The sequence below is a fragment of the Roseibium porphyridii genome (assembly GCF_026191725.2).
Lineage (GTDB): Bacteria > Pseudomonadota > Alphaproteobacteria > Rhizobiales > Stappiaceae > Roseibium > Roseibium porphyridii.
The window spans coordinates 1,484,970-1,542,640 of record NZ_CP120863.1 but is presented as its reverse complement, the minus strand read 5'-3'; the positions used below and the strand labels follow the sequence as shown (position 1 = coordinate 1,542,640).

Below are 57,671 nucleotides of genomic sequence, written 5' to 3'. Positions count from 1 at the left end.
GAAAGGCGGGTAAGCCGATCCCCGAAGGATGGGCGCTCAACAAGGACGGCCAGCCGACCACAGATGCTTCGGAAGCACTGGAAGGCACCATGCTGCCAATTGGCGAAGCAAAGGGCACTGCGCTCGCCTTGATGGTCGAAATTCTGGCTTCGGTAATGACAGGGGCAGCAAAGAGCACTGAAGCGTCTTCCTTTTTCAGCAGTGATGGTCCACCTCCGGGGGTCGGACAATTCCTGATCGCCATGAAACCTCAGGATCAGGCTCATTTCGCGGATCGCATCGAAGGCTTGTTGCAACTCATCGAGACCATGGAGGGCGCACGCCTTCCCGGCACCAGGCGATCCACAGCCATTCGCGAGGCAAAGGACAAGGGCATTGAAGTGCCAACCCGGTATCTTGAAGTCGTGAGAGGGCTTGCTGATGTCTCAGCCTGACCTCAATGAACCGGCTTCGGCCGCTCCCGCTGGAAACGCCGGAAGATCAAAATTCAGTGCTGATGTGCTTCGCACAGTTATGCCCGGTGTGCTCGTTGCCCTGGTTATTGCGCTCGCCAGCCAGTTCATCGCCGAGCACTACGGCGCTCCGGCTATGCTTCTTGCGCTCTTGATCGGCATCTCGCTGAACTTCTTGTCCGAGGATGTTCGCTGTCAGGCGGGCATTGCATTCAGCGCCCGTACCCTTCTTCGGCTGGGCGTCGCTCTTCTGGGGCTACGCATCAGCTTCGACATGGTAAGTGCGCTTGGCTGGCCGGTCGTGGGCCTGGTCGTTGCAGGCGTCCTTCTGACCATCGCTTTTGGCCTTGCAGTTTCGCGCCTGTTCGGCTTCCGTTACCGGTTTGCGTTTCTGTCGGCAGGATCTGTCGCGATCTGCGGCGCCTCAGCCGCCATGGCCATCGCCGCCATCTTGCCTAAAGATGAAAGATCAGAGGATAGGCTCGTCTTCACCGTGGTCGGCGTCACCATATTGTCAACGCTTGCCATGATCCTTTATCCGGTTCTGTCCGAACAGCTCGCACTCAGTGACAGAGCTGCCGGCATTTATCTCGGCGCGACGATCCACGATGTCGCACAGGTCGTCGGTGCGGGCTTTTCCGTTTCGCAGGAAGCCGGCGAGACGGCGACGCTGGTCAAGCTGCTGCGTGTCGCCATGCTTGCACCCATCGTGATGACAGCACTGATCGTGCTTCGGATGACCGTCGGCAGCAGTGCTTCAGGCAACCCCGGCATGCCCCTCGTCCCGGCATTCGTGGTCGGCTTCGTGGCCTTGGCAACACTCAATTCCGTTATCGCGCTTCCGGCAGTGATCACTGAACTGTCGGCAGACCTGTCTCGCTGGCTGTTGCTGCTGGCAATCGCGGCGGTTGGGCTGAAGACAGTTCCCAAAGACTTGATGAAAGTCGGCAAGGCAGCCGCAGGACTGCTGATTGCAGAAACAGTTTTTCTAGCTGCACTGGTCGCATTCGGGCTTCTTGTCGTGCTGCCAGGCCTGCAAGGCGGCTCATAACAGTTCAAAAATGGAGGCTTCAGGTCGATGTATAAAAATGTTCTCATTCCCGTCGCGCTGGATCATGAAACACTTGTCCAGCGGAAACTTGAAGTCGCCCGGCATTTATTGACTGACGATGGCCGGATCACTCTATTGACCGTGCTTGAAAACATTCCTGGCTTTGTCTCGGAGTTCGTTGACCTGAAAATTGACAATCATCTGACTGACAAGGTGGCCGAAAAGCTGCAACAGGCGGCTGACGGAGACCAACGGGTCGACTGCAAGGTCGTGACCGGCAAACCCGGTGTCCAGATTGCAAGCTACGCAAAAGACAACAATATCGACTTGATACTGGTCGGTTCTCATCACCCGTCAGCACAGGACTACTTTTTGGGATCGACAGCGTCCCGGGTCGTGCGGCGTGCTGAATGCTCCGTCTTTGTTGTGCGTGATGATGACAGCTGAGGTCAATCGCCCCCCAGCAGACCTGACAAACCGGCAGACCTGACACGAACGATGGGAGCGAACCAACAACGCAACTTGTCACGTCACTGGAGCACCTCCCTCAGGTGTTGAAACGGTTGATGGATCCGCTCTAGATAAGCTTGCGGCTTGAAAGATTTGCCATCAACGCGCGGTTTCCGAAACGCCATTCAGGACAGTGCGTTGACAGTCGCACTGTGTTTCGGAGTGTTCCCAACTGGGGACAGGATATCTCGACAATGTCGCCCAGCTTATGGGTGAAGCCCTCGCCGGGCGTGTCGCGATCTTCCGTCGGTGCAAACAGCGTTCCAAGAAACAGGAAAAAACCATCTGGATACTGGTGATGGCGGCCGCAGGCCTGCGCCACAAGGTCAAGCGGATCTCGGCTTATCTCGGTCATTGTCGAATGCCCGGAGAGCGTGAACCCATCTTCACCCGTGACTTTCAGATCAAGTTCCAATCTGCGCACATCATCCATGCCGAACGTATCGTCGAACAGACGTACCGCAGGGCCGATGGATGTTGACGCGTTGTTGTCTTTGGCCTTGCCCAGCAACAATGCGGACCGACCTTCGATGTCGCGCAGGTTCACGTCATTTCCGAGCATCGCACCTTTGACTTGACCGGAACTGCTGACTGCAAGAACGACTTCCGGTTCAGGATTGTTCCACCGCGAAGCAGGGTGCAGACCGACTGCAGCACCAGAACCAACAGCTGACATAGGCTGCGACTTCGTGAAAACTTCTGCGTCTGGCCCGATGCCAACCTCCAGATATTGCGACCACATATCTTCAGCGACCAGGGCGTCTTTTAGTTGAGCGGCTTTTTCAGAGCCGGGCTCAACGGACTTCAGGCTCTCTCCCATGATGGCTGTGCAGCGTTCACGGATCTGATCCGCTTTCTTGGGATCTCCCTTCGCCCGTTCTTCAATCACGCGCTCAAGCATGGAAGATGCAAACGTCACACCGCAGGCTTTGATCGCCTGAAGGTCTGCGGGCGCCAATAGCCAGGGCTGCGAAGTGTCAGGTGTTTCGCGGGAGTTCAATGCGATCTGATCGAGACGGCCAATCGGTTCACCCTCGGCGCTGGTAAGCCAGGCCGCCGGGTTTTCAAGTTCAAGAAGATCGTGAACCGTTGACACAGCCTTGCAGGTGACATCATGCAAAACACCGTCTTTCAGCGCACAAATCGATGGCCCTGAAACATCGGGACGCCAGACCCTGAACAAAAATGTGCCGTCATTAGGAAGGCTCAGCGATGTACTCATGAAGCTCTCGTATCCGCAATTATAAACACAGTCTGTCTTGCTGTCAGTCTCGCAATACTTCCAAAAACCACACCCGAGACATCACCGGACATGGGCTCGGTGAGCGAGACTGAACCGAAACATGATGAACGCATAACACTCAGCCCTGCCCGGAACCAGCGTTGGCCCATCACCCAGCGTCTGAAAAAGTGACGATCGCGATATTGGATGGCAAACAACAAGAGCCCTCAGGATTTTCTGATCACGAGTTCGGCCTGAAATTCGAATATCTGAGCATTTTCATCGTCGGCGGTACCCGACTTCAAAACCTGAAGTGTCTGGTTTGCAAGAGGTGAAACCGGGACGCGGATCGTCGAGATCCCACCTTCAATCCAAGTATAGAAAGACGGGTCGCCATATCCGATGAAGGCGATGTCGGAACCGGGTTTGCGGCCCGATGTCAAAAGAGCGTGCAGAGCCCCATTTGAGATTTCAAACCCGCCGCAGACTATCGCCGTTGCAACACCTTCCGACAAAAGAGCCTCTGCAGAATTGCCTCCCATGGAAAATGATGGCGGTGCAGTCTTGATCAGTTCATGAATTTCGGAAAGTCCGCTCTCACGAAGTCCCTTGCGATAGGCTTCCAGACGATTGCGACCAGAGGATAGATCAGAATTCGCGCCGATATAGGCTATTTTCTTATGACCCGTTGCGTGAAGGTGTTTGACTGCGGCTGAGATCGCTCCGGCATCATCCACCAGGATCGCAGCTTCACGTCCGGTCACGGAGCGTTGGCGGATCAATTGAATCACGTCGAGCCCGTCAAGATGATGCCGATCTCCACCCATCAGGTGAGGGTCTCCAGGGGCCGGTACGACAACAACGGCCTTTGCCTGAACTTCGCGCAATTGTTGCATTGCCTTGTGCTCTGTTTTTAAGTCGTCGTCTGTCAGATGAATGATCAGCTGATAGGAAAAAGCTTCACAGATTCGGGCAAGTTCGTTGGCGAAACTGGCATAAAACTCGTTGACAATGTTGGGCAGAAGCAGCCCGACAATCCGAGTACCGTCGCCTCGCATGGCTGTCGCAGCGGCGATCTTGACATAGCCGAGTTCAGCCGCTCTTTTTTTCACGAGTTCCCGGGTGTCTTTCTGGACATTCGGATGATCGGAGAGCGCCCGGGAAACGGTCATATGCGAGATCCCGAGGTCCTTTGCGATGGTTTTGATCGTTACCCGAGCCGCCAAATTTCTGCTCTCCGTTTTGTCACAGCGCGCAAACTATGACTTGACAGAGACGAGAGTGCAATGGCAAATGTTCACGTGAACATAATTCAATCAAGCCAAACGAACGGGTGAAAATGCCGACCGCGCTCAGGAAAAGGTGCGAAGAACTGATTGACGAGCTTGGACTGGCTGATCCGGCGGCGATCAGTGTTGTTCGTCCGCTCACCGGTGGCGTCGCTTCAGATATCGCGATGGTCGAAGTTGAAGGCCAACGCTTGTGCATCAAATTCGCCCTTCCGAAACTAAAAGTCGCTGAAGATTGGAAAGCACCAGTCCACAGAAACAAAGCTGAATTCGAATGGTTGAGAGTGGCGGCCGATATTGCTCCGGAAAGCGCTGTCAAAGTCTTCGGCAGGTCGGAAGAAAACCACGGCTTCGCAATGGAATTCCTTGCCGGAGACGACGTATTCCTCTGGAAATCGGATTTGCTCGAAGGCCGGCGTATCCCATCTCGTGCAAACCTGGTCGGCAACCTGCTCGGAAGCATCCATGCAGCCTCGACCCGTCCAGGCTTCGAAACTGCGCCCTTCCAAAACCGTGATGACTTTTATGCGCTCCGCATCGAGCCCTATCTTGTCTTCACCGCAAAGAAGAAGGCCGAAGTTGCAGAGCAGCTGACTGCGTTGGCAAACCGTCTCTATGAGACTGAAACAGTGCTCGTCCACGGAGACGTCAGCCCGAAGAACATCTTGTTCAAGGGAAAGCAGCCAGTCGTGCTCGATGCAGAATGCGCCACCATGGGTGCGCCTGAATTCGACGTTGCCTTTTGCCTGAACCATCTGATCTTGAAAGCACAGCACGTGCCGACGCTTCGTCCGGCTCTCGCAGCCGACCTTGAAGAGTTTTGGAGTGCCTACGCGGCCCATGTCAGTTGGGAAACACCAGAACGGATCGAACGCCGAACAGCAGAGCTTCTGCCAGCCCTGATGCTTGCCCGCATCGACGGCAAGTCGCCGGTCGAATATCTGGACGAGAGCTCTCGTTTGACAATCAGAGAGGCATCGATCGCATTGCTGAAAAAGCCAAAAACAAAAATCGGCGAGATCGCCGAGACATTTGCACAAACATGGAAGGGTAACAGCCGTTGACCGCGATCACATCAGTCAGAGGACGGCGGGTCTGGGACTCCCGTGGCAATCCGACGCTAGAAGTCGACGTTATCCTTGAAGATGGAAGCCTTGGCAGGGCAATCGCTCCGGCGGGAGCAAGCCGAGGCACCCGCGAAGCCGTTGATTTGCGCGACGGAGGAAGCAATTTGCGCGGTATGGATGTTGCTCAGGCCCTGGAGAGCATCAACAAGACGATTGCTCCGGAACTTGTGGGTTTGAGCGCGAACAATCAGAGTGCCGTGGATGATCGTCTGCTTGAGCTGGATCCCTCGCCCATCAAGGAAACGCTCGGCGGCAATGCGATGGTCGCCACTTCGCTCGCCGTCCTTCACGCGGGCGCTGCAAGTGCGAAGAAACCGCTCTGGCGTCATGTTGCGGATCTTTATGACCAAACCCCGTCCATTCCCCTGCCCGAAATCCAGATTTTCGGAGGCGGTGCACATGCCGGACGCAGGGTCGACATTCAAGACTTCATGATCATGGTCCCGGGCGCTCAGAGCTTCGACGAGGTGCTTGAAATCACGAATGAAGTCTATTTCGCAGCCGGAGACATCATGGCCTCGAAAGGCCGGTTGGCCGGAGTTGCCGACGAGGGCGGCTGGTGGCCGGTTTTCGACAGCAATGAAGAAGCCTTGGAAACTCTCGTTAAAGCCATCGAAAAAGCAGGTGAGAAACCCGGCGCACGGGTCGCAATCTCGCTGGACATCGCCGCATCCGAATTCGGCCAAAACGGAAAATACCGGCTTGCGCTCGAAGACAAGGCAATGGACAGTGCCGAGCTGATTGACCTGCTTGGAAACTGGATCGACACATATCCAATTGTCTCGATCGAGGACCCGGTTGGAGAGGACGACACTGACGGAATGATAGAATTCACCAAGCGGTTTGGCGAACGGGTTCAGATCATTGGCGATGATTATCTGGTGACCAACGCCAACCTGGTGGAAGCCGCAAATGCAGATCGTGCTTGCAACGCTGTTCTGATCAAGGTCAATCAGGCAGGAACCGTCAGCGAAGCAGTGGACGCCTTTGCTGCGGCAAAAAAATCAGACTGGGGGGCAATTGTTTCTGCGCGATCCGGTGAAACTGAAGATGTTTCCATCAGCCATCTGGCGACGGGTCTTGGGTGCGGACAATTGAAGGTTGGTTCCTTCACCCGTTCTGAACGGATGGTAAAGTGGAATGAATGCCTGCGTATCCAGGAGCAACTGGGCAGCGGGACTTTTGCTGCCGGGAGCGCTTTGAAAGGCACCTGGTGGGGCAAAAAACACTAAGGACGAGTACATGAAGTTTTTGAGACTTGGGGCAGCCGGTCAGGAAATTCCCTGCCTTTTGGACGAGAGCGGCACGGCGCGCGACATTTCTTCTCTGGTGTCAGACATTACGCCTGAAACCATTGCCGGTCTGACCGCGGCTGTTGCCGGTGTCGATCCTGCTAGTTTGCCGGAAGTCGATCAGGCAGGTGTCCGTGTGGGGTCTCCCGTCAGTCAACCGCGCAACATCTACTGCATTGGCCTCAATTACAGTGATCATGCCAAAGAGGCCGGCATGCCGATCCCCGAAGAACCGATCCTCTTCAACAAGGCGTCCGGAACATATTGCGCGCCTTTTGACCCCATTCTTTATTCCGACAAGATGACCAAGCTGGATTGGGAAGTTGAGCTTGGCATCGTGATCGGCAAGCAGGCCTTCAATATTTCCAAGGATGAAGCGCTGGAGCATATTCTCGGATACACACTCGTCAACGATGTGTCTGAGCGGTCCTGGCAGCTGGAACGCGGTGGGCAATGGGCCAAGGGAAAGAGCTTTCCCAACTTCTGTCCGACAGGCCCGTGGATTGTCACCGGAGACGAATTGGATGACGCAAAATCCCTGCCGATGTGGCTAGACGTCAACGGTCAGCGAATGCAGAACGGCAACACCGACACCATGATTTTTGATCCGGCGACCATTGTTAGTTACCTGAGTGAGTTTCTGCGACTGGAACCGGGTGATCTGATTTGCACCGGCACACCTCCAGGCGTCGGCGCTGGCATGAAGCCTCCGGTCTGGCTAAAAGTTGGTGACAGGGTCTCACTTGGCATCCAGGGGCTGGGAAGCCAGGAACAGACTGTTCAGAAGATCTGAAGGAAAGAAGTGTGTCGGAGAGACTGAAGGGAAAAACCGCGATTGTAACTGCAGCAGGCCAGGGTATCGGCCGGGCCGTTGCAGAACGCCTGCGTGATGAAGGTGCCGTGGTCTTTGCCAGCGATCTCAATGAAACGCTCTTTGACGGACTGGCCGGCGTAACAACCGGTCAGCTCGATGCCACCGATAAGGCTGCCATTGACGACTATTTCGGGAACTTTGAACGCGTTGACGTTCTCGTTCACTGCGTTGGCTATGTGCACCAGGGAACGATTGAAGAATGCGATGAGACCGAGTGGCTGCGGTCCACCGACATAACTCTTACCAGCGCCTATCGCGTTCTGCGGGCTGCGATCCCTAAAATGAAGGCTTCCGGCGGCAGCATCATTACCATCGGTTCGGTGGCAAGCTCGATCAAAGGCTTCCCCAGACGAGCAGCTTATGGCGCGGCAAAGGGCGGCGTAATCGGCCTGACCAAAGCTGTTGCGGCGGACTATCTGAAAGACCGGATCAGGTGTAATTCTGTTTGCCCGGGAACGGTAGACAGTCCAAGTCTTCGCCAACGCATCGAAGACCTTGCCGAGGAACTCGGCGGCCGAGAGGCAGCTGAAAAGTTCTTCACCAGCCGCCAGCCATCTGGCCGATTTGGCCAAGTGGGCGAAGTAGCATCGCTCTGCGCTTATCTGGCGTCGGATGAAAGTGCTTTCGTTACAGGACAGGCAATCAACATTGATGGAGGCATAACGATTTAAGCGGAACACGTGCTGATCCGCGAAATTGAACACTGATTTTTGTTCACGTGCACAACAAATTGTTCACGTGAACTAATGACAGCCTGCATATCCAAAAAGCGTCATGATCGAGGAGGAAGAACCGATGACGAACTTGCATAAGAAATTGATGGTAACGGTGGCCGCAGCTGCAGTTACGACATTGGCAATTGCCGGTAGTGCACACGCCGAACCCAAAACCAACCTGCTTCACCAGTGGCATTCGGGTTCGAATGCCGAGGCAATCAATGTGCTTGGGACCATGTTTGAGGAAAAAGGCGGCTCCTGGAAGCAGACAGCCATCCCCGGTCACACGTCCAACACGATTGCCCGTTTGCGCGCCGACGTGATTTCCGGCAATCCCCCATCTGCGGTTCAGCTCAAAGGTCCTGAAATCGGCGAATGGGCGAAGACAGGTCTGACAGCTGATCTCAATGCGCTCGCCGAAGAAGAAAACTGGGAAACTGTTGTTGCGCCTGAACTCGTCAGCGTCATGAAACCGCACGGCACTTGGGTTGCATCGCCCATGAACATCCACCGCATCGATTGGATGTGGGCATCCAAATCCGCAATGGATGCGATCGGCGCAGAAGAGCTGCCAAAGACTTGGGATGAGTTCAACGTCCTTGCCGAACAGATGGCTGAAAAGGGCATTGTACCCGTCGCCCACGGCGGTCAGGACTGGATTGACGGAACCCTGTTTGAAATCGTGGTTCAGGGCATCAGCACCGACCTTTTCAGAAAGGCGTTCATCGAACTCGACCTGGAAGCACTTAACAGTCCGGAAATGGTCGCCGCCTTCGACCAGCTTCGCAAGATGGTCGGCTGGATGGACCCGGCTTTCCCTGGCCGTGGTTGGGAAGAGCCGCTCAACATGATGGCAAAGGGTGAAGCCGGTTTCTATTTCCACGGCGACTGGGCCATCGGAACCATGAACGCCGCCGGTTATGAATACGGCAAGGATTATCTGTGCGCCGGCGCACCGATGAACAGCGGCGAACCCGGCTACATCCTGAATTCCGATTCAGTCGTCTTCTTCAAGCAGAGTGACCCGGAGTTCATCGAAGGACAGAAAATGATGGCCTCGCTCATCATGTCCCCGGACTTTCAGAAGGTCTTCAATGTGGCCAAGGGTTCCATTCCGGCTCGCATGGATGTCGAGTTGGGTGACGAGTTCAACCCGTGCCAACAGCTCAATCTGGTTGATCTGAAAAACGCAGCGGAAGCTGGAACCGTGGTGCGCTCAATGGCACACAACATGGCAGTGCCTGAGAAGTTCCGCAAAGCCATGTTCACGGTCATTTCCGAGTTCATCACAAGTGACATGAGCTCTGAAGATGCCGCACAGAAAATGGCGGAAGCCGTGATCAACGAATACTGATCACATGTCCTCAAGGAAGGGGCCTGTTGCAGGCTCCTTCCTCCTTCATCGGCACAAAACCACTCGGGCAAGCCATGCAATCTGTTGCACATATACCGGAATTCAGAACCCGCTCGGTCAGCCGCGCAGCTCGCATGGCGCAGCTCGTGCCAACCCTGGTTCTGCTCCCGACTCTTATCACCACTGGCATCTACATATTTGTGTTTGTCTGCTGGAACATCTACTTGTCGCTGTCCAGTTCGACCTTGCTGCCGGTTTATGACTTCGCAGGTTTTGATGCCTACACAAGGCTTTGGCGCAACCCGCGCTGGACGACCGGCGTCAACAACCTGGCAATTTTCGGCGCGCTCTACATTGTGTTGTCCCTCCTGGTCGGCGTTGTCCTTGCTGTCCTTATGGACCAGCGTATCAAGGGCGAAAACTTCCTTCGATCCATATTCCTCTATCCGATCGCAATTTCCTTTGTTGTGACCGGAACCACCTGGCAATGGATCTTGAACCCGTCCACCGGTCTGGAAAAATTCTTCCATGACCTTGGCTGGACGAGCTTCGAATTCAGTCTGATCACAAGCCGCGAAACAGCACTCTACGCCGTGGTCATCGCCGCGGTCTGGCATGCGTCCGGTTTTGTGATGGTGATGGTTCTGGCCGCCCTGCGCGGGGTTGATCATGATGTGGTCAAGGCAGGTCGGATCGATGGCGCGGGCATGTTCAAGATCTACCGCCGGATCATCCTGCCATCCATTTGGCCGGTCATCATTTCTGTCCTGATCATTCTCTTGCAATTCGCGATCAAGACATTCGACCTGGTCCTGGCGCTGACCCACGGCGGTCCGGGTATCTCGACCACCTTTCCTGCGATCTTTGTTTATGACCGCCTGTTTGCCGCCGGGGAGCTTGCGCAAGGCGCGGCGGCGGCCGTCTGGCTTCTGATCGGCCTGACTGTCGTGCTGCTTCCGGTCATTGCCCTTGGCTGGGTGCTGCGCAAACAAAAGAACGGAGGCGGCCATGCCTGACATAGACACCCTTCCCGATTTCAATCGGAAGAAGCCGTTCAATCCACGCAGGTTTGCAACGCGGGTCGCGGTCTATTCGATCCTGATCGTGGTTGGCCTGTTCACCATCATGCCGCTCGCGGTGATCCTTCTGAATTCGCTGCGCTTCAATGCCGATATCCTGCGGGAAAGTTTCATCGGCTGGCCCACCAGGATCACCCTTGAAAACTGGGACGTTGCGTGGAGCTCGGCCTGTATCAACGCAAGCTGTACAGGCGTGAAGCCCTATTTCATCGCGTCGATGCTCATGGTCGTCCCCGCAACGCTCATCTCCACGGCAATCGGTCTGGTGAACGGCTTCGCGCTCACAAAATGGAAAATGCCTTTTGCCAGCGTTGTCTTCGTCGCCATCACCATCGGGGTTTTTCTGCCGCCCCAGGTGGTTCTGCTGCCCTGGGCGATTGCCCTCTCCTGGCTCGGATTATCGAAATCGCTGGCCGGTCTGGCGCTGGTTCACATCATTCAGGGAACGTGCTTCACGACCCTCTTTTGCCGGAATTATCTGGTCAATCTTCCAGACGATCTGATCAAGGCCGCCCGCATCGACGGAGCCGGTTTCTTCAGAACCTTCTGGAAAATTGTGGTGCCCCTGTCACCGCCGATCATCATCGTAACGATCATCTGGCAATTCACCTTCATCTGGAACGAGTTCCTCTTCGCGGTCACGTTCAGCTCTTCGGATTTCAGGCCGATCACGGCCGCGCTGATGTCATTGAATGCGGACGACACCGGTGTCAGCGAATATGGCTTCGGGTCCGCTGCGGTCCTGATCGCGGCAATACCGCCTCTCCTCATCTACTTCTTCGGCGGGCGATATTTCGTTCGCGGCCTTACGCAGGGAGCAGTCAAATAATGGCGCGTCTCACAATCGACAGTACCTGGAAAAAATACGGCGAGTTTCTGGCGCTCCGGGACATCAACCTCGACATCAAGGACGGCGAATTCGTGGTGCTTGTGGGTCCGTCCGGCTGCGGCAAGTCCACGCTGTTATCCATCATTGCCGGTTTGGAGGAAACCTCCTACGGCACACTGACCTTGGGTGAAAGAGACGTCACCGATCTATCGGCGAAAGACCGGAACATCGCCATGGTGTTTCAGTCCTATGCGCTTTATCCGACCATGACCGTTCGCGAAAACATCACCTTCGGAATGGAAAACAGGCGTGTACCCAAGGATGAACAGAAGAAGGCCGTCGCTGACGTTGCTCGTCTTCTCCAAATCGAGCCGCTGCTAGGCCGCAAACCATCGCAACTTTCCGGTGGTCAACGACAGCGCGTTGCCATGGGTCGGGCTCTCGTACGCGATCCTCAGCTGTTTCTCTTTGATGAACCGTTGTCAAATCTCGACGCCAAGCTTCGCGTGGAGATGCGCACAGAGATCAAGAAGCTGCACAAGAGACTCGGCCAGACCATCGTCTACGTCACGCATGATCAGATCGAGGCAATGACACTGTCTGACAGGATCGTGGTCATGAGCGGCGGTGTCGTGCAGCAGTTCGCGGATCCGGACACTATTTACAGGGAACCCGCGAACAAGTTTGTCGCCGGCTTCATGGGATCGCCCTCCATGAATTTCATCGATGTGGACGTCGAAGGCAGCCAGAACGATATTCGGCTTGTCTATCGATCAAATGGTGCGGAGCTGGTTGTTCCACTTGGCACACGTCACGAAGAACTGCTGCCCTATGTAGGTGGCAAAGTGACCATTGGCGCACGCCCAGAACATTTCGTTCTGGACGGCAAACAGGAAGGTGCTCTTGTTCCGATTACGGCCCGCGTCGAAGTGGTGGAGCCGACGGGCCCTGACACGATGTTGGTGTTTCAGGTGGCAGATCTGTCCCTGGTTGCCGTTCTGCCTGCCAATTTCCGCCCTGCCGAGGATGAAGAGATCAATTTGCTTCTCGATCTCGAACATGTCTGCTTTTTTGATCCGGAAACAACAGCTCGCATTCCAAGGATCTAAGCGATGTCGACCTTTGCCACCTACCCGAGCCTCGCCGGTATGAACGCCTTTGTCACAGGGGGGGCCACGGGGATCGGTGCTGCGCTGGTCAAGGCCTACGCAGCTCAGGGTGCGAAAGTTGGGTTCGTCGACATCAATGCAGATGCGGGCAATGAGCTCTGCCAGAGCCTGCGCGATGCCGGTGCCTCCGTCTGGTTTCAAGCTGTTGATGTCTGTGACATCCACGCATTGCAGGCTGCAATCACCACCTACAAGGGCACCTCGGCACCGTTGGACATCCTGGTGAACAACGTAGCCAACGATACAAGACACGACTGGCGGGACGTCACCGTCGATGACTGGGACCGGGCAATGGCGGTCAATCTCCGCCCGACATTTTTCGCAATCCAATCGGTTGCGGCAGACATGATCAGCAGGAAAAAGGGAGCAATTGTCAATTTCGGATCGATAGCCTGGAAGGCCAAGCACGGCGGAATGCCGGCCTATACCACGGCCAAGGCTGCCATCCATGGATTGACCAGGTCCTTTATCCGTGAATTCGGAACCAGCGGCGTCCGCGTCAATACCGTTTTGCCGGGCATGGTGCTGACGGCCCGCCAACTGGCTGAACATTACAGCGAAGACGTCGATGAAATCCTCAAACAGAACCAACCAATGGCCGGCAGGATCACCGAAGAAGATGTTGCTTCACTCGTGATGTTCCTCTCAGCAGACGACAGCAAAATGTGCACTGGTCAGGAATTTACGCTTGACGGCGGTTGGCTCTGACCGCCCGATATTCAGGAGTTTAAGATGAACACATACAATCTTGATGGCCGCGTTGCGATTGTGACCGGCGCCGCCAGAGGCATGGGATTTGCCGTCGCCGAACGATTTCTGAAGTCAGGTGCCAGCGTGACACTCTGGGACCTCAATGAAACCGCCCTGTCAGACGCACGACAGAAACTGAGCCAATTCGGGGACGTTCATTCCGACAGTGTGAACGTTGCTGACTTCACCGCGGTCAAGACAGCGGCAGAGCGTGTAAAACAACGCTGTGGCCAGATCGATATTCTGATTAACTCGGCCGGTATTGCCGGGGTAAACACGTCCCTTGCCGATTATCCGCTGGATATCTGGAACCAGGTGATGCAGGTAAACCTCAACGGCATCTTCCACACCTGCAAAGCCGTTGTTCCACACATGCAGAACAACGGCTATGGCCGTATTGTGAACATTGCATCCATGGCCGGTAAAGACGGCAATCCGAATGCGTCTGCCTATTCAGTCTCCAAGGGTGCGGTAATCACTCTCACCAAAAGTCTCGGCAAGGAGCTGGCTCGCGAGGGCATCACGGTCAATGTGGTTGCGCCAGCCGTCATCGAGACGGAGATGCTCGCCGACGTGACCGAAGAACAGATCAATTACATGCTTGCCAAAATACCGATGGGTCGCATGGGAACGGTGAAGGAAATCTCCAGCCTCGTGAGTTGGTTGGCTTCGGAGGAGTGTTCCTATTCGACCGGCGCGGTCTATGACCTTTCCGGCGGCCGCGCGACCTACTGACTAGATAAAGGCAGGCAAGGAAGACCAGCTGTCACCTGAGGTCGGGTAAACTGGCATCAGTCCAGATGAAAAACCTCTTCCATGCTTGCCCACCATTCGTCCGGCTTTCGGCTGTCCAGCGGTCTTTGCATCGGTCCGCAGACCTTCCACCAGTCCTTCGTTTCCGCGTCGGCGGCAATGGCAGCGCTGTCGGCTTCAAAATCCGTCCCAGTGTACTCCCAATAACTGAACATCAGGTTTTCAGGTTCTTTCAGGAAGATCGAGTAGTTCGTGATGTTCGAACGCCTGAGCCGATCAAGAACACCTGGCCACACCGCAGCATGCAAACGTTTGTATTCCGGAATATTCTGCGGATCGATCCCGATCACCATGCCCATTCTTTTCACTTGAGCCACCGTTTCTGCTCCTATTGTTAATGACTTCCGGGATCATTGATCCTGTAAAACCGTGACGCCGTTTCGCCGAATACCGCATTACGTTCCTGATCTGAAAGCTGCTGCATCATGGATTGCGCGCAGCCGAACCAGTCAGTGTAGCTTCCTTCCAATTCCAGAACAGGCCAATCGCTGCCCCACATGATCCTGTCTGCTCCGAACTCAGTAACGACATGATCGACAACCGGCTGCAGGGTTTTTGCTGCCCAGCCTGTGCCATACTCGTTGGCAAGGCCTGAAACCTTGCAATGGATCTGTTCGTGACTGGCCAGATGCGCCATGTCGCAGCGCCACGCGTCTCCCGCATCTGCACCGCCTGAGATGACGGGCTTGGCACAATGGTCGATCACTATCTTCAGATCCGGAACGGCCCGGGCAAGACCGTCGATCGCCTGCAAGTGCCTGGGCTGGACCAGCGCATCAAACGACAGTCCAAGGTCCGCAGCAATTGAAAGGTTCGACAGAACACTTGCCTGCAGAACCCAGTCCGTAGCCGCAATATCCTGCAGCATTGGCCTCACGCCTTTGAAAAGCGGATTGGCCGACAGTCTTTTCAGGTCCTTTGCGGCCAGGCCGCTTTCAAGGTCGACCCAACCGACCACGCCCCTGATCAATGAATTCTCTTCGGCGAGTTCCAGCAGAAAATCCGTTTCAGCGACAGTGGGCGCGGCCTGAACAGCAATGGTTGCCTCAATGCCGCAAGCCTTGGCATGCGGCATCAGATCTTCAGGCAGTATGTCGCGCCGGATCGTGGCAACGCTGTCGTCCATCCAGAAATAGTCACCGCGCGCAATTTTCCAGAAATGCTGATGAGCATCGACAACCATGGCCACTCCCTTTACCCGCCCCAGGAAGTTGAAACATGTTGACGGGCAAGTGTTCTTAATTATAAAAAACAAATAACGACACAGGAGGCGTCATGTCAACAACCCCGATTGTTCAGTTTGGTACCAGCCGCTTCCTGCAGGCACATGTTGATCTCTTCGTTTCAGAGGCATTGGACAGGGGCGAGGCGCTTGGACAAATTTCGGTCGTTCAAAGCAGCGGCGATGCGGCCCGGGCAAATCGCCTCAAGGCTTTGGCGGATCCTGCTGGCTACGACGTCTTGATCAAGGGCGTCGACGGCGGCAATCTGGTGAACACTGCACAGAAGATTAAAAGCATCCGAAAGACCTACAGCCTGCCAGCAGATGTGCAGGACGTGGCCGAGATAATTTCGGAAGATGCCGAGATCATCATCTCAAACACCGCCGACGCAGGATTCAAACGACAGTCCCAGGATACCGACACGGAATTTTCAGCCGGCATGTCCTACCCTGCGAAACTGACCTGGTTTCTTCATCAACGTTTCCGTTCAGGCAGTAAGCCACTTCAGGTCATGCCCTGCGAACTCGTGCCGCAAAACGGATCAGTTCTCCGAGACCTCGTTCTGGAAATTGCGGCGTCATATTCTCCAGACTTCCAGGACTGGCTCAACTCAAATGTCCTGTGGGTGAATTCGCTGGTCGATAGAATCGTGTCAGAGCCTCTTCAGCCTGCCGGTGCGGTTGCAGAACCTTATGCGCTTTGGGCGATTGAAGACCAGCCGGGCCTGAAACTTCCATGTAAACATCCGAGCATCAAGGTTGTTCAGGATCTGGAGGAAGTCGAGACGCTCAAGCTCTTCATCCTCAACCTTGGTCACACTTATCTTGTATCGCGCTGGCTGAAGTCGAAAGACAATCCGAAGCAGTTTGTGCGCGATATGATGGACGATCCGGAAGACTTGGCAGACCTTGAAGACCTATACCGGCAAGAAGTCGTCACTGGCTTCAAGGCACATGGTCGCGAACAGGAAGCAGAGGCTTACGTTGCTACGACGCTCGATCGGTTTCGGAACCCCTTCCTCGATCACAGGCTTGCGGATATCGCGCAAAACCATGAAGAGAAAACGCAACGCCGTGTTGCCGGTTTCCTTGCATGGGTCCAAAGGGCAGATCCCGCGATGAAGATGCCACGGCTTGAAAAACTGGCACAAACTCAGGAAATGGCGGTCACTCATGAAGCTTAACAAGATAGGCAATACCGATGTCGAAGTGACCGATCTTTCCTTTGGGACATCGGGCATCGGAAACATCGGGAGGATCGTTTCCGATCAGGAGGCGGAAGACGTATTGCAGCATGCCTGGAAAGCCGGCATCCGATACTATGATACGGCCCCACATTATGGCCGCGGGTTGGCAGAACTTCGTCTTGGCCGCTTTCTGCAGCAATTCGGCCCACAGGACTATGTGATTTCATCCAAGGTCGGCCGCGTGTTGTCGCCTGGAACCCCGCTCAAGGAAGCAGACGGCTTTGTCGAGCCGTTGCCGAACAGTGTTCGCTATGACTATTCCGGCGACGGCATCGAAGCCTCGCTGGAACATAGCTTTGAGCTTTTGCAGGTCAGACATCTCGACATCGCCTATATCCATGACATCGGAACCTACACCCACGGTCAGAACAATGAAAAACACATGTCGGATTTGTTGGGCACGGGCCTTGATCGCCTGCAACAGCTCAAGGACAAGGGCAAGATCCGGGCGTTCGGACTTGGCGTGAACGAAACGCAGATTTGTCTGGATCTCCTGAGCCACACCGATCTTGACGCCATCCTTCTGGCTGGCCGTTTGACGTTGCTCGACAGGGGCGCTGAGGAAAAGCTGATCGACGTCTGCCGGCAGAAATCCGTTAGTCTGGTTCTTGGTGGAATTTTCAATTCCGGCATTCTGGCGACCGGACCGAAAGAAGGCGCTTGGTTCGACTATGAACCCGCTTCCGAAGAAATCCTTCAGGCTGTGCGAGATCTGAAGGCCAAAACGGATGCTATCGGTATCCCCCTGGCGACCGCGGCGCTTCACTACGCCCGCACTCATCCCTCGGCTGCGTCGGTTTTGCTTGGAACGGCACGGGTCTCATCGCTGGAAAGAAACCTGGCAGCATTGTCGGAGACACTTCCGCAGGAATGCCTCGACCTCTTCTAAGCACTGGACCCTTAAACGTGCTTGTGGCCGCGTAGCGAGGACAAAAGCGTTTCCTTCGAACGTCGCAAGTGCTTCAACGCGGCTGCTTCCGAGCGCTCCGGATCCTTGTCTATCATCGCATTGATCCAGTCCAGATGCTCGTCAATCGCTGCTGCATTGCGTTCCCGTTCATCCCGCTTGTCCCACATGTAGTGGTAGTGGAAGATCAGTGAGATGACCTTCTGTGCCTCAACAACGAAGCGGTTTTTGACAACGCTGTTGACCGTCGTGTGAAAGGTTTCATCGAGCATTGAAAAGTCGTGATATCGCGTCTCGAGATCTTCCCGCAATGCTTCATGCTGCTCTTTCAGTGACGCCAGTTTCTGCCAGATGTCATGATCATCGGGCAACTGGAGCAGTTGGCGAACAGCATTCATTTCCAGGAGCATTCTGAAGTCGGACAACTCAATTGCAAATTCCGCCGTGAAGCCAGAAAGCGTCCAGCCCCCCCTTGCGCGCCTTTCGACGAGTCCAAATCGGCTCAGGCCCGCAAGAAACTCCTGAAGGCTATGCGCCGGTACGCCGAATTGTCGCGAGAGCTGTGCCACGTTGAGCGATGTTCCCGCTGGAACGTCGAACCTCAGGATCCATTCCAGAAAACGCTTTTCCAACTCCTCGGCAGAAATATGTGCATCAACCGGTTCAAGACGATGGCCTGCTTCGGGTTGGCGAATAAGCGTTTTCGTTCGCCCTTCCCAACGCACGATTTTCTCGCTATCCAGCTTTTGCAAGGCACTTCTGACGATCGTACGACTGACTTCCATCTGGTTGGCAAGCGCGATCTCGGGCGGCAGTTGGTCACCCACTTCCATACTGCTGCAAATGTCGAGCAGTTTGTTGTATGCACTCCTGAAGCGATCGTCTGTTCTTGCCATGAACGCAATCCAACATAATAGAATCAAACAAGAATTCCTGTATTTCGTATGATTTAATAAAAAACAATTGACGTCAATATCGCCACCTCGCATATTGTATTTAATAATTAAATTCAATTTTTCGCCACGGGAGGTTTTATGGCGGATTTTGACCGAAGCGATGCTCCGGCATCCTGGACGTTCAAATTCTCAGCAGGGTCACTGCACAAGCTATCCGCGCTCCTGACACTGGCAGTGCTCGTATTCGCCTTCTCGTTCGGCAATGACGCTTTCTTCACCGTCAACAACGGTTTGACGGTTCTGTTGCAAACGTCGGTCATTGGTCTGCTCGGCATCGGCCTGACCATGGTGATTATCACCGGTGGCATCGATTTGAGTGTCGGCTCAGTGCTGGCGCTCTCTGGCGTTGTCACCGGACTATCCGTCAAGGCGGGCATTCCCGTGGCCCCGTCAATGGCACTCGGCGTGCTGACTGGCGCTGCCTGCGGTGCGTTCAACGGCTTCGTCATCACCAAAATGAGGATCACACCATTTGTGGCCACCCTCGGCATGATGTTGATTGCACGCGGCATTGCCCTGCAACTGACCGGCGCGGCCCCCATTTCGCGCCTTGGCGAAGCATTTGGCACCCTGGGCAACGGCTCGTTGTTCCGGATCGTGGAGGAAACCGGTGGGATTTTTCCGAAGGTCGTTTTTCCCGGCATTCCCTACCCTGTCATTCTTCTGGCAATCGTTGCCGTGGTTGCGGCCTATTTGCTGAAACGTCGCAAAACCGGCCGTCACATCTATGCAACCGGTTCGAATGAAGAAGCCGCAAGACTGTCAGGTGTCCTGGTCGATAGGACCAAGATCTGCGCTTACACCTTGTCGGGTGCACTTGCCGGGTTGGCTGGCAACGTTCTGATGTCAAGGCTCGTCACGGTACAGCCGAACGAAGGCGTCATGTATGAACTCGATGCCATCGCGGCGGCGGTGATCGGTGGAGCCTCACTGATGGGTGGGGTCGGCAACATTTCCGGCACAATGATTGGTGCCTTTATTATCGGCGTTCTGCGCAACGGTCTGAACATGGCCGGCGTCTCCGCCTTCATCCAGCAAATCGTGATCGGCTTCATCGTCATTCTGGCGGTCTATGTCGATCAGATCCGAAACCGGCGCTGACATGCCCGGTCTCTCAACAGCGCATCTTCAAACGGAGGAGAACTTATGAAGAAGCTGATTACGACCGCAATGATGGTAAGTGCACTGGCACTGTCCGGAGCTGCATCGCAGGCTGGCGAAATCGCCGTCATCGTGAAGACAACCAATTCCAATTTCTGGCAGAACGTCAACAAGGGCGCGACAGCGGCCATCGAAGGTGTCGAAGAACACACGATGAGCTTCAACGGCCCGGCATCGGAATCTGCTGTCGCCGATCAGGTCAACCTCGTTGAAAACGCGGTCAACCGTGGCGTCAAAGGTATCGTACTCGCCCCATCAGACCCAGAGGCCCTGGTCCCTGCCGTTAAGAAAGCCTTTGAGGCTCAGATCCCTGTCGTGATCATTGACAGTGGACTTGCCGAAAATGGCAAAGACTACTTCCAGGCGTTCCTGTCGACAGACAACTGTGCAGCAGGCCAGCTCGTCGCGGACAAGATGATTTCGGAAGTCGGGAAGGAAGGCAAAGTCGCCGTGATGTCCTACGTCGCCGGTGTCGGATCTGAAGTTGGCCGTGTCGGTTGCTTCGTTGAGCAGATCACCGAGAACTCGAACATTGAGATTGTCGGGCCTTACTACTCGCAGTCACAGATGGCGACTGCCCTGAACCAGACAACCGATGTTCTTGCCGCCAATAGCGATCTTGTCGGCATCTTCGGTGCAAACGAGCCGACCGCAATCGGCATGGGCCGTGCAATCGTGCAGGCAGGCAAGGCCGGCAGCATCACGGCACTCGGCTTTGACGGCAACTCCGATCTTCAGGATTTCGTCAAGGACGGTACGCTTGCAGGGACAGCAGTCCAGGGCTCCTTCCAGATGGGTGAACTCGGCGTACAGGCCGTTCTCAAACTTCTGAACGGCGAAGAAGTTCCGAGCTTCATCGATACAGGTGTTGTCCTTGCAACCAAGGAGAATATCGACAGCCCTGAGGTTCAGAACGTCCTTTATTGACGCACTTGGCCGGACGCTCCTGACCTGGAGCGCCCGGCCCAATTCCAGACTTTTGCTAGGACCGGCAATATGACCCTGCACTCCCAGTCTGGACCGCCATTGGTTCAGATGATCGACATTGAAAAGCACTTTGGCGGCATCCGCGCCGTGAACAACGTGTCGCTTGATCTTTATCCTGGCGAAGTTGTCGGCGTGCTTGGTCATAACGGTGCCGGCAAGTCCTGTCTGATGCGCATATTGTCGGGTGCGATGATGCCAAATGAAGGCACAATCAAGGTCAATGGGCACGCAGCTCATATTCAAAATCCGCACGATGCGCGCGAGTTCGGCATTGAAACAATCTACCAGACACTCGCCCTCGCCGATCATCTGAACGCACCTGCAAATCTGTTTCTTGGACGTGAACTGACGAACCGGTTCGGCGATCTGGACGACGCAAGGATGATGTCAGAATCTGAGCGTGTGCTGCGACGCCTGAACCCGAATTTCAAGAACCTCAACGACCCGGTCGCAAGTCTCTCCGGTGGGCAGCGCCAGGTGATAGCGATTGCACGGGCGATCTATTTTGAAGCGAAGATCCTGATCATGGACGAACCGACCGCGGCCCTTGGCCCCTCGGAAACGGCGATGGTGGGTGAGCTGATCAAACAGCTGCGGTCCGAGGGCATCGGCATCTTGCTGGTCAGCCATGACATGCACGACGTTTTCGAACTCTGTGACCGCGTCGTGGTGATGAACAAGGGCCGCGTTGTCGGCGCTCATCACATCGATGAAGTGACAAAGGATGATGTGCTCAGCCTGATCATCAAGGGCGAACTTCCGGCTGATTGGTCCGCTCGCAACCTGGAGCCTCAGGCATGATGGACACAAGAACGGACGTCATGAATTGCCTGGTGTGCGTCGAGCCTGGAAAGATGGCTCTGGAGACAAGGCCCATGCCGGTCAGTGCGCCGGAAGACTGGGTTCTGGTCGATATTGCCGCAATCGGAATTTGCGGGACCGACTATCACATCTTTGAAGGCAAGCATCCCTATCTGAATTACCCACGTGTCATCGGTCACGAATTGTCCGGTTATTTCGCCGAAGGACCCGAGGCGGGCAAACTCGTGGTGGTCAATCCTTACGTTTCCTGCGGCAAATGCCGGGCCTGTCGGCGCGGCAAACCGAACTGCTGCAGCAATATTGAAGTACTGGGTGTCCATCGCGACGGCGGCATGTGTTCACGCCTCGCTGTGCCCAGGCAGAACCTTTATTCAGCCGACGGCCTGACGGCCGAACAGGCTGCAATGGTCGAGTTTCTGGCCATCGGCGCTCACGCGGTTGCCCGGTCCGGGATATCCAGTGACGATCTTGTGCTGGTCACCGGTGCCGGTCCCATCGGCATTGGAACAGCGCTGTTCGCACGCCTTGCCGGCGCTGAAGTTCATCTTATGGATCTGAGCCGTGCACGCCTTGATCTTGCGAGCAAACTGTTCGGCTTCAACGCGCTTCACATCGCCGGTGACACGGTGCTGGAAGGCGAGCTTGCGGACGGCTTCGACGCCGTCTTCGATGCAACCGGAAATGCCAGGGCAATCGAAAACGGCTTTCCCTTGCTCGCGCATGGCGGCAGCGCCGTCCTGGTCAGCGTCGTGAAGGACGACATAACATTCAACGATGCCGAGTTTCATAAACGCGAAGCCCGGATCATCGGGTCGCGCAACGCGCTCAAGTCGGACTTTGACCGTGTCATGGACGCCATGCGCAGCGGCAAGATCCCAACAGACGCACTCGCATCGCGAAAGCTCGGCCTGAGCGAACTTCCGGAAGAGTTTCCGAAACTCGTCGAAGATCGGGAACACCTCATCAAAGTGCTGGTGTCCCCTTAAGAAAAGCCCTGACGAACCTTCACTGGTCTGTTTGCTGCAAGGTGTCAGGGCACACAGCGGCGCTGCAGTGCCTGGGGCACGGTCCTAGTGCCAGCCGACGCGCGGCGCAACGGGGATCCTGTCATCCGGCCTGCTGCTGATCATGTCCATATGCTCCTTCACAACAGCTGCGTAGCCCGCATCCTCGAAAAGATTTGTCATTTCCGACGGATCATCATGAAGGTCATAGAGCTCGCCTGTTTCCGTTTTCAGGTCGACCGACATCCGGTATCGTTGGCTCCGAACTGTTGTCAGATCCATATCAATGCCGCTTCGGGCAGCATCGACCTCCCACTCATTGAGTGCAAAGTCGCGACTTACCTTTCCAAGCATCACCGAGCGCAACGACCAGCCATTGTCAGGTGAAGCCTCAATACCGGCCAGATCCGCAAGTGTTTGCCTCAGATCCACCGTCGACACGGGATCTTTGACAACGACCCCTTCTGGAACGGATGGTCCACGGATAAGGCATGGCACACGAAGCAGGCCGTCATAGAGCATCGGCCCCTTGAGCAGAAGGCCATGATCGCCAAGCCACTCGCCATGGTCGCTGATAAAAACGATGATTGTGTTTTCAAGTTCGTTGCCTGCTTCAAGTGCTTCCAATATCCGGCCAACCTGAGCATCGATCCAGGCAATCATCCCGTAGTAGATCGCGGTGATGTCCCTGAGCTGTCGCTCGTCAAGCGGGTCCACAACGCCCCAGTTCTTGCCGCCTTCTGCATGCTCACGTTTAAGGTTATGCCGCACTGGGCTTTCCAGAAACGCGCGGTGCCACCAGGGCCGATTGTCCAGGTCAAGCTGCCAATGACGTGGAAGGTCGACCTCATCGGGATGATATAGATCGCACCAGGGTTTGGGCGCCAAAAAAGGAGGATGCGGATCCGGAAAAGAGACCCAGGCAAACAAAGGCTTGTCGCCCCTGTTCTTGATCATGTCGATCGCTCGATCCCCTATCCAGGGAGAAGAATGCCATCCTGGCTCGAGCGCAGACCGCCAGGCCTGAAAATGCGACGTTTCAGGCTGCACATGCTCTTTGGCACGATTCCAGCGAACACGTCCGCCGCCATCACCGTCCAGAAAGTTCTCGTAGTGGAGCGTATAAGGTGCCTCTTGCCAACCGCAGTGGTGGTGCGGACGCAGCATCAATTCAACCTGCCGGAAACCAAAATAGGGCCCGCCCCAATCGGCGGGAAAGTCTGCAGTGCTGTGATAACACTCCGGTGCACCGGTTGGATGGAAGGTTTCGTTGCTGGCAAAATGGGCTTTGCCGATAAACCGCGTTTCATAGCCTGCATCCGCGAAGACGTTGGCCAGCCCCAAGGACCCGATTTTCTCATCAAGGTTACGGCCATTGTCCCTGACGCCATGTGTATAGGGCAACTTGCCCGTTAAAATGGAGGCTCTTGCCGGCTGACACATTGGGTGGGGTGTAATGCACTTCGCAAACATTGCCCCGCCCCGGCCAATCCTATCGATGTTCGGCGTCTTCACATGCCGATCTTCGAGGCCAATGCAATCACCGCGCTGCTGATCCGTCGAAATGAGGATGACATTCGGTTTTTCGGTACGCGGCTTTTCAATGGTCATGAGGGGTTTGGTCCTAATTCTTTCGTGCGAAGCAAAGGTCGTTGCCGACGGGTTCTTCAGATCTCGCCCGCGAAGTGACAAAGCACGTCCGCGTCCTGCACTCTCTTTGCAGGTGGCGCCTCGTTGCGGCAAAGGTCCGTTGCGTGTGGGCACCGCGCAGCAAAACGACACCCTTTGGAACCTGCCGCACCATCTGCCAGCTTGGATGCCTTGTGTTTGCCACGCCGTTTTCGTGGGTCGGGCACCGGGACGGCATCAAGCAATGCGCGCGTATAGGGATGTTTGGGCGCCCGGAACAGTGCCTCTGTTTCCGCCAGCTCAACCACCTGCCCCAGATACATCACCGCTATGCGGTCGCAGATGTGTTCAACAACCGCCAGGTCGTGCGCGATGAACACATATGTGAGAGAAAACTCCTCCTGCAGATCCTGCAAAAGGTTCAGGATCTGAGCCTGAATGGAAACATCGAGTGCCGATACCGCTTCATCGGCGATGATCAATTCAGGCTGCGTGGCCAGCGCCCTGGCAATGCCCAGTCTTTGGCGCTGACCTCCTGAAAAGGCATTCGGATAGCGCATCAGGAATTCCGGCCTCAATCCAACCTGTCGTAGCAGTTGTGCCACACGCTCCGACAGGTCCTTGCCGCTCAGACCTTCAGACTTGCGCAGGCTTTGGCCGACAATTTCCAAGACGCGTAGACGAGGATTGAGCGAGGACTGAGGATCCTGAAACACCATGCGCATGTCTTTCCAGATATCGCGCAGTTCGGCCTTGCCACTCTGGCAAAGATCCACTTCCTGACCGTCCTTTCGGCGCAGGACAATACTGCCTGAAGACGGCTTGAGCACACGCATGATGCATCGGCCAAGGGTTGTCTTGCCGCTTCCGCTTTCACCGACAATGCCGAAGGTTTCGCGGCGGCGAACATCAAAACTGATGCCGTCGACCGCTCGAACCACATCCGTGGATTTGCCGAACAAACCGCCACCAACGGGAAAGTGCATGTTGAGGTCTCGAACCTCCAGGATCGCATCAGACATTTGCGGCCTCCTCCTGATAAAGGAAACAGGCGACATCCGTTTTGCCGGTTCTCAAAAGCCTGGGTTCATCCTTGTCGCAGATACCAGCCATGGCCTGGCCGCATCTTGTGCGAAAGGCACAGCCTGAAGGTCGTGCCAGCGGGTGGGGCACCATCCCCTTAATCGCCGGCAGCCTGCGGCGTTTCTCCATCCCCAGTTTCGGAACTGACTGCATCAGGGCCTGGGTATAGGGATGACGCGGATCCTCAAAGATCGAAAAGACATCGCCCTTCTCGACGACTTTGCCCATATACATGACCGAAACGTCTTCAGCGACTTCCGAGACGACACCAAGATCATGTGTGATGAGCAGGACGCCCATCTCCAACTCTTCCTTCAGTTCAGCGATCAGATCAAGGATCTGCGCCTGCGTAGTGACATCCAGTGCAGTGGTCGGTTCATCGGCAATCAGAAGGCGCGGCCTGCATGAAAGCGCCATGGCGATCATGGCGCGCTGACGCATGCCCCCCGACAATTCGAAGGGATAAGCCTCGAACCTTTCAGAAGGACGGGGAATGCCCACCTTGTCGAGCAACTCGATCGCCTGTTCCTTTGCTTCCAATTTGCTCACACGCCGATGCAGCTGGATCGTCTCGACAATCTGCTTTCCAATCTTCGTAATCGGCCCGAGTGAGGACATCGGCTCCTGGAAAATCATGGCAATGTCCTGTCCGCGGATTTCGCGAAGATCCCGCGAGCCAGGACGCATTTTCGCAAGGTCGACAGAACGCCCGTCTCCGGGCCGGTAAGTGATGCTGCCCTCCACGATCTTGCCCGGCGCATCAACAATCCGGAGGATCGAGCGTGCCATGATCGACTTGCCGCATCCGGACTCACCCAATATGCAGTGCGTTCTGTTTGCGTGAATGTCCAGATCGACACCTTCGACTGCCTTCACCACCCCATCGTCGGTAAAGAAATGCGTCTTCAGACCCCGGATCTCGACCAGCGGCTGCGCGTTTTGTCTTGTCTGGTCTGGTTCAGTGTGCATGCGGATCAGCGGCATCACGAAGGCCGTCTCCCAGAAAGTTGAGTGCCAGAACGGCAATCACGATCATCGTTCCCGGCGCAATCAGCAGCCAGGGTGCTTCAATGATCGAACGGATGTTCTGTGCCTCTTTCAAAAGCGTTCCCCACGACACGATGGGCGGCTGAAGCCCTATGCCAAGAAAGGACAGGGACGTCTCGGCCAGGATCATCAGCGGAACGGCCAGGGTCAAAGAGGCGATGATGTGACTGGAGAACGAAGGCACCATGTGTTTGCGGATGACCTCCCAATCCGTCAAACCGTCAAGGCGGGCCGCCGTGATGAAGTCTTCATTTCTGAGCGAGAGGAATTTGCCTCGAACCTCGCGCGCAAGGCTGGTCCACCCGATCATCGAAACAATAATGGTAACCACGAAATAGGTGTAAAGCGGTGGCCATCCGAGCGGGATCGCCGCGGCAAGTCCCATCCATAAAGGTATGGTGGGTATAGACCGCAAAAACTCGATCAGGCGCTGAATGAGGGTATCGACCCATCCGCCGTAGTAGCCGGAGAGGCCACCCAACGACACGCCGATCACCAGCGAGACGACAATGCCGACAAGCCCGATCGACATGGAAATCTTCGTACCGATAATGATGCGGCTAAGGATATCCCGGCCCAACCTGTCCGATCCGAGGAAATACACAATGTCACGTGGGTTCTTCGGGCCGAAGAAATGCGTCTTGGACGGTATCAGACCCAGGATCTCGTAGCTGTAGCCTTCCACGAAAAAACCGAGCGGGATGATCTTGTTCGGGTCTTCGACATAGCTGCGCCGCATTGTCGCCCGGTCCACCTGCATTTTCAACGCTTTGGCATGAAGCTGGAAAGAGCGCTTGCCATCCTCGTCTGTCACCAGGAAGTGAATGCCCTGCGGAGGAACGAAAATGCCCCGCCGGTTGGTCTCGTCGATCTTTTCCGGCGCTAGAAAATCGCCGAACAAGGCCATGAAATAGATGAGACCGGTGATCCAGAGACTGACATAGGCAACACGATGACGACGGAATTTGCGCCACATGAGAGCCCAGGGACCCAGCAGCTCCGGGGTGTGTTGTTCTTCAGTGCCCGACGGCCCAAGCGTTGTTTCAACGGTCATTGATAGCGAATCCTCGGATCAATCCAGGCAAGCAGCAAGTCGGAGACAAGTGTACCGATCACGGTCAGTATGCTGACCAGGAGGATGAGTGATCCCGCGAGATACATGTCCTGCACCAGCAATGCCCTGAGGAGAAGCGGTCCCGTCGTTGGCAGGTTCATGACAACTGCGACAATGATTTCCCCGGACACAAGTGTCGGAAGGATCCAGCCGATGGTCGAGACGAACGGATTGAGTGCCACACGGACCGGGTATTTGAGCAGCAGCTGGAACTCGGACATGCCCTTTGCGCGCGCCGTGACGACATACGGCCTGTAAAGTTCATCCAGGAGGTTGGCGCGCATGATGCGGATCAACGCAGCCGCACCCGAGGTGCCGACAACCACGATCGGCATCCATATGTGCGCCAGAAGATCCAGAAACTTGTCGAAGGTCCAGGGTTCGCCAAGATATTGCGGGCTGACAAGTCCGCCGACACTCTGACCGAAATACTTGAAGGCCACATACATCATCACCAGAGCGAGCAGGAAATTTGGAACCGCGAGCCCGATGAATCCAAAAAACGTGGCGATATAGTCCCCGGCAGAATATTTGCGAACGGCAGAATAAATGCCAATCGGAAGGGCTGTCATCCAGATGAAAAGAAGTGTCATCAGCGAAATGGCGAACGTCCAGCCGAGCTTGTCCCAGATGATGTCGTTGACGGGAATGTTCTTTTCAAAGGAGATCCCGAAATTGCCGTGAAACAGGATCTGGGACATCCATTTGAGATATTGAACATACATTGGCTGACCGAGACCGTACTGATCCCTCAGCGCCTGCATGGTTCCCTCGTCAAGGCCGCCGGAATCGCTCAACTCGGCTGCCAATGTGTCCAAATAGTCACCAGGTGGCAGCTGAATGATCACGAAGGTCACGACCGAAATCAAAAAGACGGTCGGGATCATGTAAAGAAGGCGCCGGTATAAAAAGCCAAACATATCCGATGTTGCCCGCCAGGGATGATGCCAGAGAAAAACCGCGAGGTGCCGGGAGGACATGGCAAACCTCGCGGTGGAGTGCACCCGGTCGCAACATTGAGAAACCGGGTGGCAAGTTTACTTATGGCAGATTGTCGCCGCCTTCGAAGTAAAACTGAGACGTATAGGGCGCCGGCGTCCACAGCTGGCCGGCAATTGGCATCGGGTCCACATGGTTGCGCAAATTGTTCCTTGCGATACCAAAGGCACCGTTGCTCTGGATAAGCCCCACTGTCAGCAATTGCTTGCTGGCACTGTCGATGAGTTTCACCAGCGACTCTTCCTGTTTTGCAGGGTCGGCAGTCGAAGTCACACCGCGGTAGATCTCAAAGAGTTCCTTGATCTCTTCCGGAGGCTCCGTTCCGGTGCTCGGATCCGCACCCCAGGCTGCCCATTTGGGAGCCCAGAACACTGCCTGGCCACGCGGCAGGTAACAGTCCGGATTGGCGTAGGCATCAACCAGTCCACCCGGGCAGTTCCAAAGATAAGCGTCATGTTCACCGGAACTGACAATCTCGAACAGGCGAGACCTGTCACTTGCCCTGACCTGGAAGTCGAGACCGACATCCTTGGCGTAACCGGCAACAAGTTCCATCACGTCCGGGTATTGCCAGCCGAATACATCAGCGACCAGAAACACAAGGGTGAACCGTTCGCCATCAGGCCCCAGTCGAAAACCATCCTCGTCCTTCTTGTCCAGCCCGATGCTGTCGAGCAGGGCACCGGCCTTTTCCGGGTCATAGCTTGTGGAGTGCTTTGCCCATTCTTCGTTGTAGAACGGAGACAGGGGATGCGGCGCTGTTTGAACCGGATTTCCCGCACCGAGATACACAATGTCGTTGATCGCTTCGCGGTCAACCGCGTGGCTGACGGCCTTGCGGAAATCGAGATTGTTGACGATCTCGTTTTTGACCGGATCTGCATTGTTTAGGTTGAACATGAGCGCTGTCTGGCTGCCAGGAATGTCTCCAACCTGATAGAAGTCGTATTTACCCCTGTCCTTGTTGTCGGTCAGCGCCGCCAGATTGACCGGCCGACCGATATGGCGCGCCATGTAGTCAATCTCTCCGTTGAACGCTTTCAGCAAGATGGCTTCAACGTCTTCCACCTGGTCCCAGGTAATCTGATCGATGTATGGCAGCTGCTGGCCATCCGGATCGACCTTCCAGAAATAGGGATTGCGCTCGGCAACGACCCTTTCTGTTGCGCCGTAGCCATTCTTCAGATGCCAGGGGTGCAGCGTCGGACGGTCGGCATTTTGCCAGAAAATGGGCGTGTGCATGGGACCGGCCTTCAGATTGAACAGCTGAACCCAATCTGCTGCCGCCGGCTCTGCATCCACCAGCTTCTGAACGTCCGGATTGTGATCGATATGGAATTGAGCGAGATAATGCTTCGGAAAGTTGACGACGTAATATCCGAACCCGTAGGCCATGTTCTGCAGGAACAGTCCATTCGGCTCCTCAAACTTGAACTCGACCGTCGTGTCGTCAATCTTTTTGACCTGCACCGGACCTGCCGTTTCGACAAAATTCGGGTGCTTGCTCGGTGTCAGCCGCTCATCAAGCAGAACCTCATACCAGAACATGATGTCATCGGCCGTGAACGGCTCGCCATCCGACCATTTCATGCCGTCACGCAGCTTGAACGTGAAGGTGGTGGCGTCGTCGGACACCTCAAAGCTTTCTGCGATATTCGGTTCAATGGAAGACCAGTTGGGGCTCCAGCGCACCAGGTTCTCAGATCCAATCAAGCGCACGATATTGTGCTGATCCCCGCCGCCAAGAATGGCACGGCGCAAGGTACCGCCATATTCGCCAACACTGGTGATCGGTTCCATTACCAAAGGTGACTTTGGCAGTCTTTCTTCAACACTTGGAAGCTCCCCCGCCTTGACCTTTTCGGCAAGTTGCGGTGCTTCCTTGAAGTCCGCTGCAAGAGCAGTTCCCATGTGCAGCATCGTCAGGGATGCCATGGCAACGCTACCGATCAGAACAGACTTCAAGTTTCTCTGCTTACTCATTTGCTCCTCCTCTATCAGCAAAGAGAATTCGAACCGTCACCAATTGGTGACCGAACCATCCGGGTGCCGCAGGTGCGGCGCTTCAACATGAGCCGGGCTTTGACCGGAGATCGCTTCTTCGTCGACCTCCACTCCCAGTCCGGGTCCTTCGGGAATTTGATAATTGGGGCCATCCAGAACGGGCTGAACGGGAAACAATGCGGGATCGTGAAATCCGAGATCCTCGACCGGAGATTGGCGCGTTTCCAGCCAGCTGAAATTAGACACAGCCGCTGACATGTGAACGGTTGCGGCCGTGCAGATGGGCCCAAGCGGATTGTGGGGCATCAAGTCGATGTAGAACCGCTCTGACCAGCCCGCGACCTTCATCGCCTCGGTGAAGCCACCGATATTGCAGATATCGAGACGCATATATTGCGTCAGCCCCTGCTCCAGAAAGGGAGCGGCAGCCCATTTTGATGCGAACTCCTCACCGACAGCAAAAGGGATATTTGTCATCGTACGCAGCGATGCATACGCCTCCGGCGCTTCGCTGCGAATGGGCTCTTCCAGAAAGTCCAGTGTACCGGCTGGCAGCATGGCGCAGAAGCTGGCGGCCTCAGCAACACTCAACCGGTGGTGCATGTCGATGCCTAGCGTGACCGCGTGTCCGAATTCCTTTCTGATTTCAATCAGATCTCCGGCCACATCCCCAAGACCGGCCTTCGGGTCGAAAGTCACATTGTCTCTGAAGTTCGACGGATAGATCCTTATGCAATCCCATCCCGCCTGCACGAGTTCACGGCTTTGCCTCAGCAGCTCAGAGCGCGTTGTCGCCATAGTGCTCGCGAATGTCGGAACGACATCTCGCTGCCGACCGCCGAGCAATTGATAGACCGGTACGCCCAGCCGCTTACCCAGAACATCATGCAGCGCGATGTCGATTGCGGAAAGAGCCGCCGTCAGGACCCTGCCACCTTCAAAATACTGACTGCGGTAGCATTCCTGCCATATCCGGCCGATGCGCCTGGAATCCTGACCCAGAAGAAAGGAAGCAAAATGATCGATCGCTGCCGAGACCGCCCCTTCCCGTCCGGAAAGGCCGCTTTCACCCCAACCATGCAATCCGTCTTCCGTCACCAGCTTGACCAGCAACTGATTTCGTTTGCCCACACGAACGACAAAGGGCGTGATGGATGCAATCCGCGCTGCGCGATCCTCCCATCCCCGCGAGACTGGCGTTGCCTCATAGTCAACAACTCCTGAAGCCTCTTTCATGTCGTTTACCTCTCTTCCAATTGCAGGCAAGCTACACCAACAATTTCAAATCGTCGACTATTTTTTTAATTTAGTCGACTTTATTTATGTTTTTGACGTACCTTTTTCTGTATATTCACGAACAAAGTGCAGCAAAAGATCAAAACTACGGATTGAGCGGACGCGTTTCGGTTGCTACCAATGACGCGCGGACGACACGTCACCGAAGGGAAAGCATGAGCGCATTCAGCAAATCCGATGACCAGGAAGCTTCGTTATATGAAGCAGTGCTCGACGAGATCTCAACGGGTCGTCTTGAGGCCGGTCAAAGACTGAAAGTGTCGGAGCTGGCCAATCGCTTCGGCGTGAGCACAAGCCCCGTTCGCGAAGTACTGCGCCTACTGCAAGGTGAAGGGTTTGTTGAAATTCACCCAAACCGCGGCGCGGTGGTCAAGCAGGCGGATGCCAATACCATTCAGAATATCTTCGAAGTGCTTCAGTTGCTGGAGCCCTATTTTGTTTCCTGGTTCGCCGACTACGCCCAGCCGGAAATGATTGAGGAGATGGAAGACATTCAGCGGCGGATCGAGGAACTGCCAACTGCTGATCTGATTGCCTTTCGAAAGCTGGATATTGAATTTCATTGGGCGATTTGTCGCCAGCACTACAATCACGTCGCGGCCGATCTCTGGAGGAAGCTGCGCACCGCGTTGAATGTCCACGGTGCAAAACTGAGAATCAGCCCGGTCCGGTATCAGACGATCATGGAAGAGCATCGGGAGCTGATCGCGGCATTCAAGGCGCATGACGCGGCACGCGCTGAAGCGGCGATCAACAAGCACGTTGCCGGATCATTCACGCAAATGTCGCAACAGATGCGCGCGCTCGGCATCTGAACTCCGCCGGGTGCCTAGGGCATGCGGGTTATTGCTGCAGCACAAACTCAGCGCATCTTGAGCCCAGCATCATTGCCGGCGCATTTGTATTGCCCGCATTGATATCCGGAACAGCAGACATATCGCAAACGCGCAGTCCCTCGACACCGCGCACCCTGAGTTTGGCATCAAGGACCGCCATGGTGTCGCCGTCCGCCCCCATCCGGGCCGTACCGGCGGGATGGTAGTTTGTTTTGACAAACCTCTTGCAATGCTGCCTGAGCGCATCATCGGATGTGTCGGCTGCATCGGGGATAGCAACCCGTTGCAATCTGGAGGCAAGCGGGTCGGTGCGAAACGCTTCCAGGAAAAACCGCTGCCCGGCGATCATCTCCTCCATATCCTCTTCGTGCTTCAGAAGATTGGGGCACACGATCGGCATGTCGGCAGGATCGGCAGATGCCAGTTTTACCTCTCCACGAGATTTCGGCTTTACAACCACCGTTGTAACGGTGACGCCGTAGCCATCTTTCAGTTCAGACTGCGCATCGCGGTCAAGATAGACGATCGGCACGCAAAAAGCCTGGATCGTCGGGTTTTCAGTTCGATCACGCGGATTGACAAAAGCCCCGGCCTCGACACCCGCTGATGTTATGCGTCCGCTGCCGAATACCTTGTACTGGATCCCGTTCCACAGCATTCGCCACCCTTCGCCCTGACGGTAGTAGCCGTGCGGGCCGTTGGCATATGCGGTGATGGGCACTTCCGGGTGGTCGATCAAATTCTGCCCGACACCCGGAAGATCCGCTTCCACCTTGATGTCGTGCTCTGCAAGATGGGACGGATCGCCGATCCCCGACAACATCAGAACCTTGGGTGTAACCAGTGCACCGGCCGCGAGAATGACTTCGCCATCCGCGTGAGCTGTCTCAACACCATTCTGGTCGCGGTACCGGACACCGACGACCCGCCCGTTTTCAACAATAATCTTCTCCACCTCAGCCTGAAGCTTGATGGTTAGCCGGCTATCGTTTTTCAATGGTTCAAGAAAAGCGTAAGCGGTCGAGCTGCGTCTGCCGTTGCGGTTGGTGAACTGATAAAAGCCCACACCGCGCTGCGAAGTTCCGTTGAAATCGGTATTGTAAGGTTCGCCGAGCGATTGTACCGACTGGACAAACCAGCGAGACATCGTATCGACATAGCCAGGATCGGAGACTTTTACTTCACCATCAGTTCCGTGAAGGTCCCCCGCCAACCGGTTATTGGCTTCCATGCCCCTGAAATGCGGCAACACATCGGACCAGGACCAGCCCGGATTATCGTTGTTTTCGCGAAGAAGCTCGTTCCAGGCATCATAGTCGCCCGGTCTGCCGCGCATATAAACCTGAGCATTGACCGAAGATCCGCCCCCAAGAACATGCCCCTGCGGGATGTCATGCACCCGGCCATCAAGATGCGGTTGGGGAACCGTCTTGTGGTACCTCATATACTTGGACCCATTGATCATTTTGAAGATGCCTGGGGGCATGTCCAGGAGTGGGTGCCGATGAGAATGGCCGGCCTCCAGCAGAAGCACCCGCGCATTGCCTTTTGTGACCAGCCGTGCAGCCGCGACTGCACCACCGGACCCACCCCCGACAACGATATAGTCATAGGCCGCAGTCATTCCTCTCCCCAGTCAAATGTCACCCGGACAAACTCCCATGCCGCTTTGAGGTGATTGGTCAGAGCTTCTTCCGCGGCAGCCGGATCTCGCTCCAGAATGGCATCCAGAATTGCCTTATGAGCGATGTAGTTCACCTCGTTCCTCTCCGGCGAACGCAGCATCTGGTCCCACTGCGGAGCCAGCCATGAGGTGTAGCCTTCGTGAATGGCGGGAAAAATCGGATTTCTTGGTATCCGGTAAAGTACGCCATGAAACGCCACATCGGTCTTGTAGAACTCCAGTGAATCCGGGATAGCCTTGCGATTGTTCTCCAGCGCGGTTTTCAGGTCGACAATGTCTTCTTTGCGCGCCGACATCGCCGCATCGCGAACTAGAGCACGCTCCATAAAGACACGGCTGTCATAGAGGTTCTTGATGCCGGTCTTGTCCGTTAGAAGATGCTGCACGACATTCCCGCACGCGTGCAGAACGGTCGCATAGTCGGGTTTGCGCACAATCGGCCTGAAGCGCGGCCGCGTTTCGACCAGGCCGCGGCTCGACAGCTTTGAAATAGCCTCACGGATCACTGTTCGACTTGTGCCGAACTGTTCCATCAACTCTCGCTCAGCCGGTAGCGGCGCTCTGTTTTTGAGCTGCCCTGACGCGATCTGTGCTTCGAGCGCTGCCACCACATTGTCAGCAGCACGCCCAGCGTCGTTACCGATCTCCACGGAAGTTCTATTTTCCATCTCAACCCTCTATTGATCGCCTTTTTGGTATGACAGAAAATAACTCTTGGTAAAACCATTTTTTCAAAGCTATTTTCTGATTAAGAATTTTAGCGTTTTATTTCAATTATTTAAGAAATTTTTCGCACTGCTTGTTCAAATTTGGTTTGACATTTCCACTTCCCTGCACCTTATTAAATTTAGTTTGGTCATACCAAAAGGCGTTAGCTTAGTGTTCGATTTCACATTTACCGATGGGCGACCCATTTCCGCGGGCATGTACATCAACGGCCGTTGGATAATGCGTGATTCCAGTGCGGCAATTGAAGTCGAAAATCCTGCGACCGAGGCCATTTTGGCAACGATCATCGAAGGAACCGAGGAAGACGCTGTCACCGCTCTTAAATCCGCCCAGGCCGCACAACCCGCGTGGGCCGCGTTGCCCGCAATTGAACGTGGTAAAGCGGTAGCTGCACTGGCAGATGAAATTGAAACAAATCAGGATGGGTTGGCGCGACTGGTGAGCCTTGAGCAAGGCAAACCTCTGGCCCACGCACATGACGAAATTGGTGCGACGCAGACTTTCTTGCGCTACGCGGCTGAAAACGCGCGGCGGATTGAGGGCGACATCGTCACATCCGACAATACCTGTGAGGAAATCCACATTCGCCGCCATCCCTATGGTGTTGTGGTCGGCCTGACAGCCTGGAACTACCCTTCCGCGCTGGCTGCTCGAAAGCTTGGCCCTGCGTTGGTTGCAGGCAACACGTTCGTCTTGTTGTCCCACGAGGCAACCCCCCTTTCAGGTCTTGCCTTGGCAGCGTTAAGTGAAAAAGTCGGCATTCCTGCCGGGGTCTTCAACGTCGTCACCGGACGCGGTCGCGTTGTCGGAGAAACCCTGGTCAAGAGCCAGCTTTCCAATCTTGTTACCATGACTGGCAGCACCCGTGCCGGTCAGGAGATCTATCGGGCCAGCGCAGATCTTATCAAGGTCATCCGGCTGGAACTCGGCGGCAAGGCCCCTTTCATTGTCATGGAGGATGCCGACATAGACGCCGCAGTCAGCGCAGCTGTCGCAGCCCGTTACACCAATTGCGGACAGATCTGCACCTGCAACGAACGCATGTATCTGCATCGCGGGATCGCGGACGAATTTCTCGAAAAGTTCGTCCAGGCTTCCAAAGACCTGACCATCGGTGATCCGCTGAGTCCAGTTGATCTAGGACCCAAAGTGAGCCGGTTTGAGCGTGACAAGGTCGCACAGATCGTCGCCGCCAGCATCAATTCCGGCGCTGAAGTGCTTCTGGAAGGCGGCATCCTGGATAACGGTGCTTATCAGAAGGGGCACTGGCTTGCGCCGACCGTTCTGGAAACCAAGAACAACAGCCTGCCGGCAATACGCGACGAGGTATTCGGACCGGTGGCAACCGCAATGCGGATCGACAGTTTTGAGGAAGCTGTACAACTGGCCAACGATACCCAGTTTGGCCTCTCGGCTTATCTCTTCACCAATAACTACAAAAGACTGGCACGTGCACCCTACCTCCTGAAATTCGGCGAACTCTACCTCAACCGGTCGAATGGCGAAGCCGTTCAAGGTTTCCATACCGGTTGGGGCATGTCCGGACTTGGAGGTGAAGACGGCCGCTATGGCTTCGACAACTATCTGCGCAAGCAGACAGCTTATCTGAATTGGGGTTAGCGCCTCATAGAAGCGGCCCGGAGGATTTTGGCCGCACCTTTGTGGAGGAAAAAATGAAACGTACTCTCTTGATGGCAACTGCCGTTGCAATCGGCGCGATGACGACAATGGCATCGGCATCCGGACTTCCGCCGCTGGAGCAAAAAGACCGCTACAAGGTCGGGTTTGCGCAGATGGAATCCAACAACCCCTGGCGCATCGCGGAAACCAAATCCTTCCACGACACCGCTGACAGCTGCGGCTGGGATCTTATTGCGACCGATGCTGCAGGCTCTGCCGCAAAGCAGGTGGCCGATGTCGACAGCATGATTGCTCAAGGCATCGACGTCCTGTTCTTGCCCCCGCGCGAGGAAAAGCCACTCATTCCTGCAGTGAAGAAAGCCAAAGCTGCCGGCATACCGACATTCCTCGTTGACCGTTCTGTCGACCCGAATGCAGCCAAGCCTGGCGAAGACTTCGTTGCCTTCCTTGGTTCTGACTTCATTGATCAGGGCCGCAGGGTCGCCGAGTGGACAATCGAAAACTTCGAGGGCGACAAGGGTGTCATCGTTCAGCTGGAAGGCACGACCGGATCTTCACCGGCCAACGACCGCAAGAAGGGTTTTGACGATCGCATTACGCAAGATAGCCGCTTTGAAATTGTTGCATCCCAGTCAGGCGATTTTGCGCGCGACCTCGGACGCCAGGTCATGGAGACACTGCTTCAGGCTCATCCGGACGTGAACATTGTCTATGCCCATAACGACGAGATGGCGATTGGCGCTATTCAGGCACTCGAACTGGCAGGCCGCAAGCCTGGTCAGGATGTTCTGGTCGTCTCGATCGACGGGACCCGGGACGCTTTGCAGGCGATCATCGACGGAAAGATGGGCGTCACCGTTGAAAGCTCACCTTTCTTCGGACCGCTCGCTTGCGAAACCATGAAGCGTTACGCCGCTGGCGAAACCATCGAACCATGGGTTCAGGTGAAAGACCGCATTTTTACTCCCGAAAATGCAGCGAAGCACATCGACGAGGCCTACTGAACCCCGCCTGCCGGAAGGGACATCCCTTCCGGCATTTTCTTGAATTCTGAAATCCGAACTGGAGTGGATATGGCGCCGCTATTAGCCATGTCTGGGATAAAGAAGCATTTCGGTGGGGTGCCAGCACTCAGACGCGCTTCGCTTGAAATCGAACCGGGAGAAGTCCACGCCCTGATCGGTCAAAATGGTGCGGGCAAATCCACCCTAATCAAGATTCTGACCGGCCTTTACAGGCGCGACGAGGGCGACATCGAATTCACCGGAGCACCCAGTCACCTGACCTCTCCCAGAGAAGCACAGGAAACCGGCATCGCGACGATTTATCAGGAACTGAACCTGGTGCCGCTGCGTTCTGTCAGCGAAAATGTCGTCATGGGCCAGGAGCCCAGATCGCTCGGCTTTCTCATCAACTGGCCTGAAGCACACAGACGAACCCGTGAAATTCTCTCGCGCTTTGGCATCGACATCGATGTGACCGCGCCTCTCGGCAGTTATTCGACCGCAATTCAGCAGCTTGTCGCGATTGCCAGGGCGGTTTCCATGGATGCCAAACTTGTCATCATGGACGAACCGACATCTTCGCTCGACAGTTCTGAGGTTGAAATCCTGTTCAGTGTCGTGCGCGAGCTCAAGTCATCTGGCGTCTCGGTTCTCTATGTGTCCCACTTCCTGGATGAATTGTTCCAGATCTGCGATCGCGTCACCATCATGCGCGACGGACAGACGGTCGGGTGCGAGACGATTGCAGACACGTCAAAACTGGACCTGATCGCTGCCATGCTCGGACGCGATGCAGAAGAAATTGCCGCGGAAGGTCTGACAGAGCTTTCAGGCGGCAAACAGGACTTTGAAGAAATCGTGCTTCAAGTGGACAAGGTCTCAACCGGACCTCGCCTGACCGATTTTTCCATGACCCTTCACCGCGGCGAGATCGTCGGCCTTGGTGGCTTGCTCGGCGCAGGCAGAACGGAAGCCGCCCGTTCCATCTTCGGACTGGATCCCCTGACCAGCGGTGACATGCATCTGAAAGGTGCGCCATACGAGCCCACAGAACCGGCCGAAGCCATCAAGGCCCGGATCGGATTTCTGACGGAAGACCGCAAAGCGGAAGGCATCATCCCGCATATGTCGGTGCGGGAGAACCTGACGCTGGCCCTGCTGCCGCACCTTCGAAAGAGCGGACAGATTGATCTCGAACGCGAAAAGGCGCTTGTCGAAGACTTCATCAAGCAGCTCGGGATCAAGACGGCCCATATGGATCAGCCGATCCGGGAGTTGTCCGGCGGCAACCAGCAAAAGGTGCTCCTTGCACGCTGGCTGGCGACCAAGCCTGACATCCTCATTCTGGATGAACCAACGAGGGGGGTTGATGTCGGCGCAAAACGCGAGATCCAGACCATCATCCGGAACTTTGTCGATGAAGGTCACGCGGTTATTTTGATCAGTTCCGAATTCGAAGAGCTGGTCGAAGGCGCCAATCGCATTGTTGTGATGCACGAAGGCAAGGCCGTTTCAGAGCTCACCAACCCCGGCATCACCGAGAACGCGCTCGTCAGGGCCCTCGCACATCACGAGGAGCCTGCATTATGACCAGCCTCACGTCTGAAGAACCCATGCGAACAGATTTCACGAACCGGTTGAAGCAGCATGGAGGGCTTGTTGCCCTGGCAGTCATTCTGATCTTCAACATCCTCGTCACGCCAAATTTCCTGCAGGCGCAGACACTGGCCGTCAACATCTCCCAGGTGGCAACAATTGCGATTGTCGCAATGGGCATGACATTGGTGATAGCGACCGGTGGCATTGACCTGTCTGTCGGCGCTGTCATGGCACTGAGCGGTGCGCTTGCACCGCTCATTTTCCTTTCCGATTTCGGCACCACCTACCCGGTACTGGGACTTCTGGCTGCGCTTTTCTTTCCACTCGTCGCAGCTCTTGTCTGCGGATTGTTCAACGGCGCGATCGTCGCTGTCTTGAAGGTTCAACCGATTATCGCAACGCTGATCCTGTTCATTTCAGGCCGTGGCATTGCCCAGGTACTGACCAACGGCAATCTTCAGACCTTTTCCAATCCCGAGTTCAGTTACCTCGGTACGGGAAAGATCCTAGGCTTTCCGTTTCAGGGCTGGCTGGCAATCGCAATTGCCTGCTTGCTGTTCTGGCTGGTCAACAGGACCATTTTCGGCCGTTACCTGCTTGCGATCGGTGGCAATGAACGCGCCGCTAAACTCTCCGGCGGACCTGTTCGCCGGGTCAAGATCGGTGCCTATGTCATCTGTTCGGTTCTGTCCGGCCTCGCAGGACTTATCGTTGTCGCCATCAACTCGGCCTCGGATGCAGCGCGCAACGGCAACCTGATGGAACTTGATGCAATCGCGGCAGCGGTTGTTGGTGGTGCGCTGCTTCAGGGTGGCAAGGCCCCGATCTTCGGCGCCATTCTTGGCGCGGTTATCATCCAGCTTGTCAAATACACGCTGCTTGCCAATGGCGTTGAAGACGAAGTCGCCCTGATTGCCAAAGCTGTGATCATTCTGGCTGCGGTCTACATCCAGCAAGCGCGAAAGGAATGATCCGTGCTTGATCAAAACGCTTTTGACCTGCGGAAATATATTTCCCGCAACCCGCAATCTGTCGCCGTCTGGATCGCGCTGATCGTTCTGATCGCGTTCGGACTGATGCGCTACGACAACTTCGGCAGCGCCTATAACATCACGTCGTTCCTGAACTACAACGCCATGTTCATCGCGATCTCGGTCGGCATGTGCTTCGTTATCCTGACCGGTGGCATAGACCTGTCGGTCGGTTCGGTTGCCGCATTCACGTCGGTCGTCGCAGCTTACCTCAGCCCATACGGGATCGAAGTTGCGATGCCCCTGGCAATCCTATCCGGTGTTGCCTTCGGTCTCTTCAATGCGATCTGCATCGTCTATCTGCGGATTCCTCCTTTCATCACGACGCTTGCGACGATGCTCGGCGCAAAGGGGGGCTCGCTTGTGATTTCCGGAGCGCAAACCATCTCGGTCGATTGGGGGTCCAACTTCACCAAGCTCGGCATGGAAAAGGCATTTGATGTTGTTCCCTGGACTATCGTGCTCGTCGCTATCCTGGTCGTGGCGCTCTGGATCGTGCTGGAAATGACAAGCATCGGCAGAACCATTCTGGCTGTTGGTGGCGGCGAAGACGCTTCCGTGATGATGGGGCTCAAGGTCAATCGAGCAAAGATTTTCGCCTATGCGCTGTCGGGTGGCTGCGCGGGTCTGGCCGGTGTTTTTCTCGCGTCCGGTTTCGGTGCCGGGCAGCCACTGGAAGGTGTCGGCTGGGAGCTTTCGGCCATCGCCTCCGTTGTGGTTGGCGGCACGTTGCTGACCGGTGGACTGGGGTCCATACCGGCAACGGTTGCCGGGGCCTTGCTTCTTGGTCTTGTCTTCAACATTCTCAACTTTGAAAACGGTAAGGGGTGGATCAGCTTCAGTGCTTACTGGCAGATGGTTATCCGTGGTGCATTTCTCTTTGCGGTCATTTTGTTCCAGACCCGTGTGATGAACCGCAACACGGTTGTGGGGCAAGGCTGATGGCAGCAATCAAATCCATCGAGACAAAGCTCTTCCACGTTCCCCTGGCTGAGGTGCTGGTTGACGCGAAACACGGCACGCACACGCTGTTTGAACTCGTAACGGCAACGGTCACACTCGAGGACGGCTCCACCGGCACAGGTTACACCTACACCGGCGGCAAAGGCGGTCATGCCATCGCGGCAATGATCCACCATGACCTTGCACCGTTTCTGATCGGACAGGACGCCGCCTGTGTCGAGGGGCTTTATGACGGCATGCAATGGCATGTCCACTATGTCGCCAGAGGCGGCATCGCGTCCTTTGCCATCTCTGCGCTCGACATTGCCATGTGGGACATTCGCGGCAAATCCCGCGAGTGGCCATTGTGGAAGCTTGCCGGCGGAGCAGACAGTTCCTGCAAGGCCTATTGCGGCGGAATTGATCTGAATTTTCCGTTGCCAAAGTTGCTCGACAGTGTTCAGAGCTACCTCGATCGCGGCTTCAACGGCGTCAAGATCAAGATCGGGCAACCAACGCTTGAGGAAGATGTCGAGCGTGTGGCCGCGGTCAGGAACCTGATTGGCCCCAACGTTGCCTTTATGGTCGATGCAAATTATTCAATGTCCGTCGACGAGGCGATCAAGGCTGCAAAAGCCTTTGCACCCTTCGACCTGCTGTGGTTCGAGGAGCCCACCATTCCCGATAACTACAAGGGATATGGCCAGATCGCAGACGCAACGGGCATGTCCCTCGCAATGGGCGAAAACCTGCACACGATCCATGAATTTGAATATGCCTTCGACCAGGCGAAACTGAGCTTTGTCCAGCCGGATGCGTCCAATTGCGGTGGCATTACCGGCTTCCTGCAAGTCGCGGATCTGTCCCGACAACATGGTGTGCCGATCTGCAGCCACGGAATGCAGGAACTTCATGTCAGTCTCGTATCTGCGCAGTCGAATGCAGGCTGGATCGAAGTACACTCCTTTCCGATTGACCAGTACACGCGGCAGCCGCTAGAGGTGAGAGATCATCTGGCGCGCGCACCGGAGATGCCGGGAACCGGCGTCAGTTTCGACTGGTCGCTACTCGCCCCCCATAAAGTGCTTACATTTCAGAGGCCAAAATGATCAGCCAGGCAGCCGTCTATCGCGGCGACAAGACCTTCTCACTTGAGCAAAAAAACGTTCAGCCACCGGGCCCCGGCGAGGTGCAGATCAAAGTCGCCTATTGCGGAATTTGCGGAACCGACTTGCATATCTTTCTCGGGCACATGGACAAACGTGTTGGCTTTGAAAGAACGATCGGCCACGAAATGTCCGGCACAATTTCGGCAACCGGCGAAGGTGTAACAGGACTTTCAACGGGGCAGCGCATTGTTGTCAGGCCCCTGGACCATTGCGGAGATTGTCCGGCCTGCAATGCAGGGCATGAGCACATTTGTCACAATCTCAAATTCATTGGCATCGATTCAGAAGGTGCCTTTCAGGAATACTGGAACGTACCGGCGCATACGATCCACGTTTTGCCCGAGGGCCTCGATCTTTCACATGCTGCTTTGATCGAACCACTGGCTGTTGCCTGTCATGACGTTGAGCGGGCCAAACTGGTCAAAGATGAAGATGTGCTCGTGATTGGCGGAGGCCCGATCGGTTTGCTGGTCGCGCTTGTCGCTCGCCAGGCAGGCGGCAATGTCGTCATCAGTGAAATCAGCGAAACCCGACTGGCCTATGCCGCAAAACTTGGCTTCAAGACCATCAACCCGAAAACCGAGGACCCGGTTGAAAGGGTCAACGCGCTGACCGGAAACAAGGGGGCAGACGTTGTTTTTGAAGTTTCCGGCAGTCAGCCCGGTGTCGACCTAATGACGGCTGCAGCCGCCACACGGGGCCGGATTGTCATGGTTGCCATCCATGCAAGCAAACCGACGATCGACCTCTTTCAGTTTTTCTGGAGAGAACTTGAATTGTTCGGCGCGCGTGTCTACCGGCCAGAAGACTACGACACGGCCATGCGTCTCTTGAACGAGGGTGTCGTCGACTGCGCCTCCTTCATCACGGACATAAAACCGCTTGGAGAAATTCAGACTGCCTTCACGGCACTGACGCAGAACCCGAGTGCCATCAAATCAATGATCCAGATTGCCAAGGATTGAAAATGAGCGTTTTGGACACTTTCAACCTTGCCGGCAAAACCGCGCTTGTCACCGGTGCAAAACGGGGTATCGGCAAGGCCATGGCCGTGGCACTTGCCGAAGCAGGTGCAGATATCGTTGCCGTCAGTGCAAGTCTCGAAGCCTCGGGCAGCGACGTAGAGCGAGAGGTAACGGCCCTCGGTCGGCAGTTTTCCGCATATCAATGCGATTTCTCGGATCGGGCTGCCCTTATATCCTTTATTGAAGCGGTCAAACGCAACCATCCGGTGATCGACATACTGATCAACAATGCCGGCACCATCAAACGCGCTCCGCTTCAGGACCACGGTGACGATATCTGGGACGAGGTCATTGAGGTCAATTTGTCTTCCCAATTCATACTCACCCGTGAGATCGGCAAGGGCATGGTCGAAAGAGGATCAGGGAAGGTTATCTTCACTGCATCGTTGCTGACATTCCAGGGTGGTATCACCGTTCCGGGCTATGCTGCCTCGAAGGGTGGCATCGGGCAGTTGACCAAAGCCTTTGCAAACGAGTGGGCAGCCAACGGCATTAACGTCAACGCCATTGCGCCGGGTTACATCGCGACAGACAATACGGAAGCTTTGCGGAACGATCCGGTCAGATCGAAATCGATCCTGGAGCGCATTCCGGCCGGACGGTGGGGCAAGGCAGAAGACTTTGCAGGCCCGGCTGTTTTTCTGGCGTCTCCAGCATCCGACTATATGCACGGTACCGTAATGACCGTGGATGGCGGCTGGATGGGCCGCTGACACCGTTTCAGGGATGTGGCTCGAGAGGCGAACTCTTTCCTGCCATGTCCCTGAGCCAGTGAACAACTCGCAACACCGCCGATGATCGCTGCACACCCTTTCGGTGCAGCAGATAAAGCGCTGACGAACTGTCCAGATGTGTCCTGGCAACCACGGCCAGCCTGCCGCTTTCCAGATCACGGCTGACGAGAAAACCGCTTGAGAGCGCTACCCCCTGTCCGGCAATAGCTGCATCGAGCGCCAGAGCTGTCTGGTTAAACCGCATGCCGCGCGCACCCTCACCGCTCCCAGTGTCACATTCGCGTAGAATGAGTGGCCATAAATCATGATCGTCATGCAGTCTCGGCAGTGCTGCGAGCTCCGATACGGACAACGGCAATTCGCAGTCCCTCACCAGCGAAGGTGCTGCCACGGCTAGAATGTCGTTTGAAAACAGCAGGTGTTCTTGAAGGCTGGCGCCGAAAGGCGGGCTGCCAAGGCGAACTGCCAGATCAATACCATCGGTGCGAAAGCTGGACACCTTGTCTGTTGCCATCACTCTGAGATCAATGTCCGGATGCGCCGCACTCAGGTCAGGCAGGTTTGGGATCAGCCACTTTGCTGCAAAACTTGGGGGTACGCTGATGATCACACGTGCGCTGCCGGGTCGAAGATCCTCCATCGCCCCCCGCATCAAAGCAAAGGCTTCAGATATCCGGCCATGAAAGCTGCGCCCGGCGGACGTGAAAGACAATCCCTTCGAGTGCCTCTCGAACAGCATCACCCCGAGCCCGGCTTCCAGCGCTCTGACCTGTTGTGCCACAGCCCCTTGCGTGACACCAAGTTCCTGCGCAGCAGCTCGAAAATTGAGATGCCGGCCGGTTGCCTCAAAGGCTTTAAGCCCGTTCAGGTTCGGTAACTGAGATAACATGTCAATAGTTTTTCTACATTCACAACGCGCGAAACATAGCTCGTAAACGCTGGAAATGCGAGATACCTTGCCAGAACCAGGTCAAAGGAGCGCAATTATGACTGTAGAAAAAGTAGCCCTCATTACAGCTGGCGGCAGCGGCATGGGCGCGGATGCTGCAAAACAGCTCGCGCAAGATGGATTCAAGATTGGTATCCTGTCTTCTTCCGGGAAAGGCGAACGTCTCGGCCAGGAACTGGGAGGGTTCGGTGTGACCGGCTCAAACCTGGAAACCGGTGACCTGCAGCGTCTGGTCGATGGCGCCATGGAGCGTTATGGGCGCGTCGATGTGCTGGTCAATTCAGCAGGTCATGGACCAAAGGGCCCCGTCCTGGAAATCTCCGACGACGACTGGCACAAGGGCATGGATGTCTACTTGTTGAATGCAATCCGCCCGACATGCCTCGTGACGCCCATCATGCAGAACCAGGGCGGCGGCAGTATCATCAACATTTCCACGTTTGCGGTGTTCGAACCCGACCCTCTGTTTCCGACATCAGCCGTCTTCAGGGCAGGTCTTGCGGGTTTCACGAAACTGTTTGCCGACAAATACGCTGCCGACAACATTCGCATGAACAACGTCCTGCCCGGCTTCATTGACAGCCTGCCGGAAACAGAAGACAGGCGTGCACGTATCCCTATGGGTCGCTACGGTCGTGCCCAGGAAGTGTCGTCACTTATTTCATGGCTGGCCTCGGAAGGCGGCACCTATATGACAGGACAGAACCTTCGCATAGATGGTGGCCTTACCCGGTCTGTCTAGGCTGCCTTAGGCCGCGCCGGCTCATCAGGTCATCACATCGGGGGCGGTTCGGCCGGTATAATGTGTCAACCTGCTGAGCTCCGCGACCGCCTCTGCGATGTCTTTCAGCGCGGCCTGTGTCTCAACGCCAAGATCGCCATCCGTCGGTGCATAGCGTTCCAGGTAAACGCGCAAAGTCGCGCCTTCCGTTCCCGTGCCGGACAAACGCAAGACACCGCGCCCGCCGCCCGCAAACCAGATCCGGATCCCCTGATTGTTGCTGACGGAACCATCGACGGGATCCTGATAGGAAAACTGGTCGGCAGCAGTCACCTGGCAGTTGCCCGCGGTCTTGCCCTCAAGCTCTGGCAGTCTGGCAATTAAATCGGCCATCATCTCCTGTGCGGCGTCTGCACTGACGGCCTCGTAGTCGTGACGCGAATAGTAGTTCCGGCCATAAGTCGCCCAATGATCTTCAAGAACATCACGGACGGAAACGGCACGTTCCGCCAGTATGTTGAGCCAAAGCAGAACAGCCCAAAGACCGTCCTTTTCCCGAACATGGTCCGAACCGGTGCCTGCGCTTTCTTCACCGCATAATGTGACCCGTCCGGCATCGAGCAGATTGCCGAAGAATTTCCATCCCGTGGGCGTTTCATAGCAACCGATGCCAAGTTTTTCCGCAACCCGGTCACAGGCCGAACTCGTCGGCATGGATCGTGCAACCCCTGCAAGTCCGGCGGCATAACCCGGCGCACGTTGTGCGTTGGCTGCCAAAATGGCCAGACTGTCGGACGGCGTGACATAGATACCTTTGCCAAGAATCATGTTTCGGTCGCCATCACCGTCGGATGCGGCGGCGAAATCCGGACCATGCTCAGACATCACCAAGTCAACCAGCGGTTTCGCCCAAATCGGGTTTGGATCAGGGTGCCCCTTGCCGAAATCGACCGAGGGAACCGCGTTGATAACGGAACCGGCAGGCGCTCCCAGTTCGTCTTCCAGGATTGCCTTGGCATAGGGGCCTGTCACGGCATGCATGGCATCAAAGCGCAAGGTGAAACCGCCGGCAATCAGATCCCGGATCTTGCCGAAATCGAACAACTGCCGCATCAGCTCCGCATAGTCCTTTACCGGGTCGACCAACTCGACTGTCATGGACCCCAAGGACTGCTCTCCGAGCCTTTCCAGGTCCAGATCATCCGTTTCCAGCGTGTGATATTCCGCAATTTTTGAGGTCTCTTCAAAGATCGCTGCCGTCACGCTTTCCGGAGCCGGTCCACCGTTCGAAATATTGTATTTCAATCCGAAATCTTCATCGATCCCGCCGGGATTGTGACTTGCCGACAAGATCAGACCACCGTTTGCCTTGCGTTTTCGAATGAGGTTCGATGCAGCTGGTGTTGACAGCAATCCGTTCTGACCAACGATTGCTCGTGCGGCTCCGTTTGCAGCGGCAATGCGCAGGATTGTTTGAATGGCCTCGGCATTGAAGAAACGCCCGTCTCCACCCACAACCAGTGTCTTGTCTTGCACACCGCCAATCGCATTGAAGACGGATTGAACGAACGTCTCCACATATCCAGGTTCCATGAAGATACGGGTCTTTTTCCTCAAGCCGGAAGTGCCTGGCTTTTGACCTGAAAAGGGTGTGCAGGAGCGTGTCACTTTGGACATGGTTCCAGTCCTTTCTGTTCGTTCTCATGGATTGAATTGCGAGTGGTGGGCATCAGATCGCGAAGCCGCGCTGGAGAGGCGGCAACGGGAAATTGTTCTATTGGGACCGGGAGCCTCCGACGCCAGTTGGGATGCTGGTTGATCGTACCAGGAAGGTTTTGCGCTTCCGTGACACCAAACAGGTCATCCAGTTGAATGGCAATCATTGCAGCTTGTGATCCTGCAAGACCGGCATGAATGGTATCGCCAATTCGACCGGTATCCATATTTGCGCCCAACTCACAAAGCCTGCGCAGGCCATTGCGCTGATGCGCACGCACCCCGTGACGATCATGCGTCTCGTTGGAATTGAGCCAGCCGATTTCGCGCCACCAGTCAATATCAATTCCGTGCCAGAAGCCTGCCATCGTGGGTGTGTCATGAGTGCCGAAACAAGCAAGACTGAAGGGACGAAGATCCTGTGGTGCGACCAGTTGCTCCTGATCGTCGGTTTCATACTGCCAGACCGCATAGCTATAGAGCCCGGCCTTGTTCAAGCCCTCACGGAAACCATCCGGCACCAGACCAAGATCCTCACCGACGACAACGCAGCCGTTTCGGTAGGCTTCGATTGCAATCACCGCCAGAAGTGCCTCAAAGGGTTGCGAAACATAGCCACCGGGACTGCCGTCATCCGGAAGCCAATAGCTTCGCAGAAGCCCAAGTGCGTGATCTATACGAAGCAGTCCGCACTTGTTCATCAACGACCCAAGCATGGACCGGAGCGGTTGATAATGGTTGGCTGAGAGCTTGTTCGGCGCATGCGCGGCCAGATCCCAGGATTGGCCTTTCGGGCTCAAATGATCAGGAGGAGCACCGATGGAGATCCCTTCGGCAATCGTATTGCCGTTCGTCCAAACTTCAGCACCGCCTCGGCGCGGTCCGACGGCAAGATCCAGATAGAGGCCGAGCCGCATGCCGCTCGACGTGGCACTTTGCTGTGCGGCTCCAATCTGCTCTTCCGCGCGCCATTGCATCCATTTGTGAAACGTCGCGCGCTCCCCAGCCTCCAACTGCGATTGTCTTCCCGGAGCTTGAAGCGCCTTCGGCCACCTTTGGAAAGCCTCACCATGCTTCTCGCTCAAGGCTTCGAATGTCGCAAAATCATTCAGCGCTTCGCCGGAAGCCTCACAAAAGGCTCGAAACTCGGCCTGCTCTGCTTCAGAACTTTTCTGAGCGAAGACAGCATATTCTGTTTCCAGAACAGCGCGGTGCATCGCTCGGAATTCTGCATAGTCGATCAGCTCCTCCCGCGGTCCGGGCCCAAGATCACTGGCTGCTGACAGATGATCGGTGTTGAAGAAGCCGCGATGCGTCGGAGAATACGGGCTGATCGTTTCTGCAGCGGCCCAACCGAGCGCGTGGATGGGATTGATACCGAAGAACTGCGCCCCGCTTCTCCCAAGAGCCGCGGCTGCGACACCAAGATCAGAATAGTTTCCGAGCCCGCCGTTGGTCCGTGATCTGAGGCCATAAAGTGCGCCGCACACGCCCCAGCAGCGATTGCTGCCGGCAGTCTCTGAAAGGTTTGGTGCGTGTGAAGGTGGAGACATCAGGAACAGGTCTTCAGCCCAGCCCTCACCTGCAGCGTGAAGCAAAAAATAGCCGACCGGCAAATCGGAGATCGAAATGGCCGTACTGCTTGTTCCTGTCTGAACTTCATCACCATCTTCGGTGACAATGCTCCAGTCACACCGGGTTGGTACGGCAATGCTGGTTGAGCTGCCTGCCTCCAAAACCAATTCTTGAGGCAGTTTACGACCGTGCCTTGACGCCTGGCTTTCCGCCAAGGCTTCGGACACCTCGGCATCCGTTGCGGTCGAAATTCCAAGCCCGCCGAGAAGTGCCCGAAGGGTTGGTGGCTCTGCTTCCAGCTTTTGACCCGCAAGGTTTCGGAATTCAAGATAAACGCCGGATTCCCGCGCCAACGCCTGCAACTTGACGTCCGCGCTCATCATGCACCCTCGTGACGGCGCAGCGTGAAGGCGGCAACCGATTGCGGAGCAACCAACACGCTCGCACCCGTCACGGGTTCGGCGACCTGTATGTCCGACGAACTGTTGATCTCCCAGATCCATTGCCCGGTACCGCTGTCAGGCAAGACCAGCTCCAGGTCTCGTGGCTCCCGATTAAAGGCGAGCAAAACCTCATCTTCGGACTGAAGACCGGCAGAACATTCGGCGCACCCGCGCAGCAGCAGGCACAAACTGGAAAGGCCGGGGTCGCGCCAATTTAGCGCCGATCCATCAAAATCCCGCCATTCCACATCAGGTCTGCCATCGGTCGTGCGGCTCATACCGTGCAGAAAACTGTTCTGCCGGACGGCCGCATGTCTGCGGCGGAAACCGGAGAGAGCCGATGTAAATTCGATCAATCCATCATCAAGCGACTGCCAGTCGATCCAGCTCGTCTCGTTGTCCTGACAATAAGCGTTGTTATTGCCATCCTGACTGTTACCGCCCTCGTCACCTGCCAGGATCATCGGCGTTCCCTGCGACAGCAGCACCGTGGCCAGGATGTTGCGAACCCTTTGGCGTCGAGCCTCGACAATGACCGTATCGTCGCTCATCCCCTCAACGCCGAAATTGTCGCTGTAGTTGCTTTGGTGGCCATCGCGATTGTTTTCGCCGTTTGCTTCGTTGTGGCGCTTCACATAGCGCGTGGTGTCAGCAAGCGTGAAACCGTCATGAGCCGCTGCAAAGTTGACCGATGACCAGCTTCGCCGCCCTCCTGTGTCAAAAAGATCGGCTGACCCCAGCAGCGCTGAGCCCAGATCCTGCGCGCTATGCCCGTCACCTCGCCAGAAGCGGCGAACCGTATCCCGATACCGGTCGTTCCACTCGGCAAAGGGGGGTGGAAACTTGCCAAGCTGGTATCCCCCCGGACCGACATCCCAGGGTTCGGCAATCAACTTGACGCCCGCAAGAACGGGGTCTTGCCGCAGAGAATCCAGAAAACCACCGTGCATATCGAAGCCATGTCTTTCACGGCAAAGACTGACGGCAAGATCGAACCGGAACCCGTCGACGCCCATCGTCTGAACCCAGAAACGCAAACTGTCCATGACCATGCGCAGCACGAACGGATGACTCACGTTCAATGTGTTCCCACATCCCGTATCATTGACGTAGTAACGGCGTTGGCCGTCCAGGAGCCTGTAGTAAGACGCATTGTCCAGCCCCCGAAAACTGAGTGTTGGGCCCAGGTGATCGCCTTCTCCGGAATGGTTGTAGACCACGTCGAGGATCACCTCTATCCCGGCCTCGTGGAACCGGTCCACCATCGCTCGAAACCCGAGGACCCCTGAAGGTCCGAAGTAGCGCGGTTCGGGTGCGAAAAACCCGATTGTATTGTATCCCCAGTAGTTGACGAGCGATCGCGCCTGAAGTGCGCCTTCTGACTTCAGGGCCTGAACAGGCAACAGCTCGACAGCGGTGACACCCAGTCTGGTGAGGTGCTCCAGAAAGGCCGGAGAGGAAAGACCGTCATATGTTCCGCGCAGCGTTTCTGCCACTGCGGGATGTAGCTTGGTTGTCCCCTTCACATGGGCTTCATAGCAAAACGCATCGTCCCAACCACGGCCCAGCGTTTTGGCATCAGTTAGGAAACTTAGCGGGTCCGAAACCACTGATTTGGGAACATGCGGAGCGCTGTCCCGGTCATCAAAAGATAGATCCACCTGCGGAGAGCCTACTTGATACCCGAAAGTGGATGGGTGCTCGGAAAAGAGGCCGTGGAACTCCCGGGTGTAGGGATCGAGCAGCAACTTGTTCGGATTGAACCGATGTCCGTTTTCCGGGGTGTACGGACCCTCAACCCGATAACCGTACAGCGTGCCGGGCTTTAGGCCTTGCAGATAGCCATGCCAAACAGAGCCAGTTCGTTCTGGCAGATCAATCCTTTGCAGCTCGTGCAGCCCATCCGCTGAAAAGATGCACAGTTTCACTCGCGTGGCATTTTCAGAGAAGACGGCGAAATTGGTACCGTCTCCATCAAAATGCGCGCCAAGACGATGCGGACTGCCTGGCGCAATTTCCAGGGCGACCCGGCATTGATCATTCATTCAGCGAGTTCTCCGTAAAGGTTCGCATAGGCTTGAGCCGACTGTTCCCAATCCACCGGCTGTCGCATCGCCGCCCGCTGCATGGATTGCCAGGCGGTCTTGTTGGAATAACAGCTCACAACCCGGTCGATGGCCGCTTGGACACCTGCAACGCTGACATCTCCGAAGACAAAACCAGTTGCGCATTTTGCGGCAAGCGCCGCTGCATTGGCATCGATCACGGTGTCTGCCAGACCACCCGTACGAGCAACGACCGGTAAAGTTCCATAGCGCAGTGCGCAAAGCTGGGTCAATCCACACGGCTCGAACCGCGAGGGAATGAGAATGGCGTCGCTGCCACCTTGCAGCAGATGCGCAAGGCCTTCGTCAAAGCCAATATGGACACCCACATTTGACGTGAATGTACCGGCCGCCTCGCGGAACGCATCTTCAAGACCTGGTTCGCCTGTCCCCAGAACTGCCAATTGCCCACCACGCGCCACAATGTGCGGCACGGCTCCTGCAAGAGCATCCAGTCCTTTTTGGTGTGTCAGGCGACTGATTACGCAAAAAAGCGGCCCGTCGCACTTCGGATCAAGCCCGAGGTGTTCGCTGATCTCTTTGCGGTTTGTGTCCTTGCGGCGCAGGCTCCGGCTGTCATAGGTGGCGGCAAGCGTTGTGTCGTCCGCAGGGTTCCAGATGTTCGTATCAATGCCGTTCAAAATGCCCGAAAGACTATTTGCGCGCGCGTGCAAAACACCATCCAGTCCCATGCCGAAATGAGGTGTCAGGATTTCACGGGCATAAGTCGGACTGACCGTCGTGATCCTGTCGGCAAACATCATGCCGCCTTTCAAAAACCCGACGTCGCCATAATATTCCAATCCATCCGGGTTGAACCAGTCGGCACGCAAGCCAAGCTCGTTCAGAACATGAGCGCCGTACCGTCCCTGAAAAGCAATGTTATGGATGGTCAGAACCGACTTCGGCCCCGCGCGACCTTCCTGTTTCAGATAGACCGGCGCAAGCGCAGCCTGCCAATCGTGCGCGTGAACGACATCGGGACGCCAGTCGCCCAACCCATCAAAGCTGATGCGAGCGGCCGCCTGCGCCAAAGCTGCAAATCTTTGATGGTTGTCCGCCCAATCCGCTCCGTTCTGGTCGGTATAGGGTTGGCCCGGGCGATCGAACTGGCGCGGCGCATCCAGCAGAAGCAACGTAATGCCTTTGGCCTTCACCTGAACCAAACGACCGGCCCCGCCTGGAAGATCGCCAAAACTGGCGACCTCCTTGCCCTTGGCAACAAGCGGCTGCAAAGACGGATAGGCCGGCAGGACCGTGCGGCAGTCGATACCGACCTGCGCCAACGCCTGCGGCAGGGCGCCAACCACGTCAGCCAACCCTCCAGTCTTCACGAACGGAGCGCACTCCGAAGCCACCATCAAGACATTCATGTCATGTTTCCAGTCTGTCGATCATGGATTGCGTGATCAGACATATGCCCTGTTCGGTCCGTCTGAAACGCTTGGCATCAAGTTCGGGGTCTTCGCCCACGACCAGACCTGGCGGAACTTTCACACCACGGTCCAGAACCACATCTTTCAGATAGGCACGCCGACCGACTTCGCTGTATGGCAACGCAACAACGCCTTCCAGCTCGGCATAGGAGTGCGTTTTGACGCCAGTGAAGAGCAAGCACCTGTAGAGCGAGGACCCTGACACAATACAGCCTCCGGAAACCATCGAAGATACGGCCTGTCCGCGCCTGCCTTCTTCGTTGTGAATGAATTTCGCCGGGGGCGACAGTTCCGAATAGGTCCAGATCGGCCAGTCATTGGCATATATATCGAGCCCAGGCGTAAAATCCGTGAGATCGATATTGGCCTGCCAATAGGCATCTATCGTCCCGACATCACGCCAATAGGGCTTGGATTCCAGTCCGGACATCACGCAGGAGCGACCGAACGGATGAGCCATGGCTCCACCCTCGGCAACGATCTGCGGAATAATGTCCTTGCCGAAGTCGTGACTGGAACTTGGATCGATGGCGTCTTTCAGAAGAAGTTCATAGAGGTATTCTGCGTCAAAAACGTAGATCCCCATGCTCGCCAACGCCTTTTCGGGATCGCCAGGCATCGCTGGCGGATCAGCCGGCTTTTCAACGAAGTCCAGAATATTGTCAGCCTCGTCAACAGCCATGACGCCAAATCCCTTGGCCTCCTCCCGCGGCACTTCCAGACATCCGACCGTCACTTTCGCCCCGGTCCGCACATGCTGCTCGATCATGATCGAGTAGTCTTGCTTGTAGATATGATCGCCGGCCAGAACGAGAATATATTTTGGATCATAACTCCGAATGATCTTGATGTTCTGGTTCACCGCGTCGGCGGTCCCCTTGTACCAGTTCTCTTCATCAAGCTGTTGCGATGCCGGCAGAATATCGAGAGACTCATTGCGTTCGGCACGAAAGAAACTCCAGCCGCGCTGAATATGCCGGATCAGGCTGTGGGCCTTGTATTGTGTCGCAACACAGATCCTTCGAACACCTGAATTGACCGCATTGGACAGGGCAAAGTCGATAATGCGTGTCTTGCCGCCAAAATAGACCGCCGGTTTTGCCCGGATATCGGTCATTTCCTTGAGCCGGCTGCCACGGCCGCCTGCAAGCACGTAGGCAAGTGTTTGCTGTGCCAGTCTGTGTCTGTCCTGTTCCATCGAGGCCTCCCAGTCTCTTGTTTCTTCGCAGCTATTCTCCGCAATATTCAAAAAAGAGCGTCGCCAGCGGCGGCACGGTAATTTCGATCGAGTGTTCGCAGCCATGGGCAGCGACGGCACCTGCGATCACTTCCCCAGAATTGCCCTGATTGCTTCCGCCATAGGACTCTGCATCCGTGTTCAGGCGCTCGCTCCAGCGTCCGGCTTCAGGAACACCAATACGGTAGCCGGTCCGGGTGACCGGTGTGAAGTTCGCCACAACAAGAACCGGCGCACTTCCGTCCTTGCCGTTTCGGACCCATGAGAAAACAGATTCTTCGGCGTTGCCGCCGTCAATCCACCGGAACCCCTCGGCGACACAATCGAGTTCATGAAGCGAAGGCAAGGACCGATAGAGTGCGTTGAGATCGCGGATCAGTGCCTGAATTCCGGCATGGGCCGGATACTCCAGCAGATGCCAGTCGAGGCTTTGCTCGTGGTTCCATTCCGAAGGTTGCGCAAATTCACCGCCCATGAACAGCAGCTTCTTGCCCGGATGTCCCCACATGAAGCCGTAATAGGCTCGCAAGTTGGCGAAACGCTGCCAATCGTCGCCCGGCATGCGTCCGATCAGGGACCCTTTCCCATGGACCACCTCGTCATGACTAAGTGGCAAAACAAAGTTTTCCGAAAATGCGTAATGCAGTCCGAAGGTCATCTTGTCATGGTGATACTTCCGGTTCACCGGATCTTCTGACATGTAACGCAAGGTGTCGTTCATCCACCCCATGTTCCATTTAAATCCGAACCCAAGACCCCCGGATGACGTGGGTGCACTCACCCCTGGATATGCGGTCGACTCCTCGGCAATCGTCATGATGCCCGGGTCGGCTCCATAAACCGCTTCGTTCATCTGTTTCATGAAGGCGATGGCTTCCAGGTTTTCACGTCCTCCGTGGACGTTCGGTACCCACTCCCCTTCATTGCGCGAGTAGTCGCGATACAGCATCGAGGCCACCGCATCGACCCGAAGACCGTCGATGTGAAACTCCTCAAGCCAGTATTTCGCATTGGTGATCAGATAGTTGGAGACTTCTGTGCGCCCGTAGTTATAGACCAGCGTGTTCCAGTCCGGGTGATACCCTTCTTTGGGATCCGCATGTTCATAAAGCGCTGTACCATCGAACCGCCCGAGCCCATGGGGATCGGTTGGAAAATGTCCCGGCACCCAGTCAATGATCAGTCCCAGGTCTGCCGCATGGCAGGCTTCAACAAAAGCGCGAAAATCGTCCGGCGACCCAAACCGGCTTGTGGGCGCAAAAAGGCCAACCGGCTGGTATCCCCATGAACCGCCAAACGGATATTCGGAAATCGGCGTCAGTTCGATGTGGGAAAATCCAAGATCCTTCGCGTAATTGACGAGGTCTTGAGCCAGCTCGTGGTACGTTAGTGCGCGGTTCCCATCCTCAGGAACGCGCCGCCAGGATTCCAGGTGCACTTCATAAATGGAAATGGGTTTGTCGAACCGTTGCAGGTCTCCCCGCTTGCCGATCCAGTCATTGTCTTTCCATTCATACCCGCGCAGATCCCGTACGACAGACGCCGTTTTGGGCGGATGCTCCGAACCGAACCCGACCGGATCGGCCTTGAGCGGCACGAGTTCACCGGAATTGCCGATAATCTCGTATTTGTAGGCCATGCCGTCGCCGACATTGGGGATGAAAATCTCATGGACACCCGTAGCGCCGCGCCGACGCATGATATGCCTTCTTCCATCCCAGCCGTTGATGTCCGCAACGACCGAAACGCGTCGGGCATTTGGCGCCCAGACCGCAAAGTGCACTCCATCAACGCCTTCGTGCGTGACAACATGAGCTCCCAGGGCCTGCCACAGCCGGCCATGCGTTCCCTCACCCAAAAGGTACTCATCCATGTCACCCAGAACTGGCCCGAATGCATAAGGATCAGTTTCTGTCCAGACGTCGCTGCCATGTGTCATGCGCAACCGGTAGGAAAACCGTTTCCGGCGGCGAGGCACTTTGGCGGCAAACAGGCTGTCCACGCCTTCAACAGGGCTTAGCTTGACCAGCGCCTTGCCTGACCCCTCTTCCAGTACCTCAATGGTTTCTGCACCGGGGCGAAAACAGCGCAACACCAGATCGCCATCAATCTCATGAAGTCCGAGAACCGAAAACGGATCACCATGCTCACCGGCTGCAATGGCCCGCGCTTCCGCAAGATCGATCAGCGCGTTTTGTGTCATCCCGTCAGCTCCAGTCTGACTTTTTCGGACGCGTTCACTTGCCAGATATCGCGCGCATAGCCTTTGATCGTCCTGTCGGAAGAGAACCAACCCATATTTGCGGTATTGCGCAGCGCCATGGCCGCCCAGTTCTGCGGATTGCGATACACTTCATCAACACGCCTTTGCGTATCGAAATAGCTGTCAAAATCACACGTCACGAGGAAATAATCGTGGTCATAGAGCGTGCCAATCAGACCGTGGTAGCGTGACGGGTCACTTGGAGAAAACACCCCTTCGAAAATCTGACCGAGGACACGGGTCAGGCGTGGACTTGCTTCGATGGCCGCCCGAGAAAACCCATGAACATGACGTCGCTCGACCACTTCTTGTGCCGTTAATCCGAAGAGGAAGAAGTTCTCCGATCCAACGTGCTCGCGGATTTCGACATTCGCGCCGTCCAAGGTCCCGATGGTCAAGGCACCGTTCAGAGCGAACTTCATGTTGCCTGTTCCAGAAGCCTCCTTGCCGGCCGTGGAAATCTGTTCGGAGAGATCGGCTGCAGGGATCAACCGCTCGGCCATGGTCACGTTGTAGTTCGGCGGATAAACGACCTTCAGCAGATCCTTTGTCACCCGGTCATTGTTGATCACACGGGCAACATCGTTGATCAGGTGAATGATCTGCTTGGCAACATGGTAGCCGGGAGCGGCCTTACCGCCGAAGATCTTCACACGCGGTGTCCATTCGGCATTCGGCGCGTCATGCATTTCATTCCAGAGCGCGATCGTCTCCAGGATATTCATGAGCTGGCGCTTGTATTCGTGAATACGTTTGATCTGGATATCGAACATCGCCGCCGGATCGATCTGGATATCGCAGCTCTGTGCGATCCAGTCCGCCAGTTG

At 55.8% G+C, this 57,671-nt stretch carries 51 protein-coding genes (2 of these 51 cut by a window edge); 29 read left to right on the top strand and 22 right to left on the bottom strand.

All coding sequences use genetic code 11. From position 1 onward, the window contains the following. The 3 genes from K1718_RS07225 to K1718_RS07215 form a co-directional block, all read left to right on the top strand. Positions 1 to 434, top strand: the 3' portion of a protein-coding gene (locus K1718_RS07225; protein ID WP_265683366.1) for an Ldh family oxidoreductase. 577 nt of this gene lie to the left of the window's left edge; 434 of the gene's 1,011 nt are visible here — the last part of the coding sequence; its start codon lies off the left edge, out of view; the stop codon is at positions 432 to 434. Between the two features lie 79 nt (positions 435 to 513). After that, complete coding sequence (locus tag K1718_RS07220; RefSeq protein ID WP_418068132.1) at positions 514 to 1,503, top strand: YeiH family protein; 990 nt, start codon at positions 514 to 516, stop codon at positions 1,501 to 1,503. Between the two features lie 27 nt (positions 1,504 to 1,530). After that, complete coding sequence (locus K1718_RS07215) at positions 1,531 to 1,950, top strand: universal stress protein (protein WP_265683364.1); 420 nt, start codon at positions 1,531 to 1,533, stop codon at positions 1,948 to 1,950. Between the two features lie 130 nt (positions 1,951 to 2,080). Here the strand turns inward: K1718_RS07215 and K1718_RS07210 are convergent, their stop codons facing one another. Then, positions 2,081 to 3,235, bottom strand: coding sequence for a fumarylacetoacetate hydrolase family protein (locus K1718_RS07210; RefSeq protein ID WP_265683362.1), 1,155 nt, complete (start codon positions 3,233 to 3,235; stop codon positions 2,081 to 2,083). A gap of 227 nt (positions 3,236 to 3,462) precedes the next feature. Then, positions 3,463 to 4,461 (bottom strand): LacI family DNA-binding transcriptional regulator, encoded by a 999-nt coding sequence (locus K1718_RS07205; RefSeq protein ID WP_265683359.1) that lies wholly within the window; start codon positions 4,459 to 4,461, stop codon positions 3,463 to 3,465. A gap of 113 nt (positions 4,462 to 4,574) precedes the next feature. On the opposite strand from K1718_RS07205, the gene K1718_RS07200 reads away from it, so the two are divergent. The 10 genes from K1718_RS07200 to K1718_RS07155 all read left to right on the top strand — a co-directional run bounded on the left by K1718_RS07200 (position 4,575) and on the right by K1718_RS07155 (position 14,449). Next, the gene (locus tag K1718_RS07200) at positions 4,575 to 5,588 is read left to right on the top strand and encodes a phosphotransferase family protein (protein WP_265683358.1); all 1,014 of its coding nucleotides are present in this window, start codon (positions 4,575 to 4,577) and stop codon (positions 5,586 to 5,588) included. Further along, entirely contained in the window at positions 5,585 to 6,883 is a 1,299-nt protein-coding gene (gene eno, locus K1718_RS07195; protein WP_265683356.1) for a phosphopyruvate hydratase, read from the top strand. The genes K1718_RS07200 and eno overlap by 4 nt, the downstream gene beginning before the upstream one ends. Before the next feature lie 10 nt (positions 6,884 to 6,893). After that, the gene (locus K1718_RS07190; protein ID WP_265683355.1) at positions 6,894 to 7,736 is read left to right on the top strand and encodes a fumarylacetoacetate hydrolase family protein; all 843 of its coding nucleotides are present in this window, start codon (positions 6,894 to 6,896) and stop codon (positions 7,734 to 7,736) included. A gap of 11 nt (positions 7,737 to 7,747) precedes the next feature. Further along, entirely contained in the window at positions 7,748 to 8,488 is a 741-nt protein-coding gene (locus K1718_RS07185; protein ID WP_265683354.1) for an SDR family oxidoreductase, read from the top strand. A gap of 124 nt (positions 8,489 to 8,612) precedes the next feature. Further along, positions 8,613 to 9,887 carry an ABC transporter substrate-binding protein gene (locus tag K1718_RS07180; protein WP_265683353.1) on the top strand — a complete coding sequence of 425 codons (1,275 nt, stop codon included), beginning with the start codon at positions 8,613 to 8,615 and terminating at the stop codon, positions 9,885 to 9,887. Between the two features lie 26 nt (positions 9,888 to 9,913). Continuing rightward, positions 9,914 to 10,903, top strand: coding sequence for a carbohydrate ABC transporter permease (locus K1718_RS07175; RefSeq protein ID WP_265683352.1), 990 nt, complete (start codon positions 9,914 to 9,916; stop codon positions 10,901 to 10,903). Then, on the top strand, positions 10,896 to 11,795 hold the full coding sequence (locus K1718_RS07170) for a carbohydrate ABC transporter permease (protein ID WP_152500279.1): 900 nt from the start codon (positions 10,896 to 10,898) through the stop codon (positions 11,793 to 11,795). Before K1718_RS07175 ends, K1718_RS07170 begins: the two co-directional genes overlap by 8 nt. Further along, complete coding sequence (locus K1718_RS07165; RefSeq protein WP_265683351.1) at positions 11,795 to 12,904, top strand: ABC transporter ATP-binding protein; 1,110 nt, start codon at positions 11,795 to 11,797, stop codon at positions 12,902 to 12,904. The genes K1718_RS07170 and K1718_RS07165 overlap by 1 nt, the downstream gene beginning before the upstream one ends. A 3-nt stretch (positions 12,905 to 12,907) precedes the next feature. Continuing rightward, on the top strand, positions 12,908 to 13,672 hold the full coding sequence (locus tag K1718_RS07160; RefSeq protein ID WP_265683349.1) for an SDR family NAD(P)-dependent oxidoreductase: 765 nt from the start codon (positions 12,908 to 12,910) through the stop codon (positions 13,670 to 13,672). A 24-nt stretch (positions 13,673 to 13,696) separates the two neighbouring features. Further along, positions 13,697 to 14,449, top strand: a complete 753-nt coding sequence (locus K1718_RS07155) for an SDR family NAD(P)-dependent oxidoreductase (protein WP_265683347.1) — start codon at positions 13,697 to 13,699, stop codon at positions 14,447 to 14,449. Positions 14,450 to 14,505: 56 nt separating this feature from the next. Here K1718_RS07155 and K1718_RS07150 read toward each other — a convergent pair whose 3' ends face one another. Together K1718_RS07150 and K1718_RS07145 are read right to left on the bottom strand one after the other, a co-directional pair. Then, a complete protein-coding gene (locus K1718_RS07150) occupies positions 14,506 to 14,835 on the bottom strand; it encodes an L-rhamnose mutarotase (RefSeq protein ID WP_152504170.1) in 330 nt (109 codons plus the stop codon). A gap of 26 nt (positions 14,836 to 14,861) precedes the next feature. After that, the gene (locus tag K1718_RS07145; RefSeq protein ID WP_152500275.1) at positions 14,862 to 15,710 is read right to left on the bottom strand and encodes an amidohydrolase family protein; all 849 of its coding nucleotides are present in this window, start codon (positions 15,708 to 15,710) and stop codon (positions 14,862 to 14,864) included. A 92-nt stretch (positions 15,711 to 15,802) separates the two neighbouring features. On the opposite strand from K1718_RS07145, the gene K1718_RS07140 reads away from it, so the two are divergent. Together K1718_RS07140 and K1718_RS07135 are read left to right on the top strand one after the other, a co-directional pair. Beyond that, positions 15,803 to 16,933 (top strand): mannitol dehydrogenase family protein, encoded by a 1,131-nt coding sequence (locus K1718_RS07140; protein ID WP_265683345.1) that lies wholly within the window; start codon positions 15,803 to 15,805, stop codon positions 16,931 to 16,933. Continuing rightward, positions 16,923 to 17,885, top strand: coding sequence for an aldo/keto reductase (locus tag K1718_RS07135; protein ID WP_265683344.1), 963 nt, complete (start codon positions 16,923 to 16,925; stop codon positions 17,883 to 17,885). Before K1718_RS07140 ends, K1718_RS07135 begins: the two co-directional genes overlap by 11 nt. An 11-nt stretch (positions 17,886 to 17,896) precedes the next feature. Here K1718_RS07135 and K1718_RS07130 read toward each other — a convergent pair whose 3' ends face one another. Continuing rightward, the gene (locus tag K1718_RS07130) at positions 17,897 to 18,799 is read right to left on the bottom strand and encodes a GntR family transcriptional regulator (RefSeq protein WP_265683342.1); all 903 of its coding nucleotides are present in this window, start codon (positions 18,797 to 18,799) and stop codon (positions 17,897 to 17,899) included. A gap of 138 nt (positions 18,800 to 18,937) precedes the next feature. Here K1718_RS07130 and K1718_RS07125 point away from each other — a divergent pair, with 138 nt between their 5' ends. The 4 genes from K1718_RS07125 (at position 18,938) to K1718_RS07110 (ending at position 22,815) form a co-directional block, all read left to right on the top strand. Next, positions 18,938 to 19,960 carry an ABC transporter permease gene (locus K1718_RS07125; RefSeq protein WP_265683341.1) on the top strand — a complete coding sequence of 341 codons (1,023 nt, stop codon included), beginning with the start codon at positions 18,938 to 18,940 and terminating at the stop codon, positions 19,958 to 19,960. A gap of 45 nt (positions 19,961 to 20,005) precedes the next feature. After that, a complete protein-coding gene (locus K1718_RS07120; protein ID WP_152500271.1) occupies positions 20,006 to 20,947 on the top strand; it encodes an ABC transporter substrate-binding protein in 942 nt (313 codons plus the stop codon). A gap of 69 nt (positions 20,948 to 21,016) precedes the next feature. Continuing rightward, positions 21,017 to 21,808, top strand: coding sequence for an ATP-binding cassette domain-containing protein (locus K1718_RS07115; RefSeq protein WP_152500270.1), 792 nt, complete (start codon positions 21,017 to 21,019; stop codon positions 21,806 to 21,808). Positions 21,809 to 21,828: 20 nt separating this feature from the next. Beyond that, positions 21,829 to 22,815 carry a zinc-binding alcohol dehydrogenase family protein gene (locus tag K1718_RS07110; RefSeq protein WP_418068131.1) on the top strand — a complete coding sequence of 329 codons (987 nt, stop codon included), beginning with the start codon at positions 21,829 to 21,831 and terminating at the stop codon, positions 22,813 to 22,815. Positions 22,816 to 22,899: 84 nt separating this feature from the next. On the opposite strand, the gene K1718_RS07105 is transcribed toward K1718_RS07110, so the two are convergent. From K1718_RS07105 to K1718_RS07075, 7 genes are all read right to left on the bottom strand, one after another. Beyond that, the gene (locus K1718_RS07105) at positions 22,900 to 24,444 is read right to left on the bottom strand and encodes a sulfatase family protein (RefSeq protein WP_265683337.1); all 1,545 of its coding nucleotides are present in this window, start codon (positions 24,442 to 24,444) and stop codon (positions 22,900 to 22,902) included. A gap of 56 nt (positions 24,445 to 24,500) precedes the next feature. Then, a complete protein-coding gene (locus K1718_RS07100) occupies positions 24,501 to 25,484 on the bottom strand; it encodes an ABC transporter ATP-binding protein (RefSeq protein WP_152500268.1) in 984 nt (327 codons plus the stop codon). Beyond that, positions 25,477 to 26,529 (bottom strand): ABC transporter ATP-binding protein, encoded by a 1,053-nt coding sequence (locus K1718_RS07095; protein ID WP_265684673.1) that lies wholly within the window; start codon positions 26,527 to 26,529, stop codon positions 25,477 to 25,479. Before K1718_RS07095 ends, K1718_RS07100 begins: the two co-directional genes overlap by 8 nt. Then, entirely contained in the window at positions 26,504 to 27,646 is a 1,143-nt protein-coding gene (locus tag K1718_RS07090) for an ABC transporter permease (protein ID WP_265683336.1), read from the bottom strand. The genes K1718_RS07095 and K1718_RS07090 overlap by 26 nt, the downstream gene beginning before the upstream one ends. Next, positions 27,643 to 28,626, bottom strand: a complete 984-nt coding sequence (locus K1718_RS07085; RefSeq protein WP_152504166.1) for an ABC transporter permease — start codon at positions 28,624 to 28,626, stop codon at positions 27,643 to 27,645. The genes K1718_RS07090 and K1718_RS07085 overlap by 4 nt, the downstream gene beginning before the upstream one ends. A gap of 121 nt (positions 28,627 to 28,747) precedes the next feature. Continuing rightward, positions 28,748 to 30,688 (bottom strand): ABC transporter substrate-binding protein, encoded by a 1,941-nt coding sequence (locus K1718_RS07080; protein ID WP_265683334.1) that lies wholly within the window; start codon positions 30,686 to 30,688, stop codon positions 28,748 to 28,750. A 36-nt stretch (positions 30,689 to 30,724) separates the two neighbouring features. Beyond that, positions 30,725 to 31,945: a mandelate racemase/muconate lactonizing enzyme family protein gene (locus K1718_RS07075; RefSeq protein WP_265683333.1), complete on the bottom strand. Its 1,221-nt coding sequence runs from the start codon at positions 31,943 to 31,945 to the stop codon at positions 30,725 to 30,727. Between the two features lie 215 nt (positions 31,946 to 32,160). Between K1718_RS07075 and K1718_RS07070 the strand changes: the two genes are divergently transcribed. Then, positions 32,161 to 32,820: a GntR family transcriptional regulator gene (locus K1718_RS07070; RefSeq protein WP_173005913.1), complete on the top strand. Its 660-nt coding sequence runs from the start codon at positions 32,161 to 32,163 to the stop codon at positions 32,818 to 32,820. 28 nt (positions 32,821 to 32,848) lie between these two features. On the opposite strand, the gene K1718_RS07065 is transcribed toward K1718_RS07070, so the two are convergent. Together K1718_RS07065 and K1718_RS07060 are read right to left on the bottom strand one after the other, a co-directional pair. Further along, on the bottom strand, positions 32,849 to 34,465 hold the full coding sequence (locus K1718_RS07065) for a GMC family oxidoreductase (RefSeq protein ID WP_265683331.1): 1,617 nt from the start codon (positions 34,463 to 34,465) through the stop codon (positions 32,849 to 32,851). Beyond that, positions 34,462 to 35,193 (bottom strand): FCD domain-containing protein, encoded by a 732-nt coding sequence (locus K1718_RS07060; protein ID WP_152500262.1) that lies wholly within the window; start codon positions 35,191 to 35,193, stop codon positions 34,462 to 34,464. Before K1718_RS07060 ends, K1718_RS07065 begins: the two co-directional genes overlap by 4 nt. A 280-nt stretch (positions 35,194 to 35,473) precedes the next feature. Here K1718_RS07060 and K1718_RS07055 point away from each other — a divergent pair, with 280 nt between their 5' ends. The 8 genes from K1718_RS07055 to K1718_RS07020 all read left to right on the top strand — a co-directional run bounded on the left by K1718_RS07055 (position 35,474) and on the right by K1718_RS07020 (position 44,378). Next, entirely contained in the window at positions 35,474 to 36,874 is a 1,401-nt protein-coding gene (locus K1718_RS07055) for an aldehyde dehydrogenase family protein (protein WP_265683330.1), read from the top strand. Positions 36,875 to 36,927: 53 nt separating this feature from the next. Continuing rightward, complete coding sequence (locus K1718_RS07050) at positions 36,928 to 37,899, top strand: ABC transporter substrate-binding protein (protein WP_152500261.1); 972 nt, start codon at positions 36,928 to 36,930, stop codon at positions 37,897 to 37,899. Between the two features lie 69 nt (positions 37,900 to 37,968). After that, the gene (locus tag K1718_RS07045) at positions 37,969 to 39,489 is read left to right on the top strand and encodes a sugar ABC transporter ATP-binding protein (protein ID WP_265683328.1); all 1,521 of its coding nucleotides are present in this window, start codon (positions 37,969 to 37,971) and stop codon (positions 39,487 to 39,489) included. Continuing rightward, positions 39,486 to 40,469 (top strand): ABC transporter permease, encoded by a 984-nt coding sequence (locus tag K1718_RS07040; protein ID WP_265683326.1) that lies wholly within the window; start codon positions 39,486 to 39,488, stop codon positions 40,467 to 40,469. Before K1718_RS07045 ends, K1718_RS07040 begins: the two co-directional genes overlap by 4 nt. Positions 40,470 to 40,472: 3 nt before the next feature. Further along, entirely contained in the window at positions 40,473 to 41,471 is a 999-nt protein-coding gene (locus K1718_RS07035; protein ID WP_152500259.1) for an ABC transporter permease, read from the top strand. Next, complete coding sequence (locus K1718_RS07030; protein WP_274706379.1) at positions 41,471 to 42,580, top strand: mandelate racemase/muconate lactonizing enzyme family protein; 1,110 nt, start codon at positions 41,471 to 41,473, stop codon at positions 42,578 to 42,580. Before K1718_RS07035 ends, K1718_RS07030 begins: the two co-directional genes overlap by 1 nt. Beyond that, complete coding sequence (locus K1718_RS07025; protein ID WP_265683323.1) at positions 42,577 to 43,605, top strand: zinc-dependent alcohol dehydrogenase; 1,029 nt, start codon at positions 42,577 to 42,579, stop codon at positions 43,603 to 43,605. Before K1718_RS07030 ends, K1718_RS07025 begins: the two co-directional genes overlap by 4 nt. A gap of 2 nt (positions 43,606 to 43,607) precedes the next feature. Further along, complete coding sequence (locus K1718_RS07020; RefSeq protein WP_265683321.1) at positions 43,608 to 44,378, top strand: SDR family oxidoreductase; 771 nt, start codon at positions 43,608 to 43,610, stop codon at positions 44,376 to 44,378. A 7-nt stretch (positions 44,379 to 44,385) separates the two neighbouring features. On the opposite strand, the gene K1718_RS07015 is transcribed toward K1718_RS07020, so the two are convergent. Continuing rightward, positions 44,386 to 45,288: a LysR substrate-binding domain-containing protein gene (locus K1718_RS07015; RefSeq protein WP_265683320.1), complete on the bottom strand. Its 903-nt coding sequence runs from the start codon at positions 45,286 to 45,288 to the stop codon at positions 44,386 to 44,388. A 97-nt stretch (positions 45,289 to 45,385) separates the two neighbouring features. Between K1718_RS07015 and K1718_RS07010 the strand changes: the two genes are divergently transcribed. Continuing rightward, positions 45,386 to 46,090 (top strand): SDR family oxidoreductase, encoded by a 705-nt coding sequence (locus tag K1718_RS07010; protein ID WP_265683318.1) that lies wholly within the window; start codon positions 45,386 to 45,388, stop codon positions 46,088 to 46,090. Between the two features lie 24 nt (positions 46,091 to 46,114). On the opposite strand, the gene K1718_RS07005 is transcribed toward K1718_RS07010, so the two are convergent. The 7 genes in view from K1718_RS07005 to K1718_RS06975 are tightly spaced (at most 31 nt apart) and all read right to left on the bottom strand, a layout consistent with a single transcriptional unit that may run on beyond the window. Continuing rightward, positions 46,115 to 47,746 carry an alpha-D-glucose phosphate-specific phosphoglucomutase gene (locus tag K1718_RS07005; RefSeq protein ID WP_265683316.1) on the bottom strand — a complete coding sequence of 544 codons (1,632 nt, stop codon included), beginning with the start codon at positions 47,744 to 47,746 and terminating at the stop codon, positions 46,115 to 46,117. Next, on the bottom strand, positions 47,734 to 49,743 hold the full coding sequence (gene malQ / locus K1718_RS07000; RefSeq protein WP_265683315.1) for a 4-alpha-glucanotransferase: 2,010 nt from the start codon (positions 49,741 to 49,743) through the stop codon (positions 47,734 to 47,736). The genes K1718_RS07005 and malQ overlap by 13 nt, the downstream gene beginning before the upstream one ends. Beyond that, positions 49,740 to 51,848: a glycogen debranching protein GlgX gene (gene glgX, locus K1718_RS06995; protein WP_265683313.1), complete on the bottom strand. Its 2,109-nt coding sequence runs from the start codon at positions 51,846 to 51,848 to the stop codon at positions 49,740 to 49,742. Before glgX ends, malQ begins: the two co-directional genes overlap by 4 nt. Beyond that, positions 51,845 to 53,281 (bottom strand): glycogen synthase GlgA, encoded by a 1,437-nt coding sequence (gene glgA / locus K1718_RS06990; RefSeq protein ID WP_265683310.1) that lies wholly within the window; start codon positions 53,279 to 53,281, stop codon positions 51,845 to 51,847. Before glgA ends, glgX begins: the two co-directional genes overlap by 4 nt. Position 53,282: 1 nt before the next feature. After that, positions 53,283 to 54,542, bottom strand: coding sequence for a glucose-1-phosphate adenylyltransferase (gene glgC, locus K1718_RS06985; protein WP_152500249.1), 1,260 nt, complete (start codon positions 54,540 to 54,542; stop codon positions 53,283 to 53,285). A 31-nt stretch (positions 54,543 to 54,573) separates the two neighbouring features. Next, on the bottom strand, positions 54,574 to 56,784 hold the full coding sequence (gene glgB / locus K1718_RS06980) for a 1,4-alpha-glucan branching protein GlgB (RefSeq protein WP_265683308.1): 2,211 nt from the start codon (positions 56,782 to 56,784) through the stop codon (positions 54,574 to 54,576). Further along, positions 56,781 to 57,671, bottom strand: the 3' portion of a protein-coding gene (locus K1718_RS06975; protein ID WP_265683307.1) for a glycogen/starch/alpha-glucan phosphorylase. The gene runs 1,488 nt beyond the window's last position; the window shows 891 of its 2,379 coding nt (coding positions 1,489–2,379); its start codon lies beyond the right edge, outside the window; it ends in the stop codon at positions 56,781 to 56,783. The genes glgB and K1718_RS06975 overlap by 4 nt, the downstream gene beginning before the upstream one ends.

Bases quoted from the DNA above. Each gene is read 5' to 3' on its own strand.
- K1718_RS07220 (WP_418068132.1), top strand. From the start codon at position 514: ATGCCCGGTGTGCTCGTTGCCCTGGTTATTGCGCTCGCCAGCCAGTTC.
- K1718_RS07215 (WP_265683364.1), top strand. From the start codon at position 1,531: ATGTATAAAAATGTTCTCATTCCCGTCGCGCTGGATCATGAAACACTT.
- K1718_RS07210 (WP_265683362.1), bottom strand. From the start codon at position 3,235: ATGAGTACATCGCTGAGCCTTCCTAATGACGGCACATTTTTGTTCAGG.
- K1718_RS07200 (WP_265683358.1), top strand. From the start codon at position 4,575: ATGCCGACCGCGCTCAGGAAAAGGTGCGAAGAACTGATTGACGAGCTT.
- K1718_RS07190 (WP_265683355.1), top strand. From the start codon at position 6,894: ATGAAGTTTTTGAGACTTGGGGCAGCCGGTCAGGAAATTCCCTGCCTT.
- K1718_RS07180 (WP_265683353.1), top strand. From the start codon at position 8,613: ATGACGAACTTGCATAAGAAATTGATGGTAACGGTGGCCGCAGCTGCA.
- K1718_RS07170 (WP_152500279.1), top strand. From the start codon at position 10,896: ATGCCTGACATAGACACCCTTCCCGATTTCAATCGGAAGAAGCCGTTC.
- K1718_RS07165 (WP_265683351.1), top strand. From the start codon at position 11,795: ATGGCGCGTCTCACAATCGACAGTACCTGGAAAAAATACGGCGAGTTT.
- K1718_RS07160 (WP_265683349.1), top strand. From the start codon at position 12,908: ATGTCGACCTTTGCCACCTACCCGAGCCTCGCCGGTATGAACGCCTTT.
- K1718_RS07155 (WP_265683347.1), top strand. From the start codon at position 13,697: ATGAACACATACAATCTTGATGGCCGCGTTGCGATTGTGACCGGCGCC.
- K1718_RS07145 (WP_152500275.1), bottom strand. From the start codon at position 15,710: ATGGTTGTCGATGCTCATCAGCATTTCTGGAAAATTGCGCGCGGTGAC.
- K1718_RS07140 (WP_265683345.1), top strand. From the start codon at position 15,803: ATGTCAACAACCCCGATTGTTCAGTTTGGTACCAGCCGCTTCCTGCAG.
- K1718_RS07135 (WP_265683344.1), top strand. From the start codon at position 16,923: ATGAAGCTTAACAAGATAGGCAATACCGATGTCGAAGTGACCGATCTT.
- K1718_RS07130 (WP_265683342.1), bottom strand. From the start codon at position 18,799: ATGGCAAGAACAGACGATCGCTTCAGGAGTGCATACAACAAACTGCTC.
- K1718_RS07125 (WP_265683341.1), top strand. From the start codon at position 18,938: ATGGCGGATTTTGACCGAAGCGATGCTCCGGCATCCTGGACGTTCAAA.
- K1718_RS07120 (WP_152500271.1), top strand. From the start codon at position 20,006: ATGAAGAAGCTGATTACGACCGCAATGATGGTAAGTGCACTGGCACTG.
- K1718_RS07115 (WP_152500270.1), top strand. From the start codon at position 21,017: ATGACCCTGCACTCCCAGTCTGGACCGCCATTGGTTCAGATGATCGAC.
- K1718_RS07110 (WP_418068131.1), top strand. From the start codon at position 21,829: ATGAATTGCCTGGTGTGCGTCGAGCCTGGAAAGATGGCTCTGGAGACA.
- K1718_RS07105 (WP_265683337.1), bottom strand. From the start codon at position 24,444: ATGACCATTGAAAAGCCGCGTACCGAAAAACCGAATGTCATCCTCATT.
- K1718_RS07100 (WP_152500268.1), bottom strand. From the start codon at position 25,484: ATGTCTGATGCGATCCTGGAGGTTCGAGACCTCAACATGCACTTTCCC.
- K1718_RS07095 (WP_265684673.1), bottom strand. From the start codon at position 26,529: ATGCCGCTGATCCGCATGCACACTGAACCAGACCAGACAAGACAAAAC.
- K1718_RS07090 (WP_265683336.1), bottom strand. From the start codon at position 27,646: ATGACCGTTGAAACAACGCTTGGGCCGTCGGGCACTGAAGAACAACAC.
- K1718_RS07085 (WP_152504166.1), bottom strand. From the start codon at position 28,626: ATGTTTGGCTTTTTATACCGGCGCCTTCTTTACATGATCCCGACCGTC.
- K1718_RS07080 (WP_265683334.1), bottom strand. From the start codon at position 30,688: ATGAGTAAGCAGAGAAACTTGAAGTCTGTTCTGATCGGTAGCGTTGCC.
- K1718_RS07075 (WP_265683333.1), bottom strand. From the start codon at position 31,945: ATGAAAGAGGCTTCAGGAGTTGTTGACTATGAGGCAACGCCAGTCTCG.
- K1718_RS07070 (WP_173005913.1), top strand. From the start codon at position 32,161: ATGAGCGCATTCAGCAAATCCGATGACCAGGAAGCTTCGTTATATGAA.
- K1718_RS07065 (WP_265683331.1), bottom strand. From the start codon at position 34,465: ATGACTGCGGCCTATGACTATATCGTTGTCGGGGGTGGGTCCGGTGGT.
- K1718_RS07060 (WP_152500262.1), bottom strand. From the start codon at position 35,193: ATGGAAAATAGAACTTCCGTGGAGATCGGTAACGACGCTGGGCGTGCT.
- K1718_RS07055 (WP_265683330.1), top strand. From the start codon at position 35,474: ATGCGTGATTCCAGTGCGGCAATTGAAGTCGAAAATCCTGCGACCGAG.
- K1718_RS07050 (WP_152500261.1), top strand. From the start codon at position 36,928: ATGAAACGTACTCTCTTGATGGCAACTGCCGTTGCAATCGGCGCGATG.
- K1718_RS07045 (WP_265683328.1), top strand. From the start codon at position 37,969: ATGGCGCCGCTATTAGCCATGTCTGGGATAAAGAAGCATTTCGGTGGG.
- K1718_RS07040 (WP_265683326.1), top strand. From the start codon at position 39,486: ATGACCAGCCTCACGTCTGAAGAACCCATGCGAACAGATTTCACGAAC.
- K1718_RS07030 (WP_274706379.1), top strand. From the start codon at position 41,471: ATGGCAGCAATCAAATCCATCGAGACAAAGCTCTTCCACGTTCCCCTG.
- K1718_RS07025 (WP_265683323.1), top strand. From the start codon at position 42,577: ATGATCAGCCAGGCAGCCGTCTATCGCGGCGACAAGACCTTCTCACTT.
- K1718_RS07020 (WP_265683321.1), top strand. From the start codon at position 43,608: ATGAGCGTTTTGGACACTTTCAACCTTGCCGGCAAAACCGCGCTTGTC.
- K1718_RS07015 (WP_265683320.1), bottom strand. From the start codon at position 45,288: ATGTTATCTCAGTTACCGAACCTGAACGGGCTTAAAGCCTTTGAGGCA.
- K1718_RS07010 (WP_265683318.1), top strand. From the start codon at position 45,386: ATGACTGTAGAAAAAGTAGCCCTCATTACAGCTGGCGGCAGCGGCATG.
- K1718_RS07005 (WP_265683316.1), bottom strand. From the start codon at position 47,746: ATGTCCAAAGTGACACGCTCCTGCACACCCTTTTCAGGTCAAAAGCCA.
- malQ (WP_265683315.1), bottom strand. From the start codon at position 49,743: ATGATGAGCGCGGACGTCAAGTTGCAGGCGTTGGCGCGGGAATCCGGC.
- glgX (WP_265683313.1), bottom strand. From the start codon at position 51,848: ATGAATGATCAATGCCGGGTCGCCCTGGAAATTGCGCCAGGCAGTCCG.
- glgA (WP_265683310.1), bottom strand. From the start codon at position 53,281: ATGAATGTCTTGATGGTGGCTTCGGAGTGCGCTCCGTTCGTGAAGACT.
- glgC (WP_152500249.1), bottom strand. From the start codon at position 54,542: ATGGAACAGGACAGACACAGACTGGCACAGCAAACACTTGCCTACGTG.
- glgB (WP_265683308.1), bottom strand. From the start codon at position 56,784: ATGACACAAAACGCGCTGATCGATCTTGCGGAAGCGCGGGCCATTGCA.